Origin of the sequence: Providencia sp. PROV200 (assembly GCF_049901995.1) — a bacterium.
Lineage (GTDB): Bacteria > Pseudomonadota > Gammaproteobacteria > Enterobacterales > Enterobacteriaceae > Providencia > Providencia rettgeri_E.
Genome location: NZ_CP096307.1, coordinates 2,763,228 through 2,818,145 on the forward strand (window position 1 = coordinate 2,763,228; position 54,918 = coordinate 2,818,145).

At 42.9% G+C, this 54,918-nt stretch carries 69 protein-coding genes and 1 other RNA gene (1 of these 70 cut by a window edge); 11 read left to right on the plus strand and 59 right to left on the minus strand.

Annotated features, from left to right (window positions below; translation table 11 throughout):
- Positions 1-172, minus strand: partial view of a type II toxin-antitoxin system RatA family toxin gene (locus M1E86_RS12615; RefSeq protein ID WP_213913147.1) — the start only. The gene continues 263 nt to the left of window position 1, outside the view; the window shows 172 of its 435 coding nt (coding positions 1-172); it begins with the start codon at positions 170-172; the stop codon falls past the left edge of the window.
- A 153-nt stretch (positions 173-325) separates the two neighbouring features.
- On the opposite strand from M1E86_RS12615, the gene smpB reads away from it, so the two are divergent.
- From smpB to M1E86_RS12630, 3 genes are all read left to right on the plus strand, one after another.
- On the plus strand, positions 326-808 hold the full coding sequence (smpB, locus tag M1E86_RS12620) for an SsrA-binding protein SmpB (RefSeq protein ID WP_004265004.1): 483 nt from the start codon (positions 326-328) through the stop codon (positions 806-808).
- Between the two features lie 48 nt (positions 809-856).
- Positions 857-1,220: a transfer-messenger RNA gene (gene ssrA / locus M1E86_RS12625) on the plus strand.
- Between the two features lie 112 nt (positions 1,221-1,332).
- Positions 1,333-1,845, plus strand: coding sequence for a zinc ribbon domain-containing protein (locus M1E86_RS12630; protein ID WP_048607893.1), 513 nt, complete (start codon positions 1,333-1,335; stop codon positions 1,843-1,845).
- A gap of 568 nt (positions 1,846-2,413) precedes the next feature.
- Here M1E86_RS12630 and M1E86_RS12635 read toward each other — a convergent pair.
- From M1E86_RS12635 to M1E86_RS12745, 23 genes are all read right to left on the minus strand, one after another.
- A complete protein-coding gene (locus M1E86_RS12635) occupies positions 2,414-4,066 on the minus strand; it encodes a hypothetical protein (protein ID WP_426099106.1) in 1,653 nt (550 codons plus the stop codon).
- Between the two features lie 2 nt (positions 4,067-4,068).
- On the minus strand, positions 4,069-4,635 hold the full coding sequence (locus M1E86_RS12640) for a hypothetical protein (RefSeq protein WP_240105478.1): 567 nt from the start codon (positions 4,633-4,635) through the stop codon (positions 4,069-4,071).
- Positions 4,580-5,356: a hypothetical protein gene (locus M1E86_RS12645; protein WP_426099107.1), complete on the minus strand. Its 777-nt coding sequence runs from the start codon at positions 5,354-5,356 to the stop codon at positions 4,580-4,582. Before M1E86_RS12645 ends, M1E86_RS12640 begins: the two co-directional genes overlap by 56 nt.
- A complete protein-coding gene (locus tag M1E86_RS12650; RefSeq protein WP_426099108.1) occupies positions 5,338-5,967 on the minus strand; it encodes a tail fiber assembly protein in 630 nt (209 codons plus the stop codon). The genes M1E86_RS12645 and M1E86_RS12650 overlap by 19 nt, the downstream gene beginning before the upstream one ends.
- Positions 5,967-7,805, minus strand: a complete 1,839-nt coding sequence (locus tag M1E86_RS12655) for a phage tail protein (RefSeq protein WP_426099109.1) — start codon at positions 7,803-7,805, stop codon at positions 5,967-5,969. The genes M1E86_RS12650 and M1E86_RS12655 overlap by 1 nt, the downstream gene beginning before the upstream one ends.
- Positions 7,806-7,817: 12 nt before the next feature.
- On the minus strand, positions 7,818-8,435 hold the full coding sequence (locus tag M1E86_RS12660) for a phage tail protein (RefSeq protein ID WP_426099110.1): 618 nt from the start codon (positions 8,433-8,435) through the stop codon (positions 7,818-7,820).
- Complete coding sequence (locus tag M1E86_RS12665) at positions 8,422-9,612, minus strand: baseplate J/gp47 family protein (RefSeq protein WP_426099111.1); 1,191 nt, start codon at positions 9,610-9,612, stop codon at positions 8,422-8,424. The genes M1E86_RS12660 and M1E86_RS12665 overlap by 14 nt, the downstream gene beginning before the upstream one ends.
- Complete coding sequence (locus tag M1E86_RS12670; protein WP_048608849.1) at positions 9,602-9,937, minus strand: DUF2590 family protein; 336 nt, start codon at positions 9,935-9,937, stop codon at positions 9,602-9,604. Before M1E86_RS12670 ends, M1E86_RS12665 begins: the two co-directional genes overlap by 11 nt.
- Positions 9,930-12,029: a phage tail tape measure protein gene (locus M1E86_RS12675; protein WP_426099112.1), complete on the minus strand. Its 2,100-nt coding sequence runs from the start codon at positions 12,027-12,029 to the stop codon at positions 9,930-9,932. The genes M1E86_RS12670 and M1E86_RS12675 overlap by 8 nt, the downstream gene beginning before the upstream one ends.
- A complete protein-coding gene (locus tag M1E86_RS12680) occupies positions 12,026-12,199 on the minus strand; it encodes a DUF6890 family protein (protein WP_413776468.1) in 174 nt (57 codons plus the stop codon). Before M1E86_RS12680 ends, M1E86_RS12675 begins: the two co-directional genes overlap by 4 nt.
- A gap of 17 nt (positions 12,200-12,216) precedes the next feature.
- Positions 12,217-12,480, minus strand: coding sequence for a putative phage tail assembly chaperone (locus M1E86_RS12685; protein ID WP_096864679.1), 264 nt, complete (start codon positions 12,478-12,480; stop codon positions 12,217-12,219).
- 101 nt (positions 12,481-12,581) lie between these two features.
- The gene (locus M1E86_RS12690) at positions 12,582-12,959 is read right to left on the minus strand and encodes a hypothetical protein (RefSeq protein ID WP_272665238.1); all 378 of its coding nucleotides are present in this window, start codon (positions 12,957-12,959) and stop codon (positions 12,582-12,584) included.
- Complete coding sequence (locus M1E86_RS12695) at positions 12,959-13,291, minus strand: M15 family metallopeptidase (protein ID WP_215954186.1); 333 nt, start codon at positions 13,289-13,291, stop codon at positions 12,959-12,961. The genes M1E86_RS12690 and M1E86_RS12695 overlap by 1 nt, the downstream gene beginning before the upstream one ends.
- The gene (locus M1E86_RS12700) at positions 13,288-13,581 is read right to left on the minus strand and encodes a phage holin family protein (RefSeq protein WP_426099113.1); all 294 of its coding nucleotides are present in this window, start codon (positions 13,579-13,581) and stop codon (positions 13,288-13,290) included. Before M1E86_RS12700 ends, M1E86_RS12695 begins: the two co-directional genes overlap by 4 nt.
- Positions 13,582-13,594: 13 nt before the next feature.
- Positions 13,595-14,050, minus strand: coding sequence for a phage protein (locus M1E86_RS12705; RefSeq protein ID WP_048608860.1), 456 nt, complete (start codon positions 14,048-14,050; stop codon positions 13,595-13,597).
- Positions 14,050-15,168: a DUF2586 domain-containing protein gene (locus M1E86_RS12710; RefSeq protein ID WP_426099114.1), complete on the minus strand. Its 1,119-nt coding sequence runs from the start codon at positions 15,166-15,168 to the stop codon at positions 14,050-14,052. The genes M1E86_RS12705 and M1E86_RS12710 overlap by 1 nt, the downstream gene beginning before the upstream one ends.
- 12 nt (positions 15,169-15,180) lie before the next feature.
- Positions 15,181-15,894 carry a hypothetical protein gene (locus M1E86_RS12715; protein ID WP_426099115.1) on the minus strand — a complete coding sequence of 238 codons (714 nt, stop codon included), beginning with the start codon at positions 15,892-15,894 and terminating at the stop codon, positions 15,181-15,183.
- Entirely contained in the window at positions 15,884-16,363 is a 480-nt protein-coding gene (locus M1E86_RS12720) for a phage tail protein (protein ID WP_164455410.1), read from the minus strand. The genes M1E86_RS12715 and M1E86_RS12720 overlap by 11 nt, the downstream gene beginning before the upstream one ends.
- The gene (locus M1E86_RS12725) at positions 16,360-16,812 is read right to left on the minus strand and encodes a head completion/stabilization protein (RefSeq protein ID WP_164455408.1); all 453 of its coding nucleotides are present in this window, start codon (positions 16,810-16,812) and stop codon (positions 16,360-16,362) included. The genes M1E86_RS12720 and M1E86_RS12725 overlap by 4 nt, the downstream gene beginning before the upstream one ends.
- Before the next feature lie 13 nt (positions 16,813-16,825).
- Positions 16,826-17,050, minus strand: coding sequence for a hypothetical protein (locus tag M1E86_RS12730; RefSeq protein ID WP_426099116.1), 225 nt, complete (start codon positions 17,048-17,050; stop codon positions 16,826-16,828).
- A gap of 102 nt (positions 17,051-17,152) precedes the next feature.
- Complete coding sequence (gene gpM / locus M1E86_RS12735) at positions 17,153-17,860, minus strand: phage terminase small subunit (protein WP_164529143.1); 708 nt, start codon at positions 17,858-17,860, stop codon at positions 17,153-17,155.
- Between the two features lie 3 nt (positions 17,861-17,863).
- A complete protein-coding gene (locus M1E86_RS12740; protein ID WP_048608874.1) occupies positions 17,864-18,892 on the minus strand; it encodes a phage major capsid protein, P2 family in 1,029 nt (342 codons plus the stop codon).
- A gap of 21 nt (positions 18,893-18,913) precedes the next feature.
- Positions 18,914-19,696, minus strand: a complete 783-nt coding sequence (locus M1E86_RS12745) for a GPO family capsid scaffolding protein (RefSeq protein WP_164455387.1) — start codon at positions 19,694-19,696, stop codon at positions 18,914-18,916.
- Positions 19,697-19,857: 161 nt separating this feature from the next.
- Here M1E86_RS12745 and M1E86_RS12750 point away from each other — a divergent pair, with 161 nt between their 5' ends.
- From M1E86_RS12750 to M1E86_RS12760, 3 genes are read left to right on the plus strand one after another with little or no spacing between them, the layout of a single operon-like run.
- A complete protein-coding gene (locus M1E86_RS12750; protein WP_275612098.1) occupies positions 19,858-21,645 on the plus strand; it encodes a terminase large subunit domain-containing protein in 1,788 nt (595 codons plus the stop codon).
- Positions 21,645-22,676 carry a phage portal protein gene (locus M1E86_RS12755; RefSeq protein ID WP_164455384.1) on the plus strand — a complete coding sequence of 344 codons (1,032 nt, stop codon included), beginning with the start codon at positions 21,645-21,647 and terminating at the stop codon, positions 22,674-22,676. The genes M1E86_RS12750 and M1E86_RS12755 overlap by 1 nt, the downstream gene beginning before the upstream one ends.
- The gene (locus tag M1E86_RS12760) at positions 22,676-22,993 is read left to right on the plus strand and encodes an ogr/Delta-like zinc finger family protein (RefSeq protein WP_275612097.1); all 318 of its coding nucleotides are present in this window, start codon (positions 22,676-22,678) and stop codon (positions 22,991-22,993) included. Before M1E86_RS12755 ends, M1E86_RS12760 begins: the two co-directional genes overlap by 1 nt.
- On the opposite strand, the gene M1E86_RS12765 is transcribed toward M1E86_RS12760, so the two are convergent.
- The 10 genes from M1E86_RS12765 to M1E86_RS12810 all read right to left on the minus strand — a co-directional run bounded on the left by M1E86_RS12765 (position 22,979) and on the right by M1E86_RS12810 (position 28,333).
- Positions 22,979-23,200 (minus strand): hypothetical protein, encoded by a 222-nt coding sequence (locus M1E86_RS12765; RefSeq protein ID WP_096864691.1) that lies wholly within the window; start codon positions 23,198-23,200, stop codon positions 22,979-22,981. The two genes, M1E86_RS12760 and M1E86_RS12765, sit on opposite strands and share 15 nt — an antisense overlap.
- A 120-nt stretch (positions 23,201-23,320) precedes the next feature.
- On the minus strand, positions 23,321-23,692 hold the full coding sequence (locus M1E86_RS12770) for a hypothetical protein (protein ID WP_240105456.1): 372 nt from the start codon (positions 23,690-23,692) through the stop codon (positions 23,321-23,323).
- A 13-nt stretch (positions 23,693-23,705) separates the two neighbouring features.
- Positions 23,706-24,404, minus strand: coding sequence for a hypothetical protein (locus M1E86_RS12775; protein ID WP_240105454.1), 699 nt, complete (start codon positions 24,402-24,404; stop codon positions 23,706-23,708).
- A gap of 1 nt (position 24,405) precedes the next feature.
- Positions 24,406-26,535, minus strand: a complete 2,130-nt coding sequence (locus tag M1E86_RS12780; protein ID WP_426099117.1) for a replication endonuclease — start codon at positions 26,533-26,535, stop codon at positions 24,406-24,408.
- A complete protein-coding gene (locus tag M1E86_RS12785) occupies positions 26,525-26,743 on the minus strand; it encodes a hypothetical protein (protein ID WP_426099118.1) in 219 nt (72 codons plus the stop codon). Before M1E86_RS12785 ends, M1E86_RS12780 begins: the two co-directional genes overlap by 11 nt.
- Positions 26,740-26,982, minus strand: coding sequence for a hypothetical protein (locus M1E86_RS12790; RefSeq protein ID WP_369509256.1), 243 nt, complete (start codon positions 26,980-26,982; stop codon positions 26,740-26,742). The genes M1E86_RS12785 and M1E86_RS12790 overlap by 4 nt, the downstream gene beginning before the upstream one ends.
- A 71-nt stretch (positions 26,983-27,053) precedes the next feature.
- Entirely contained in the window at positions 27,054-27,404 is a 351-nt protein-coding gene (locus M1E86_RS12795) for a DUF5347 family protein (protein WP_426099119.1), read from the minus strand.
- Between the two features lie 9 nt (positions 27,405-27,413).
- On the minus strand, positions 27,414-27,569 hold the full coding sequence (locus M1E86_RS12800; protein WP_426099120.1) for a hypothetical protein: 156 nt from the start codon (positions 27,567-27,569) through the stop codon (positions 27,414-27,416).
- Between the two features lie 2 nt (positions 27,570-27,571).
- On the minus strand, positions 27,572-28,081 hold the full coding sequence (locus M1E86_RS12805) for a phage regulatory CII family protein (protein WP_426099121.1): 510 nt from the start codon (positions 28,079-28,081) through the stop codon (positions 27,572-27,574).
- 60 nt (positions 28,082-28,141) lie between these two features.
- Positions 28,142-28,333, minus strand: coding sequence for a hypothetical protein (locus M1E86_RS12810; protein ID WP_166184558.1), 192 nt, complete (start codon positions 28,331-28,333; stop codon positions 28,142-28,144).
- A gap of 147 nt (positions 28,334-28,480) precedes the next feature.
- Here M1E86_RS12810 and M1E86_RS12815 point away from each other — a divergent pair, with 147 nt between their 5' ends.
- From M1E86_RS12815 to M1E86_RS12835, 5 genes are all read left to right on the plus strand, one after another.
- Positions 28,481-29,071, plus strand: a complete 591-nt coding sequence (locus M1E86_RS12815; RefSeq protein ID WP_426099122.1) for a phage repressor protein CI — start codon at positions 28,481-28,483, stop codon at positions 29,069-29,071.
- A 5-nt stretch (positions 29,072-29,076) separates the two neighbouring features.
- Positions 29,077-30,093 (plus strand): site-specific integrase, encoded by a 1,017-nt coding sequence (locus tag M1E86_RS12820; RefSeq protein WP_426099123.1) that lies wholly within the window; start codon positions 29,077-29,079, stop codon positions 30,091-30,093.
- A gap of 415 nt (positions 30,094-30,508) precedes the next feature.
- Positions 30,509-31,719, plus strand: a protein-coding gene (locus M1E86_RS12825; RefSeq protein WP_423811116.1) for an IS3 family transposase whose coding sequence is annotated in 2 segments (ribosomal slippage) — positions 30,509-30,851 and positions 30,851-31,719 — 1,212 coding nt in all. Because the reading frame shifts where the segments join, the coding sequence is not laid out codon by codon here.
- A 171-nt stretch (positions 31,720-31,890) separates the two neighbouring features.
- On the plus strand, positions 31,891-32,121 hold the full coding sequence (locus M1E86_RS12830) for a DinI-like family protein (RefSeq protein WP_426099468.1): 231 nt from the start codon (positions 31,891-31,893) through the stop codon (positions 32,119-32,121).
- 196 nt (positions 32,122-32,317) lie between these two features.
- Positions 32,318-33,847: a phosphoethanolamine transferase gene (locus M1E86_RS12835; protein WP_213913146.1), complete on the plus strand. Its 1,530-nt coding sequence runs from the start codon at positions 32,318-32,320 to the stop codon at positions 33,845-33,847.
- Between the two features lie 37 nt (positions 33,848-33,884).
- Here M1E86_RS12835 and M1E86_RS12840 read toward each other — a convergent pair whose 3' ends face one another.
- From M1E86_RS12840 to M1E86_RS12960, 25 genes are all read right to left on the minus strand, one after another.
- Positions 33,885-35,363: a phage baseplate protein gene (locus tag M1E86_RS12840; protein ID WP_213913145.1), complete on the minus strand. Its 1,479-nt coding sequence runs from the start codon at positions 35,361-35,363 to the stop codon at positions 33,885-33,887.
- 5 nt (positions 35,364-35,368) lie between these two features.
- The gene (locus M1E86_RS12845) at positions 35,369-36,028 is read right to left on the minus strand and encodes a DUF2612 domain-containing protein (protein ID WP_213913144.1); all 660 of its coding nucleotides are present in this window, start codon (positions 36,026-36,028) and stop codon (positions 35,369-35,371) included.
- Positions 36,025-37,212 (minus strand): baseplate J/gp47 family protein, encoded by a 1,188-nt coding sequence (locus M1E86_RS12850; RefSeq protein WP_213913143.1) that lies wholly within the window; start codon positions 37,210-37,212, stop codon positions 36,025-36,027. Before M1E86_RS12850 ends, M1E86_RS12845 begins: the two co-directional genes overlap by 4 nt.
- Complete coding sequence (locus M1E86_RS12855; protein ID WP_213913142.1) at positions 37,205-37,549, minus strand: hypothetical protein; 345 nt, start codon at positions 37,547-37,549, stop codon at positions 37,205-37,207. Before M1E86_RS12855 ends, M1E86_RS12850 begins: the two co-directional genes overlap by 8 nt.
- Positions 37,546-38,238 carry a Gp138 family membrane-puncturing spike protein gene (locus M1E86_RS12860; protein ID WP_213913141.1) on the minus strand — a complete coding sequence of 231 codons (693 nt, stop codon included), beginning with the start codon at positions 38,236-38,238 and terminating at the stop codon, positions 37,546-37,548. The genes M1E86_RS12855 and M1E86_RS12860 overlap by 4 nt, the downstream gene beginning before the upstream one ends.
- A 3-nt stretch (positions 38,239-38,241) precedes the next feature.
- On the minus strand, positions 38,242-39,057 hold the full coding sequence (locus M1E86_RS12865) for a baseplate hub protein (protein ID WP_213913231.1): 816 nt from the start codon (positions 39,055-39,057) through the stop codon (positions 38,242-38,244).
- Positions 39,050-39,343, minus strand: a complete 294-nt coding sequence (locus tag M1E86_RS12870; RefSeq protein WP_213913140.1) for a phage baseplate plug family protein — start codon at positions 39,341-39,343, stop codon at positions 39,050-39,052. Before M1E86_RS12870 ends, M1E86_RS12865 begins: the two co-directional genes overlap by 8 nt.
- Positions 39,344-39,346: 3 nt before the next feature.
- Positions 39,347-39,874, minus strand: coding sequence for a phage baseplate protein (locus M1E86_RS12875; protein WP_213913139.1), 528 nt, complete (start codon positions 39,872-39,874; stop codon positions 39,347-39,349).
- Positions 39,871-42,381, minus strand: coding sequence for a hypothetical protein (locus M1E86_RS12880; protein ID WP_426099124.1), 2,511 nt, complete (start codon positions 42,379-42,381; stop codon positions 39,871-39,873). Before M1E86_RS12880 ends, M1E86_RS12875 begins: the two co-directional genes overlap by 4 nt.
- A gap of 82 nt (positions 42,382-42,463) precedes the next feature.
- Entirely contained in the window at positions 42,464-42,922 is a 459-nt protein-coding gene (locus M1E86_RS12885) for a hypothetical protein (protein WP_125892375.1), read from the minus strand.
- Positions 42,923-42,971: 49 nt separating this feature from the next.
- Entirely contained in the window at positions 42,972-43,424 is a 453-nt protein-coding gene (locus M1E86_RS12890) for a phage tail fiber protein (protein ID WP_068445366.1), read from the minus strand.
- Positions 43,425-43,433: 9 nt separating this feature from the next.
- On the minus strand, positions 43,434-44,921 hold the full coding sequence (locus M1E86_RS12895; RefSeq protein WP_213913138.1) for a DUF3383 domain-containing protein: 1,488 nt from the start codon (positions 44,919-44,921) through the stop codon (positions 43,434-43,436).
- A 9-nt stretch (positions 44,922-44,930) separates the two neighbouring features.
- Positions 44,931-45,446 (minus strand): phage gateway protein, encoded by a 516-nt coding sequence (locus M1E86_RS12900; protein WP_213913137.1) that lies wholly within the window; start codon positions 45,444-45,446, stop codon positions 44,931-44,933.
- Positions 45,436-45,804, minus strand: coding sequence for a phage collar protein (locus M1E86_RS12905; RefSeq protein ID WP_213913136.1), 369 nt, complete (start codon positions 45,802-45,804; stop codon positions 45,436-45,438). The genes M1E86_RS12900 and M1E86_RS12905 overlap by 11 nt, the downstream gene beginning before the upstream one ends.
- The gene (locus tag M1E86_RS12910) at positions 45,804-46,262 is read right to left on the minus strand and encodes a hypothetical protein (protein WP_213913135.1); all 459 of its coding nucleotides are present in this window, start codon (positions 46,260-46,262) and stop codon (positions 45,804-45,806) included. The genes M1E86_RS12905 and M1E86_RS12910 overlap by 1 nt, the downstream gene beginning before the upstream one ends.
- Positions 46,262-46,693, minus strand: coding sequence for a DUF4054 domain-containing protein (locus M1E86_RS12915; RefSeq protein ID WP_125892466.1), 432 nt, complete (start codon positions 46,691-46,693; stop codon positions 46,262-46,264). The genes M1E86_RS12910 and M1E86_RS12915 overlap by 1 nt, the downstream gene beginning before the upstream one ends.
- A 2-nt stretch (positions 46,694-46,695) precedes the next feature.
- Positions 46,696-47,037: a hypothetical protein gene (locus M1E86_RS12920; RefSeq protein ID WP_166264726.1), complete on the minus strand. Its 342-nt coding sequence runs from the start codon at positions 47,035-47,037 to the stop codon at positions 46,696-46,698.
- 54 nt (positions 47,038-47,091) lie between these two features.
- Entirely contained in the window at positions 47,092-48,159 is a 1,068-nt protein-coding gene (locus M1E86_RS12925) for a major capsid family protein (protein ID WP_426099125.1), read from the minus strand.
- On the minus strand, positions 48,159-48,656 hold the full coding sequence (locus tag M1E86_RS12930; RefSeq protein ID WP_213913133.1) for a structural cement protein Gp24: 498 nt from the start codon (positions 48,654-48,656) through the stop codon (positions 48,159-48,161). Before M1E86_RS12930 ends, M1E86_RS12925 begins: the two co-directional genes overlap by 1 nt.
- Positions 48,656-49,912: a DUF2213 domain-containing protein gene (locus tag M1E86_RS12935; protein ID WP_213913132.1), complete on the minus strand. Its 1,257-nt coding sequence runs from the start codon at positions 49,910-49,912 to the stop codon at positions 48,656-48,658. The genes M1E86_RS12930 and M1E86_RS12935 overlap by 1 nt, the downstream gene beginning before the upstream one ends.
- Entirely contained in the window at positions 49,909-50,637 is a 729-nt protein-coding gene (locus M1E86_RS12940; protein ID WP_213913230.1) for a phage minor head protein, read from the minus strand. The genes M1E86_RS12935 and M1E86_RS12940 overlap by 4 nt, the downstream gene beginning before the upstream one ends.
- A gap of 37 nt (positions 50,638-50,674) precedes the next feature.
- A complete protein-coding gene (locus tag M1E86_RS12945) occupies positions 50,675-52,177 on the minus strand; it encodes a DUF1073 domain-containing protein (protein WP_213913131.1) in 1,503 nt (500 codons plus the stop codon).
- A gap of 4 nt (positions 52,178-52,181) precedes the next feature.
- Complete coding sequence (locus M1E86_RS12950; protein WP_181469340.1) at positions 52,182-53,417, minus strand: PBSX family phage terminase large subunit; 1,236 nt, start codon at positions 53,415-53,417, stop codon at positions 52,182-52,184.
- 62 nt (positions 53,418-53,479) lie between these two features.
- Positions 53,480-54,217, minus strand: coding sequence for a terminase small subunit (locus M1E86_RS12955; RefSeq protein ID WP_426099126.1), 738 nt, complete (start codon positions 54,215-54,217; stop codon positions 53,480-53,482).
- 114 nt (positions 54,218-54,331) lie between these two features.
- Entirely contained in the window at positions 54,332-54,571 is a 240-nt protein-coding gene (locus tag M1E86_RS12960; RefSeq protein WP_105881062.1) for a hypothetical protein, read from the minus strand.
- Positions 54,572-54,918: the final 347 nt, after the last annotated feature.

Genomic DNA, 54,918 nt, shown 5'->3' on the forward strand with positions numbered 1-54,918 from the left:
TGCCTGCTTTTGACACTTCAACAGAAGCGGTCATTTCTTCAGAACTATGACTAATAATTTGGCTACCGACACACCCAGGCAAAAAGCTTGGATATGAAATAACGTCATTAACGAGTTTATACATTTGTTCTGCGCTAAACGGAACTAACGCAGAGCGGCTAATCTGTGGCATATCAATTCCTATCCCCAAAAACTGAGCGTATAATACCATCTTTGATTGGTTAAACAAAAAACAAAACCCACATAGGGCAAGATTTGCACAATCAAAAAAATATCAGCTTAGAAAGATTTCTTTCAACTCAGCTTACAGTATAATGATTGCACTATGACAAAGAAAAAACCATATAAACCCGGTTCAGCAACAATTGCTATGAACAAGCGTGCTCGCCACGAATATTCTATCGAAGAGGAGTTCGAGGCGGGTCTATCCCTACAAGGTTGGGAAGTTAAATCACTCCGAGCAGGCAAAGCCAACATTGGAGATAGCTACGTTCTTTTAAGGGACGGCGAAGCTTATTTATTCGGTGCAAACTTCACTCCACTGACAGTTGCATCATCGCATGTTGTCTGTGATCCAACTCGTAGCCGTAAATTGCTTCTAAATCAACGTGAACTAGATACACTCTACGGTAAAGTCAATCGTGAAGGTTATACCGTTATTGCACTTTCCCTATACTGGAAAAATGCATGGTGTAAAGTTAAAATCGGTGTTGCCAGAGGTAAAAAATCTCACGATAAACGTTCTGATATTAAAGAACGTGAATGGCAGCTCGATAAAGCACGTATAATGAAACATTCTAACCGCTAACCTCTAGCTTTATAGAGTATTTTCCTGTTATACTGCGCACAACAACTTGGGGCTGATTCTGGATTCGACGGGATTTGCGAAACCCAAGGTGCATGCCGAGGGGCGGTTGGCCTCGTAAAAAGCCGCAAAAAAATAGTCGCAAACGACGAAAACTACGCTTTAGCAGCTTAATAACCTGCTTAGAGCCCTCTCTCCCTAGCTTCCGCTCTTAAGACGGGGATCAAGAGAGGTCAAACCCAAAAGAGATCGCGTGAATGCCTTGCCTGGGGTTGCAGCGTTAAATTTAATCAGGATAGTTTGTTGATGGCGTGTCTGTCCGCAGTTGGCAAATGAATTTAAAGACTAGACTAAGCATGTAGTACCGAGGATGTAGAAATTTCGGACGCGGGTTCAACTCCCGCCAGCTCCACCAATTAAATCAAGGGGTTGCGTGAAAACGCAGCCCCTTTGTTTTATCTAATGTCCACTTTGCGTCCACCACTCTAAATGAAGATGGACACTCAATATTTATTAACGAGGGTGATATGGCTTTAGTAAAATGTAAAGAATGCAAAAAGGAAGTATCAGACAAAGCAAAACAATGTCCGCATTGTGGTGTGAAAGAACCCGGAGTAACAGCAAAACAAAAAGCAGGTGGCTGTCTTGTTGCCCTAGTCATTTTTGCAGGTATTGTTTATTACTTCGCTAGTAGTGATTCTGAGAATAAAACAACAAATACAAACCCTGTTGCATGTGCTAAGAATGATGGAGAGTGCATCGCAAACTCTATGATGAAAAATGCGGATTTAATTGTAAGTTGTAAAACCAATATTCAAAAACTTTCAAAGTACGATTACGAGTGGACTGATGGAATAATGACACCTATGTTTTCACGGTACTTGCTTGATGAAAAGAATAATCAAATGACTCTTGTTGGTGATGAACTTAAATTCACAAATGGATTTAATGCAAAGGTTCCTATGACCTATCACTGCATTGTTAATATTGATAGTGAATCAGTTGCTAATGCAAAAGTAACTCAAGGCCGCTTACAATAATTTCGTGACATGTCACAGCGTGATTTATTTTGTCTAAGGTATGTCACGCTAATTTCCCCAAATAATTTTCCAGTTCATTTCAGTTTTTCAATTCCTCTCAAGCCGCATGATTGCTGGCTTTCTGAAATTACATGGTTGATATCGAGATCCAATCAAACTCACGTAAAATAAAAAATACTTATATATTTCATTATTTTGCATTTTTGGCGCGATCCATTTCGTGATCTAAAAACTGAAATCTATTGAAATTCTTTTCACACATTTCAGTTTGAGATTTTCTGCAACTCCCTAGTATTGGCGCGGCTTGGCGATATGGTTTGTAGAATTTTAAAACTGAAATAATTTTTAGATCCAAATTGTGCAGGCGGGTGCGGTGTAGTGCGTTTTACGTGGTGAAATCTTTTCTTTCGTGGGGGCTGTGCTTCTCCTGCGCCATGCAGGGAACGCGATCCAATTTAATGATTAAGTTCTGTTAGATAATAATTGGTGCGCACTGTGTGGCTTGCAGGCTGTTATATTGCAGGTATAAAAAAGCCCACATGATGTGGGCAAATGGTGGACGATAACTTTACTTACCAATGACGGGAGAATACTTTTTATTCAAGCTGTCTGACTTGGTGCCAGTGCCTTTGATAGCTTGTGCGTTTAATGGTGCGCCCGTGTTGCTGTGAGTGTGTGCGGCTGTCAGTTCTGCTAATTCTTTAACAACCTCTAATGTGTCTATCATCAGTTGTGCGACGTTGATTTGTTGGCTACCTATCCAAACAATGGGGGCTATGATTTGTTGCTGTGCGCCTGCAATGCTTTGTTTTATTTGCCCAACCTTTTCAATTAGCCTTTGCCCAACCTCAACAGTCATGTCTTTTTCAATACTGGCGACATAATTTGATGATGTCGCAATTGAGTAGTCACCCTCGGATAATTGCTGTATTGCGCCTGCCAATAATTTTCGGGTACCTAAAACGGTTAATGTGTCATTGGCCTGTATTGTGGCTTCCCTTGCAACCAGTTCACGCTGTTCTTTGTCTGCTTTGATAATGCGTAGCATTGACGATTCACTAATAGCCTGGTCTGTTTCACGGTTCCAGCTACCATCCTGCGTTACACGTTGAAAAACTTCTTTGCGCTGTTGCTGCAATTGCTCCCCTGGTTGGATGTCCGGTAGGGTATTATTTTGACTGAGCGTTTGCCGGATAAACGGTTTATCTGGCCTGCCGCCCTCAAAAGCAATTTCGACTAATGTTCCCTCCGGTGGAAATTGAAACATACCGCTTTCACCGCCTGCCATTGGTAGTGGTAAAGGTACGGCTTTGTAAGTTGGTGCGGCTGATTCGTTACCGTCACTATCTAGCAATTGTACGTCAACGGCATATTTCGGTCTGAATGGGTCAGAAATATCACCGGCACTAACTGACTCGCTTGGTGATTCAATTCGCGCGAATTTTGGTAAATGTAAACCTGCGGATAATTCGGGGTAAGCCTTATCAATTTGTTTTTGAATTGGGCTCTTATTTTCGGCTTTCCCTGTCAGTGGATTTGCGGCTGTCCAGTAGAGCGTAATATCGTCATTTTCAAGCTGAATTTTATTAACCCGCTGATTATTTACCACGGTTCCAGCACGTAAAGCGGGGATTAATGGATAAGTGGCGCTGTTACCTGCAGATTGATTTTTCGAAAACTCTGTAGATATTTCGTGGTTATCGGCTTTAAACATCGAATCAACCCAACTGCCGACAAAAACTTTACCATCGGGCATTTGGTACCATACATAATCAGTGATACTAAAAACTGCCCCTAAATTAGTGAGTAGTTGATATCCGGTACCATTGTGGGTGAAATGAGGAATAGGTGTATTGATATATTGCGCATCGGGTAAAATAAAGGTTAGGCCGCTATTTTCGTGTAGATAGTCGGTGATGGTTTTTAATGTAGGGTGCTGGAATGAACATGGCCACATTTTATCAAACAAGCCAACGAGCTCACGAACAAACAATTTTTGAAAGCCATTATCGGCAGGTTGTGACCGCTCAACATATCCAGTGAAATATCGATACAATGAATCCGTGTACCCCGTATCAAAGCGAACTAATTTACCTGTGTAATCATTTTCTGTCTCAACCGTCAAAAAACCACGACCACAGGCTGATAGTTCAAGCATGATTTTAGCATCCACAATATGGACTTCATCATTAGATAAATAACAGCGGCTAATGGGTTTCATTATTATTTATTCCCTAAATCATCAATCGGTTTCAAAACCGTGCTTTCAAACCAACTTAATTCGTCTTTTTCTTCTTGTGACCCTGCCGTCGGTGCTTTCGGGTTGCCCGTTTGTTTTTTCGCTTTGACTTGGGCTGCGGCTCTGGCGTCTTTTTTCTCCGATACGGATAAATGCTCTCTTAATGTGAACGTGACTTGCCACGCCATTTGCCCGTCGATTTCGCTGGCATCAATATTGTTGGTAAAAGTACCAATGCGAAAATTAATCGCTTTAGCGGTATGATTTGCTACCCGATAACGTTTTAGCTTCCCGTTTTCTGTGGCTCTCGCTAAGGTAAATAGGCGCGTGAGGATTTTTTCATCAATAAAATTAATCACACCCGTGATGCGCAACTCTTGAGGCTTAATACCTTGCTCCGCTACGGATGTGCTAGACGTTTGACCGGACTGGTCTTTATCTTGAAATTGAATAGACGAATTAACTTTGATGTTTTTCAGCGGAATAGCTTCACCATCAAGGGCGAGCGTGATTGTCGGGTTCTGTGCTGTTGATTGATTTTGTTGGATCATGAAGCATTCCTTTTAGTGGTGCCAGTTCGCTTCCTGCAAACAGTGTAGCCAATGTAAAAATGGCATCTGGCTCAGGGATATCTTTTTGTAGCCGTTCCGCTAAATAATCGCCTGTACCTTTGCCCGTAAAACTCCAAATAACCACGGATTTTCCGAGTAAATCAGTGAGTTTATTGCCAATCTCTTTAAGTGCGTTCTCTCTTGCTGATTTAAAGCCGGACATAGCAGATTTCATGGCATCAATACCGCTTGCGCTGCCTGCGCTATTTTTTGCCTGTTCTATCAATTGGGCATTAATTGTTGCCCGACTTGTTGATGTTGATAGTGCCTGCGGTTTGGGTAAGCCGCCAAACTGTTTGCCCGGCAATTGCATTTTGGTGACTTGCAGATTAGCCGCTGTTTTTGCCATGCGTTCCACCTGTGAGAAAACAGGCAATGGAAATACAGACGAAAACACTTGCAACAATGACATAAATTCGACCTGTGATTTAGCGCAGACCATCATGACAACAATGTCAGTTTCACCCACACCTGCCAATTTCTTTGCAATATGGTTAATGGCGTTGGTTGGGCTTAAATAGCAGCCTGTATCGGTTTTTTGCCCAAGTCCGTAGACAAACGGATGTGCTGGCACCATCGAACATGTTAACCCCGACATAGTCGGGGACATTTTCATCAATGACTTGCACCACTTTGGGTGGGTTATGGTTTCACTGGCCATTCGATGTCCGGTGCGGTTGAAGTATCGACGCGATTTAAATAAACGCGGTATGTTTTCCATGCGGTTAATTGTGCTTTTTCTTCATCTGTTGACATATCTAAATCTACAGCATCTTGCAGTGGTGCAATTGCATTGTTCGCTTCAGCTAAAAGTGATTGCTTTTGCTGCTCAGCTTCTGCAATTAATTGCTCTTTTGATACGGGAGGGTTCAAACATGCATCAACTTCTTTTGGCGTCATTTTTTTCATTGAACTGATATTGCTTCGAATGTCAAAAACAACGGGCAATACGGAATCATATTCAATTTTGAGTGACTGATATTCCTGCGCTATATTATCGAACTCAGCTAATTGATTATCCAAGTTAATTTTTGCAGCCTCTGTTTTCTCATTTAGCGCGTTAATTTCATCTTCTGACAAATCCTCATTAAATGACTCAACTAAGTCGTCAAGCTCAAATTGAGCTTGCTGTAGATTGCTCTGAGCAACAATAAATAGCGGCTCTTTCTCACTTAATAAAAATTCAAGCTCAGTCAATTTAGCAACTTGAGATAACTGCGCGTCATCATATGCGTAGACTGTATTTGTTGTTTTATCTTTGTAATAATTCATTATGCTAGCTCCACCCATTGTTGAACAACTGAGACATCTTCGCCTTTCACTCTATACTCAGCCCCCGGGGGAATAATTGCAGAAACGTTGCCCCGTACTGGAAATCCTGCTCTCGTTGCCGCTGAACTAATAATATCAACGCCGCTCACAACAAGAGTTAATACCGAATTCACACCTTCCTTAAGAATGGCGCTAACAGCGATAACAATGGGTTTACCCGTCGAGTTCACATATACAACACCCAGACTCCTTGCTGATTTTACATCCTTCCACGACTGACCAACCCCCAATTGTTGTAACCCAGAAACTCTCTGGGCGGGGATTGTGCCGCTCACTAATGTTCCCGTCGGGTCAAACTCCCACATGGGGACATTGCTATTGTTTTTTACCCCTGAGTACCCCCCTGACGAAACAAACAGATATCTTGACATTCCATTTATTCTCGGTTCACTTCCAGTGATTGAAAAAGAAGATCGAGGTGCAAACTCCCGAGAACATGCCCCTTGACTCATTACTGCGCTTTCAGATGTACCCGACACTTGAGATAAACCTGATAATTTGGAAACTGGAATAACACCATGAGTCAGTATACCACTGGGGTCAAATTGCCAAATTACTGCGCCATTACTATCTTTTGCTCCTGCATACCCCCCGTATGAAAATGAAAAATATAGACCTGAAGGTGATTTAATTTTAGCTTCACCATCCGCTGCGACGTCATACGTCGATTTAGGCGTAAAGAATTTAGTTTGCGCCACCTGACTCATAACTTGAGTTGTTGATGAACCTGTACTTTGAGCCACGCTTGTTTTATCGAACTTTAATGCTAGACCGTTATTGAGTTCTTCTTTTGACGCTTTTTTTCCTGCCTCTGTAGTAACCAATTGCTGACTAGCCACTAACTCAGTACTATTGCCTGTTTGATGAGTGATATTGGCCTTATCAATTTTTTTACTTAAATCCAGCTTAAAACGGGTTTCAAGGGCTGATAATTCTTGGTCACTTAATGCGCCCAAAGGCCGCAAATCTTTAACATTTCCAGACGCATCAATGCTGGCAATGGCAAATACTTGGTGAGTAAATCCAGCGGCATCAACATAATTAGCCAGTGTTGCGGCAACGGTGATTTTAATTACGGTGCGCCACTGGCTGACAATGTTTCCTTGATAGCTAAAATCCGCATACACTTTGGTATTGCGTAGGCCGTTTAATATTTGATTTTGTTCTAACAGTCCACGCAACCCGCCCACATAGGCCAGCCCCTTTTTGACGGTGAATTGTTCACCACTGCGCGTAACTTCAAAACTTTCATCAAAAAAAGCGGCTGCGCCGTAGCTATCAACATTAATCAGGCGTTGCATTTCATCAATGCCAGACAAGCGGGCAGTAAAATCAATCTGCCATGTTTCTGCACTGGTTTTGATTTGGGTTTCTTCGGCTGCGCCTTGGAATTCCAAGATAAATGAGCGGGTTAATACGTTCCCTTGCTGCCCATTTTGATTTTTAAGTTTCTTTTGGGTTGGCGCATGAGTAATCATGGCCACCGTGCCGGATGCTTTATTTAATAAGCCTATCCAGTTGAAATCAAAGTTACCGACTTCTGCGCCCAATGTGACGCTATAGGCCACGGCATTTTCGCTGGCTAAACCTGCTTTGTTGACCGCTTGACGGTGAACAATTTGATTTGCAAGGGGTAACTTTTCGTTACGGTCAATCGGTTGTGTCGGGTCTAAATTCGGCACATTGGCGAACACGAATTCATCCAACAACACGGCCTTACCGCTTGCCGCTTCTTGGGCTTTCCAATTTTCGAAAGCAGTGGTAATAACTGATGCCATGAATGTAGTCCTTTACATTAATGATGCGCCAAAGGTTTCATTTGACGCGGTAATTTGTCCGATTCGAATAAACAGTGGTTGATTTGGGAGCGTGGCGTAATAGCAAATATAATCAGCTTCAACAAAGCCCACACGCATCCCTAATTCATGCACTGCCATGACTTCAAAGCGATAGCGGCGGCAGGTTCGCCCGTACTGACGGATAATTTGCAGCAACAAATCAGGGTTATTCGCAATTTGACCGTCACTGACGCGTAAAATAATGACATCCCAATCAATATCAGGTTGTCTCTCATTAATTTCGACATAGCCAACGCCAAGGCGTTTAAAAATGTCAATAAATCCCGCGACGCTGCCTGAGTCCTTGGCATTAATAAACGCATATTTCACGCGCTTACGGTATAAATCCAAGGGTTCATTATTAAAACGCTGGATATCCCGCTGATACGCCAACAAGTTTAATAATGGTTCGGTGCAGGTGTCGGGGTCTAACTGCGCCAAAGGCCATGTGAGCCAGCCGTAAATGATGTCCCAAAACCGCTTTGCGGCTCGCAATAGCGTGGCGGGTTCGCCTTGGTTCATCCATGACGGCAACTGCAACCGTTTTAATCGGTCTTTAAACTCGGGCATTTTTCACCTCTATCGTCAGTGATTTTAGTCGTGGCACGCTTAAATCACTGACAATGTCGGGAATGCTAAACACAATAGAATCCAAGACGGAAAACTGTTTATGTAACTCACGACCTAAATTTGAGAATGAAAAACGCGAATATGGCCATGTTTTTTTAACGTCATAATTGGTGTTCTCACGAAACGCACAACGCACCAAATCGCCCGTATCTTGTTTGAGTTTTTGCAGTTCCTCAGTAGTTAGGTTTTCCACGCTTTGCACAAATAAAGTCACTTTTAATGTATGTTGCGTTTCCGGCATGGGAAAGCACTGCATATCATCACCGTGCCCGTGGTGGCCTTGTGCATTAATATAATCATTCACTTTGTCGATAAATGGCTGACTGGTGACGCCACTGTCCAATAACAAATACGCATTGGCGGTACCTGCGCCACGGGGCGCATCATGTAAAAAGAAAATACGGTCAATACTCAAACCAACAACATTCGCTATAATGCCGCGATAAACCGCATCGGTATGATATTGACCGACTAAGTTGTATTGATTGCGGCAGCGGTCACGCAAATCATTGTCACTTTCTGCATTCGCACCCGGAACCAATAACCAATTTTCTTCACTTTGAACACGCTCAATTCCTGCAATCGCTACGGGTAAAATACGAAAATAACCAGGAGCAAGATTGTAAGCCCCTCCGGCATTTTCAGCGATAACCGGCACTAATGCGCTATCGGTATTTATCGCTTTCGTTTCAACGGTTTTCATACTGTAAATAATTCCGTTGATACGCTCTGTTTGCACTATGGTTCCGGCTGGAATGGTGACTGTTCCCGCACCTGCAGCACGATAAAAACGGATGACGCCTTTTGCTTCGGTGGCAGGCTTGCGCGTTAAATTGACGCCCCATGCAAACATATCTAGCCATTGCCCTGATGCAGTGGCTAAATACATATTTTTCAAGGTGACATTAATTAATGCTTCCGTAAGCCAGCGAACAGGCTTTGTTACGATGGTATTAATCAGGCGCCAAAACGGTGACATGTCCGAGGTGTTAGTAACAAAGCCCTCATCGTGAACAATTTCCGCAAATTTATCGCTAATTTCTTCCTCTGAGACAGGCATCCCGCTATCACGTAAGACCTGTTCATAATCAATTTCAGGGATTTTTTTACTGTTCATAATTTACCCCTAAATTGATACGGCCAAAATCATAAGTATCAGCGGTTACCCAAAGTCGCTTAGTATTTTCTTCATCAATTACAACTGTACCCGGTACCAATCGCTCGTCACTTTCAACTAATATTTCCATTTGCGTGCGAATGTCCGCGCGTAATGTTGGGCTACGCTCTGCCACTAATTGGGTGGCGAGTCCGCTTTCAATAATACGGTGTGCCACATCTTGGGTGATTGATTGACGGTTATTGCATAACTCCGGCTCATTGCCGGAGTTTAATGTCAAATCTCGGTTTGTAATTAATAAATCAATGTAGAGTAAATTATCCATTATCAAGCGCAGTCCATTCCGCCAAATCCGTTGGTGACATTCCGTTTGTCACATTGATATTTACTGTATCGTATCGCTTGCTGTTATCAATCGATTGGGTTCGGTTATTGCTGATTTGCCGACTAATGCCGCCTTTCTCTACACCGCTAAGTTGCCCACCGACTAATAAACCTGCCGCGCCTGCTGGGGCGGGTGAGCCGTCAACGGTTCCCGTTGTTTTGGTTTCAATATTGACGCCCGGCAGGTAATTTAGTGTTTCTACAATGGTGTTGTAGACACTACGGAAAGAATCAGTAATTGATTGCCAAACCTTTGAAAAAATAGCTTTAATACTATTTCCCATTGCTTCAAATGTTTTATCAATCGGTGAGTCACTAAAGAAATTGCAAACCGCATTCCATCCATCCGTAATTGCCTGCCACGTTTGAATAAATGCAGATTTCAAAGTATCAATCACAATCATGAGCGCCTTGAATGCCCATGTATCGGCAAAATAGGCTGTAAACTCTTGCCACTTTTGTGACATCCATTCCCATGCTTGCATAGCAACAAGCCCGACGGCACGCACGGCAATTGCTACCACTTTAAATGCGGTGGTGTTCATCACTGCTGCTTTAACATCATCCCAATGTTGAATAAGTTTATAAATGCCATAAGCTAAAAGCGCGATGGCGCCAATTACCAATAAGATAGGCCAGCTCATAAATGAAAAGCTGACACCCGCAATTTTTGATTGCAGCGATACTGCCATTAATACCCCTCGCAGATATTTCAGTGATGCACTCCACGCCTTTACTGCAACGCTATATAACCAAATAGCAGCGGTGCCAATTTTTAGCACGCCACTAAATACGCCCATGATGATACTTAGCCCTGCCATGATAAATTTGGAAATACCCATCACGATATTGGCGGCAGCACCTGCAGCAGCAAATCCGAGTGTTCCCATCGTGATATAACCGACCCATCGCGCGATATTAGGGAATAAAGTAAACCAACGTACAAGGGTTTGACCGCCCTCCGCGAGTTTATCGATTAATGGGGTAATGACAGGTAATAACGTCATACCAATGGCGATACGGATAGATTGCCAAATAGACATAAGCCGTTCCCACGGATTGGCTAATTTTGCGGCTTGCTCCGTGGTGCGCTTCATTCCATCACTGGCACCTAAGAAACCAATATTTTTACGCAAAATATCAACATTGCCATAAAGCTGTTTGACCACGACGGCAGAATCACCAAAGGCCGCTTCAATTTCTTTCTGGGCTTTTAAATTGCCCTCAATGCTTGCGCCATATTTAGCCTGTAATTTATCCAACATTTCAGGCATGGATAACATCTGGCCTGACGCATTGACGAATGACAGGCCGAGTTTTTTACCGCTATCGGTAGCTGTTTTAAGGAATGCTTCATACGCTCCCGACGACTCACCGCCTAGAGTTCTTTGCAGTTCACCCAATACCGCAAGCTGCTCATCAATCCCGACGCCAAATTGCGTACCTGCATTTTTTGCGCCCTCCATCAAACCTGTTATTTCAGCCATCGATACGCCAAATGCTTTTGACATATACACGGCCTTACCTGCCAAATCTTCGGCAAATTTAACATGACCGACGGCATTGGCTTGGCTTTCAAACTGGTTAAACATTTGCCCCATGTATTCGGTGGCTTCGGTTGATGTAGTTTTTAATGCCGCTGCGGTTGTGTTTGTGATACGGGTTAATTGCGGCAAATCTTGCTGCGTGACATTGTTAATGGCTTTGCTGATTGCCGTAGCGGAATTGACAAAATCAATGGATGATTTTCCGTATTGGGATGCGAATTTCAGGGCGTCTTTAGACACTTTAGACATAATGCCATCATCAATACCCTGTAATGATGCACTCATCATGGCGTCATTCATTTCAATGGCAGGGTCAAGAATGCTTTTAATAGACCAGAACGCCCCGGCAAGACCTGCACCACCTACCGCAATTTTACCAAAGGCGACTTGACTGTCCCTAGCAAAATTAGAGACAGCCGATTGCACTTGTCTAATAGGCTTTGTGATATTATCGATAAGGCTGAGAGTAAAATCTAACTCGCTCATGAGTCACCTTTAAACGCTAATACAATTCCGTTTGCGACTGCAATTTGCGTGTTTTCCCAGTGACGGTTATCTAACCAGATTGCAGTAGCGAGATTTTCTTCCGTGTCCGGCTCATGAGGTAAATAGTGTTTTCTGAGCGCAATGAATTGCTCTAACTCATTACGCTCAATTGCACGAACACGGTTTTTTAGTTTTTTACGCTAATTTCCAGCTTTGGCGCGTATTCTTTGTTTACTGCTTCGGCAAGTTGTGCGGCAGCCCCCGGAAAGCTGAGTAATTCGTCTAAATATTCTTTGCTTTCAGCGGTGACAATACGTTTTAAATAAGTGGTGAGCGGGGCAACTTTATTGTCCATCGACATATCGTTAATCATGCCATTATAAGCCGTGATATTTGGCTCAAAGCTAACGTCTTTTTCATTGATAGTTAACGTAATAATTTTTTTAGTCATGAGATAGTTCCTTTCTCTTTCTGATTTCGTCCGTTAATTGGTTGTGCCGTGCGGCACATTGACCGTATAAAATAGCCATTTTTTCTAATGGCTCTGAGATATCACGGCCTGTTGTTCCCGCGAGTCTCGGAATGTCCGTCGAGCATTTTTTTAACAGGTTTTCCTGATAGTTCACGCTCGATATTGTCGGCGGTTTGGTTGTACATGCTGACAAACTCATCACTAACACAAACGTTAGTAAACACAGGCTTAATAATTTCAGTGCGTATTTCTCTGGGGGCAGCATTGGCAATCCCCTCCAATTTTTCCTCAAGCGCTTGGCCTGACTGGCTTGATATTTCTTCAAGATTAATACGGGTTTTATCTGCCACTTTTTGAGCTGTTAGCTCTAAGCTGTCGTGATAAAGCCCGTTGACTCGCCAACCTGCGCCAAATGCACAGAGTAATAACGCAAGTATTAGCGCGAGTTGCTTTGTCATTACTTAACCCCGTTATGCTCTAACGAATAGTGATTACCGTCGTTAAATCGACCTCCCCACGTTCCCCCGATAGATTCCCAATATTCACCAAGGGGCTGATGGTCAGTGGATTTTGTCAGCCATACACCATTTTTAAACAGATTAAAATCGACGGCTAAACGTTGCGTATGCAAACTGTTTTTAATGCCTTTGCCTGATTTTGCGTTAGCTGCGGCCTGTTCTGGCGTGCGGTAAGCTTCACCAAAGGTGAGACGATAGCCGTGCTCGTCAGCAAAAAAAATCAATTTAGCAATCATCACGGTAAATAATGCTTGTTTTTCACTGAGTGTCATTTTTTTAACTTTCCTTGTAATAATGTGCTTCCACGCTTTTTCAGCCACATTTCAACCGCTTGATATCCGGCAATCCCTAATGCGGATGCAACCCCTGTGAGTGCAATCGGTGAAATGTCGGGGATCCAAATTAAAATTGCTCCGGCTGCGACAGACGTCGCTGAACCTAAAATCACACGACCAATAAATAACTTAATCGTAATGGGCTCAGCCCCTGTTAACATCTTCCCGATACCAATTAACGCGCCCATCACGGCAATCGTTAAGAGTGTTTTTTCGTGTTCTTCCATGAACAAAATTACCTTATCCGATAAGGGTTTGAGTTAATTCCGACTCCAAATACGGAATACCTTTAATACGCACAAAATCAGGACTCGTAACCAGATATTTAATTTTGTGAGTAGTGAGTGCGCCACCTTTGGGGTCAGTATCTAAAATATCAGTCAAAATCAATTTATTACCGAATGATTCGACTTTCATTTCTTCATTGCCCGCCTTGGCATACCATAAGAAATCCATTGGCTTAATCCCACGCCATGAACCTGCCGCCCGCGCTTTTGCGACGATAATCTCAAAATATTTAGTGCTAATTTCGATTTCACCCTCTGCGCTCACATCACCCGCGACAAAACCGTCGGGCATACCTTTGGTTTGCGCGGCTGCGGTATTATCAGTAATGGATAGACTCACTTTTTCGACGTGAATTAAGTCACCATCAATATTAAAGTCAAATGATTGACCAGATAAACGTTGGCTCATTATGCGCTCTCCAAGCTAGCATCCAGTAAGATACTGACCGTAATTCCTTTCGGACATTCATACGTTCTTACTGTGATATAAATTTCAACAGTATTTTTAGTTTTCCACACAATCACGACGTCATTGTCTTGCGGTGGCTTGCACTCACCGGGGAACGTAACCCCGTTAATTTCTGCACTACGTGACATTTCACGCATTGTGCGAGCAAAATAGGATTTGTGGGTTTCGATGCTGTTTGGTGTACTGTTTAAGCTACGGTCTGCAATTTTTGCAATAGCTTGCAAACGAACGCGACGCGCGACTTTATCAACAATACGCAGGTTTTCAATCGCTTGAAAATCGCCGCCCTCAACATCTAAAGTGCGACCATCCGACCAATACATGCCGTCATAGTCGGGGTACCACATTGGCACGCTATAACGGAGTTTTTCCAACGCTTGCAAGGTGGCTAAATCAATTTCTACACCGCTATCGTCTTTAGGTTTATCAACGCTACCTAAATCAAGCAAAGCGCCTGTTTTCACCCGAGCAGGGCTATCGGCAATGGTAACCGCACGGTTACACAAACGACCTGCCAATACGCCCGCTTCATTTCCCCAAAATGTGGGCACTAATTGAATAGATTCAACAGCTTCGCCTTTTTGAAGCTCACCAAGGCGCGTTAATGCTAGTTGCCACGTTTCTTTTGCTTGTAACCCTGCGACAGAAAGAATTGCCCATGTCCAGCGCCCAAACTTCGTCATTAAATTGGCGCGGAGTGTTTGCGCGGCCTTAATGGTTGCTTTGGTGGTATCACCGATATAGACATAGCCCTCAACACTGGCAACGGATTGCGCTTTCATTACCGCATCAACAAAATCGGTTTCGGCTGCGCTCTCCGGCAAGACGTGAACATAACCAAACCAATTCTGCCCAGCATTCGCCATTGCTGCCTTGATATTCGACTTTAAAGGGCTATTTTCTACCCCCAATAATGTATCTAAATCAGTTTGAGTATTAACAGGTAAGGTTTCACCAATATGGCTTTTTCCTTTGCCCACAAACAGCAAAACACGCTCAATTTCTTTAGTTTCGCCTTGTAACTGATTGACTTGATTAACCTGAATGTTAGGCCACATAGTTAAGTCCTTTTATTTAATATCCTGCGCTTTAACATCAGCGCCAAATCCAATCCCTTGTAACTGCCTTGCGAGTGCCTTTTTAAAATCGCTGTCGCTCATGCCGAGGAAAACACGTGAAGGTACTTCAATAGTCCAAAATGTTTTGGCTGTTTTTTTACTTAACGTTCGAATTATTCCACCTGCTTTTATAAAAGACATATTTGTTGTGATATCTTTAACTGATGGTTTTTTAATTCGTTTTCCTTTGGTTTCCTGATAACCAAGCTCCCGTAATTTTTTAGCTTGTTTGATAGTTGCTCTTCTATCTTTATCCGTCGGTTTTGATTTATTTTCTTGCTCTGAGTCTCTTTTTCTTCGGCTCACGCTCATTCCATTTTGCTGTGCATAACCAACTACACCAGCAGGAACAGGTTTTTTACCATTACGATAATGACCACCTTGTAAATAAATTCTAACGGCTTCTTTTTCTGGCATTTCCCTGATATGTAATAACTTAGGCATATTACGAAGCATTTTTTTCTTATACTTACTCTGCCTTTTTTCCCAAGCTTCGCCATCAGGCGATTGTTGATTTTTAACATTTCGTTTTGCTGATGCAATTACGCCATGTTTCGCCATGCGCCATAAAAAACGCTGTTTTTTCTTTTCTGATAATTCAAGGTTTTTTAACGCTTTTTGCATTTCTGCAAATTGCTCTTTGCTCAATTGGCCTTTAATTATCATTTTTCACGTCACTATAAATTTCAGCGTGTTCTGCGTATCCAAATTCGGTATCTGCCAGTGACCAACGCTTACCATCAAAAGGAACAATCCCGTTTATGTCTTCTTTCATCACAACGGGCTCAGCGAGTGAAATTGACACAATGACAACGGCTGTTTCGTCATCAACTTCAACAATCATAGATGGCGGTTCTTGTTCGATATTGCTATTGCCTAACTCGTTATCTTGTTCACATGCCCACGCATCAATTAGCAAAGGGATATAATCAGGATGAATCAGTCGATAAGGAAAACGCCCCCATGAAATGACAGCTTCACTTTGTCGTATCATCATTTGATATTGGTCTAAACCTAAATCCCGATGGGCACGAATAAACTGTATTTCGTCCATTTCGCTTTTAAATTCAACATCGCAGACGCGTGGCGGTAAATTGGCTTTTAAAAAATCAGTTAGGCTTTTTAATTTATTCATATCATCGCCACCGTGACACGCTTTAAGCCTTTCATATTGCGGATCACAAATGCGGCTTCTGCGAGTAAATTATTCTTTGTTTCAGGGTTTTCTTGCTTCGGATTTGCCGCACGGCTGACAATTGATGTTATTTCGCCTATCAAATCCGCTTTAGCCCGTGCATAGAGCGCCTTTTTATATTGTGCACACAATGCGTTTTGCCCATTGGCTTTTGCTCCCGGAGCATCATTTGCAGTGTTATACCCTTTAGACAACAATTGTTTTTTCAGTGATTCGAGCGATAAATTAATTTCAGCAACACTCGCTAATAACGCATCGGTTAATAACTCATGATTTAAATCAGGTGGTACTTGGCGCTGCTTTTGAAAATCCGCTAAATTAATATCAGGCCAAAAACCATCATTAGTTATTTCGACCGATTGATAATTTAAATCGTTGCCATTAAACATAATTTATCGCTCGCTACTTTGAATCACTCCGCCAGAATATACTTCGCAATACAAATAAAATGACTGATAGCCCAATAACCGTTCCCCAATTTACAGGTACTACCGTATTTAATTCGGCTGAAATTGAAAACCAATTCCAGATACTTAATACTCCCCAAGAAACACCCAGAGATAGCAATAAACATGCTGCGATTACGAGCACAATCAATATTGCGCCAACAATTATGTCTGATTTCATTATCAATCCTTGTAATAAAAAATCGGGCTGACTGGCTTCCAAGACTGAAAGCAATAAATTGCGTCATCTCCACCACGCCCGATTGGCTTGCGGTAGTCGTTTTTATTCGGCTGTTAACGCTCGAATGCGCATGGCGATCCGTTTCAAGTGCGTATCAACACCCACCTTAGGATTAAGCTGTCGTGCTTTTTCCATATAGGATGCGGCCTGTTCCAATGTATCGACACAGTCAATGGCACTGGCTTTCGCATCCTGATTGATATTGCTTCTTAGCAAATTCAATGCAGCAAATTTGTAGTATTTCGCCCTGATTTTTTCGTGAACTCGCCATTTTTCAGTGACATTTTTAAAGGTTCTTGAAAAATAAGGCTCAATACTGTTTCCCGCTTCATTTTCCAATGTTGCCCACGCTAAGATAGTGTCAGCGACAAAGGCCGGAAAATTACTGCGGAAATTGTCTGGGGTGAGCTGTCCTTGCTCAATGGCAATATCTGCCCAATCCAATCCCTTGTCGAAATCCCCAACATCAAATAGCCAAACGGTGCAGTAAGCAAAAATCGGGTTTCGGTAGACCTCCCCCTCGGACAAATAGCGTTCAGCGGTGGGAAGATAAGCGGGGAGTAACTCCCGCTTTTTCATTTCCACGCGGTCAGCCGTTGTCGGTTGCTCACGCAATCTTTTGACATCCTGCTCAATCGCTCTCGCCTGTAAGTGCATACTAGCACCATCTGCGATAGTGACGGCCTGTTGCTGTTCTAGCTTTTGGCGTAGTTCAACGCTAGCCCGATGACGTTGAGCAGGTGATAACATGGTTTATTCACCGACCTTTTCAGCAGGTTCAGTAATTTCACCAATTGTGACCGCGCTTTCATCATAAGCGGCATATAACTCTGGATATTCCAGCGCATATCCTTCATTACGCAGATATTTGTTTTCATACTGCTTACGGTCTTCTACAAACTCCGCTTTACGCTGACGCGTATTGCGTTGGGTGTAGATATGCAGGTTTGACAGATATGTCACAACCATGCGTTTGCCCGGCATAAATGGCGGGATAATCGCAGGGCGACCCGCAATTGTGGTTCCCAACATTTGAGCTGCGATTTTTTCTGTTGGTTTGTCAGCCGCTTGATAAAGTCGGTATTGTTCAGCCGCGACTAAATCAGGCCCAACTAATACAACTAAGCGTGGGTCACTGCGGTATTGCACCGGAATACAGGTATTAATCAGGTCGGATGCCATTGCATCTAATGACCGATAATCCCCTTTATCATCTAATTTGACTGGGTCAGTAATTACCTGTTTACCACCGTCCCAATCTTTTGCGATTTGATGCCAACCAATATTGACGTCTTCTCCGTTCGGATAGGCTTCAAAATCTGTTGATTTTGCTACATGCGTACCATTCCAACCGATTCGGATCATATCTAATGCAAACGTTTCATTAGTAAAGGCTTGCATGCGTTGGAAAAACTCATTTTCAGACCCCGAGTTCGCCCATACAGATAAAAGCGCCCAATCAAGTGCTGCACCGGAATCAGTTTCAACCAGTTTATATTCATTACCATCGTTCGCAGTTTGACGAATAAAACGCCCACCTTGCTTACGACCTGTAAAAATACCGGGGTTTCCTACTGATACGACTTGCCCTTGGAGTTGGTCTACATCAGCACATGTAATCATGTTTAAGAATGCAGATTGCTCCATCAACGCATTGCGCAATGATGTTTCTTTTGGATCAGTTATGGCAAAGTATTTTGACGTATCGTCAACCCCATAACTTTTACGCAGACCAGCTTCATATTCTTTTAGAAACTGCCTTGCACGAGTATTTAATTGCATGGATTCCTTTCCTTTTTATCCTTACAGAAAATTAAAACGAGCGTTTTTATCCCCGTTAGGATTTGGATTTGGTTTTTTAGTCACAACCTTATCTAGTTTGCTGAAATTTTTCACTAAATCCGGCAAACTATCACGCAACTGTTTAAATTCATTTGTATCGACGACTTCTTTTACTACTTCGATATCTTCTTGAACTTCAGTCACTTCCTGCGACGTTTCATTTAACTTCGCTTCCAGCTCTACAATTTTATCTTCTGCAGCTGCCAGCGCTTCGGCTAACTCTTGAAGGTCGGGGTTAGGTGTTGGCTCCGGTGTTGGTTCCGGTGTTGGTGCAGGGTCTGCGATATTATATTTTTTGCGCCAGTTTTTTTTGTCTGACATGGTTCCATCCTTAGATTTGTTGCGGCTAAAGTGTAGCCGAGTTGTTCCTACGCTTGCCGGGCTATTAGTAACAGCCAGACCTTCTAAATAGTGTTTTCCCGTACCGCGAAAATTTCCATCTGGCGTTAATTCAATCGAGGTAAATAGCCACTTATCTTCTGTATTTGCTAATAGCAAACTGACAAATGGGCGGATAATCGCTAAAAGTTGCAAGTTTCCGTTATTATCTTCATCAAGCATGACTTCAAGGACTTCACCCACTGGATCAACTTCGTGGTTATGCTCAGGCCAAATCAACGCTGCCCATAGCGTGTAATCATAAAGTTCAGCGGCTTCAATTAAATGTTGGCGTTCGATAATACGACCATCAACAGTGTCACCCTCAGTCGCGATACATAACCATGTTGTTCTCAATTGCGACATTTACATGTTGCTCCCATCCTTGGGTTTATTGCTTCCATTTCGTTAGGTGCTCAGTATTGCCCACATTTTTTTCACTGGCGACAAGTTCGGTTCGGTTATAAATGCTTTGCCGAAAGCCGCTTAATGCCAGCGTTTAAAGGTCGGGGCACAATGCATCTACTATGGCTAAATACACGGATGCAAAAATACAGGTCGCAAAATCGTTATATTTGCGACGCTATACTCCAGCGGAAATCGCGGAGGAATTGAGCCTGCCTAATCGTCGGATTGTTTACTATTGGGCAGAAAAATGGAATTGGGCAGATATGCTCAGTCATGAGAGTGTGATTGAAGCAATTAACCGTCGCATTGTTTTATTGAGCGAGCGAACTAAAAAAACGGAGCTTGAATTAGATGAGTTAGACCGCTTGATTGCTAGCCACGTTAAATTAATGGCGCAAGCGAATAAACACGCTGAAAAAATGGCAGCGTTAAAATCGCAATCAGCGGATATGCAAGGCGGTGCTGATTATGCAATGAATGAAGATGGCGAACCGAAGAAAAAGAAACGCTATCGTAAAAATGACATTTCTAGCCTGACGCCAGAAGATTTCCAACGCTTTGCTGATGAAATGCTGTTTGGTTATCAAAAGCATTTGCGCATTAATATCACGCAGGCAGTGCGCAATATATTAAAAAGCCGTCAAATCGGGGCAACGTGGTACTTCTCCTTTGAAGCCTTTGAGAATGCCTGCTTGACGGGTGACCCACAGATATTTTTATCTGCGTCAAAACCCCAAGCGGAAGTATTCCGGTCATATATTGTGAATATTGCGGAGCAATTCTTTGGTGTATCGCTAAAGGGTAATCCCATCCGTTTAAGCAATGGCGCAGAGCTGCGCTTCTTATCCACCAATAAAAACACGGCTCAATCTTATAGTGGTCATTTATATTGTGACGAATATTTTTGGGTTCCTGATTTTAAACGCTTAAATGATGTTGCATCAGCAATGGCAACACATGACCGCTGGCGTATCACCTATTTTTCCACGCCTAGCTCTAAAACACATCCAGCTTATCCATTTTGGATGGGGGATGAATGGCGCGGCAATGACCCTAAACGTAAGAACGTCGAGTTTCCAAGTGAGAAAGAAATGCGTGACGGGGGGCGTGAGTGCCCCGATGGGCAATGGCGCTATATCATTACCCTTGAAGATGCGATAAAAGGCGGCTTTAACTTAGCGTCTATCGATAAATTACGACAACGATATAACCCTGACACATTCAACATGTTGTATATGTGCGTATTTATTGATAGTGGTAAGTCTGTCTTTAAATATGACACCTTAATGAAATGCGGTGTTGATGTGAATTTATGGGAAGACCATAAACCCGACGACCCGCGCCCATTTGGCAATCGCGAAGTGTGGGGCGGGTATGACCCTGCACGCTCTGGCGACACGTCAACATTTGTTATCGTTGCACCACCCATGATGGCACCCGAAGTATTTCGGGTATTGGCAACATTTTATTGGCAAGGGTTTAGCTGGCGACATCAAGCAAAATTGATTGAAGACTTAACCAAGAAATATCGTTTCACACATATTGGCATTGATACCACAGGGATAGGTCAATCCGTATATGAAATGGTGCAAGATTTTGCGCCACGTATCACACAGCCCATTCTTTATAGTCTGCAAATGAAAACGCAACTTGTGATGAAAATGATAGATATTGTCGACGAAGAACGCATTGAATGGGATATGGATCAGAAAGAAATCCCCGCGTCATTTTTATGCATCCGTCACACAACTACAGGTAAAGGTGGCGCAATGACATTCGTCGCAGATAGAACACAAGAAACAGGCCACGCGGATGTTTTCTGGGCAACGTCTCACGCAGTAATTAAAGAGCCGCTTAACACGGATAAAAAGCGCAAATCTAAATATATATTACCAAAGGCTGCATAATGAAAAAGAAACGGAATTCTCGTAAACAAATGACACAGACTACGACTGCGCCAAAAAAAGCATTTAGCATCGTTCTTGGCAAACCAGAGCCGATTTTAACGACTCATACTGATTATCAAAATATTTGGTATGACAATGATTTTGACCATTGGACCCCCCCAATAGACCGTGAAGCACTTGCGCAGTTAGTGAATTTAAATGGCCAACATGGGGGCGTTCTTTATGCTCGTCATAATATGGTTACCAGTGACTATATAGGCGGTGGCCTAACCCATGAGCAACTAAAAGCGGCCGTTTTTAATTATTTTTTGTTTGGTGATGTGGCCATTTTAAAAGTGCGTAACGGTTGGGGCGAAACCATCGGACTGGAGGTTTTGCCCTCACTTTACTTGCGCAGGCGTAAAGACGGTGATTTTGTCATTTTACAAGAAGGTGAACATCTAGTTTATACCCCTGATGAAATCATTTATATCAAGATGTATGACCCACAACAGCAAGTCTACGGTTTACCGGACTATATTGGCGGTATCCATGCAGCTTTACTAAACAGTGAAGCCACTATATTTCGTCGTCGTTATTACCATAACGGGGCACACACGGGCGGGATGATTTACTGTAATGACCCGAATATGACCGACGAAGTAGAAGAACAAATTATCCAAAAACTCAGCCAAAGCAAAGGGATTGGTAATTTTGAAACTATGTTTGTGAGTGTGCCGAATGGTGACCCTGACGGCATCAAATTTATTCCCGTTGGGGATATCTCTGCAAACGATGAGTTTAGCAATGTGAAAAGTATTAGTGCGCAAGATATCTTGAATGCTCACCGCTTCCCCGCAGGCCTTGCTGGCATCATTCCCGGCTTAGGCTCTGGCGGCTTAGGTGACCCCTTAAAAGCAAGAGAAGCCTATCGGCAAGATGAAGTTATCCCCGTACAAAATTTATTTATGAATGCGGTCAATAGTGAAATCGGTAGAAATGAGTCTTTGAAATTGAATTTTCGTCAAAATATCATTAAGGAAAATGAATAATGTCTAAAAATAAGGTAAAATTAAGACGTTATCAACAACCGGAGGTCTGGAACGTGCGAGTATTAAAAATATTCTGCCCCATTTGCGGCCAACGCGCGACAATTCGCAAATCGAATCGTAAACATCGTGAAATTTCAGACCTTTATTGCGCCTGTAATGATGTTGAATGCGGTCACACCTATGTTTTAAATCTAACGTTTAGTCACACAATCAGCCCTAGTGCCCACTCAGATGATTTGATTCAATCCATGATTGAGAAATTTAACCCTGAACAGCGCCAACTGGCGCTAGGGTTATTAACCTCAAAGGGTGCATGATTGCTGATTTACATCAGGGCTGCTATTTAGCAGCCTAATTTTTTGATTGCTCTTTTTTGCTATTTCTTCCCTTGCACCGTCTGCAAGTTCAGTAATCAGTGTGAGTACAACTTGACGCTCATAATGGTTGCAACCCTCTAAACTCCCTAGCTTTGCAATAACACTAATGCGCTCAAACGCTACCGATTCCTGTAATAAATCGCTCATATTCAAATTCCCATTTGTATACTGGATATTTGTACAGTATACATAAATAAAGTCATTGGGAAACCCTGTAAATCAGAAATAATTAAAATTTCTTTTGAATTACAGGGTTATGTGATTCATTTATAAACTATCCGCTTTGTGACATGTCACGGCAATATTATCCAACTTCAAATCATGCCAGCCGTTTGTATTCCAACAATCAGCCGCACCCGATAAGCAACACTGACTAACAGGCAATTGCTCACCACATCTTTTACAGGTTGATTTTGATAACTCGTGAATTTTGTCACTTAGTCGAGCAGTATCTTGGCGAATTAATAGTTGAATGTACTCATTCATTTCGTAAGGCTCCCGCCCTGGTCGACGAATAGCACAATTATTTTTCAACATTTCCAATTCTTGACTATCGACAATCAGCTCAAATTTCGTTTCGCCACTGTCTTTTTGTCGTTTACGCTGTTCCGCTTTGCGCTCTGCTGCTGTTTTTGCCATTAGTTCTACTCCCTTAGTTATCGTTAAAACAACAAAAAATCATTTCTTGAGCTATTTCATTAGTGAATATCAATTCCCAATCGTTTAACTTTTTAGTATTAATTTTAAACAGACTACCTAATTCATATTCTGAGTTTTGAACCAAATCATAATGATAATCACGGCCTAATAATGAATCACACAATATTGAATTACCGCGATTAGAAGAAACATCACATTTTGACCTATAGGAGTAGAGAGTAACTCGCCATTTATCATGCGCTGAAAATGCCCCAGCTAGCGATACAACATCGCGTAAATTCTCAATCCATGACCACTCTGATACATAAACATCACCAGATACCCCGCCTAAAGGTATATCGTTAAAATACTCATGATTTAACACATAAATATGTGCACCATTACTTAAATTAAAAATATAATTTCTGGCGGCTTTAAATTCTTTTATTCCTGCATGTTTTAATAAATATTCTACTGGAATATTACCCATAAATATTTTATCTCTGCCTGTTAAGCAGGCATCCTGTAAAGCTTCAAATAAAAAGTAATAATCTGCTCCAACCTGACGAGCTTTTTTTAATGACCTATTTTTCAAAAATCTATTTTGATACCAACGCTTTTGCCACGGCAAAAAATTCAATTGTTCTTTTTGTAAACTGAATAGCAATTCATTTGTAATATCAATTTTATAGTTAAATATTTTTAGCATCATATTAATTTCCTATGAGTGATTGAATTCTAGACATGGCTTGTTCACACCGAGCCAGTGTTTTTTTGACTTTATCTGACTTAAATACGATTTTTTGAATATGGCCATTCGCGTGAAACTTCACGCTTTGACCGTTTTCTGTATAAATTGCCCCTCTTGCTATTGAATGGATCATGAAAGGGTCTTTTTCGGGGTCTAAAGTGATGCCAATTTCTTTGGCTTTTCTGACAATATCGGGAATAACCGTTTCTTTGTCTTTAATCGTCCTCCGTGCCTGCGTACAGTTATTGACAGAACTCCAAGGGGCGCTAATCGCGCCATCAAAACCAGCCTCCGCTGTCGCTTCGGCTAACTTCGGCACAATCTGCCAGTTCTTAATACGTGTGATAATTGGGGAGTCGTTACCCACTAAAGTACAGTAAACCCCTTTGATGCAATCGACGGGCTCACCATATGCGTTGGTCTTTTCTTCACGCTCATACCATAGACGGGCGATAAGGTCGGCACGACGTACAAATGCACCACCTTGCAATTTGGTGTATTCGCTCCAGTTGCTGGTATCGGCTGCTTTGTGGATTTCGGCAAATTCAACATCTAAACCTGTTGATGCTTCGGTATCATCACCCATGCGGCGCAGTTCACGCCATACCGACACAGGCGCACCGCCTATTTGTTGAAACTGGCGAATTTTCCAATGTGAAGCCCAAGCGGAAACCGCCCGCGCCATGTCTTTGCACTTCTGGCCTGATTCCTTATCGACTTCATCGTCCATTGCGTAACCGTCGATATTTTTTGAAATGTACTTAGCGATATAGCCTGTCGCACTGCCTTTACGTTCGTCGATAGGCTCCACATGAAAACGGGCTCTTAATGCTTTAGGTGTGGTAAGTTCGTCTCTATCTTCTAAACGTGCATAGTGACTAAAAATAGAACGTAATTGTTTTTTATGTTCAGGCATAACAAACAGCAACATATGCCAGTGCGGTGTACCGTCGTGGTGCGGCTCAGTAACACGAAAACCAAAAACACGGATACCTGCACGGCTATAAGCTGCGCGTATTTTCGCCCACGTTTTACATAAATACTTTTGAGTTGCTCTTGGATCACATCCGTTCCAATTATCAACAAATCCGCCTGCTTGATATGCTGAATGGTATTTTGATGGAGCTGTCATTGTGTAAAATTCACCATCACAGCCCATTTCCTTGGCGAGGTCTTCAAACCCGCGCATACGCGCCATTAGCTCGCAACGACGAACGGCTGGGTTTGCAATACTACCTAAAACCATTTTTGTAAGTTCGGTTCGGTTGCCGTCTTCGTCTTCTAATTCAAAGTCTTTAAGAAATTGCCAATTTGACCGCTTTTGCTCTACCCAGCGATGCAAGGTTGTTTTTGAAACATAAGGGGATGAGGATTTTTGAACTTGACCAATCGCGATAGCAAGGTGCTCACGTTTAATGTCACATAAACGCTTTAAGCGACGATACCACCAAGCAGCATCAAACATGCGAAGTAATGCCGCGCAAAGTTTATCTTCATTTGGTTTAATTCTGCCTTTAATGAATTGCTGCCAATATGGCGGTTGGGTACCTGACTGTAATGTTAACTTAGCAATGAAAGCGTAAGTTTTATCAAGACGCTGACGGGCTTCATACTCATCTTTTGGATCGCTGTTGGCGTATTGCTTTGTTGCAGCTTCATAGTTATCACTCATAAAACAGGCAATTTCATTTGCTAAAGTTTTGATAACCGTTCTATCTAACTGCGCAACATTTTCTAGTTGCTCAATAAAGGGGAATGGCCTATCACCTGAAACACGATGTTTAAACTCATACTGTTTCATGACACGTTCGAATCGTGGCAATACATTTTTAGCGGTTTTGCGCAAAAATTCATTGGCACGACGACGACCCTTTTGATTAAAAAGGCGTGCGTATTTAGTGGCAAAGTAAATTGATAGGAAATCGGGGACATGAGAAATAATTTCATGACGCCACTCTGCATCATCTTTATTGGCATCCCACATAATGCGCTCAGCCAGAGTCGCTGATTTCGGCAACTCTGGCTTATTTTCTTCTTGTTGGCGACGCATTGAAATATATACGTCGCTATTGTGTTCTACTTTAGTTATCAAAATAACTTTCCCTTGTGTTACTGCCGCGATGTATAACTTTAAAACCTTGTTGCTCTAATTCTTTCTTTATCCTTTTTAATGCTTTATTAATTGCAGTAACTTCTATTTGATAGAAATCACGGGTAGGCCTTTGAGCCATAAGGTTAGGGATATAAATCACCTCTTTGTTTTGAAAAACTTTTGTTAAAAAAGAAAAGTTAAATTTCATTGTGATACCACCAGATTTTCAATGTGGTTAATTTCGCTTTCTAGTAATTGGCTGATTGCTGCATAATCTGGTTTTTCTTGCAGCACATACATTTGAAGCTTACGCAGGCGAGAAGCGTAACGGTCATTGCAAACTTTGCGTTCATCGTTACGATTCCAGTTGATGCAACCATCAATTAAAATCGCATCATTTGATGTGGCATCTAATACAGGTGTAAATACTGGTTCTGGTATATTCATTTATTCAATTCCTAAATTTAGAGTGTAAAAATCCCTGACGTGCTAACGTCATTTATTTAATTGGGTATTATTTAATTAAGTGGTAATGTTAAATTTTTTGGTAATAATGGAAATGAGCCTTTAAGATAATTAATGGCTTTAACAATCTTAAATATTTCTTTTGATGTAAAATCTTCAAATTGACAATCACGTCTAGACTTATCAATTTCTGCCATGATAAATATAATAGCTAAAAGCTTTTTATTATTTTTATGGTCTTCATTAAAACGGTCACGCATTTCTTTGATAAATGATTTTAATTCTTTATTCTCTAACCCCAACGTTTTTGATTTAACTTCACATGTTTTATTGATACCGTACACGCGCTGCCCAATAGACATTGGCATGTAACGTTGCTCAAGTATTGCAGGGTTCTGTTGCATAGTAATTACCTATATTCTAAAAATTAAATAAACAGTTGCAAATAAAAGAACTGGAACAATATATTTTAATGAACCATCTTTTTTGTTTACGCTGATTTCTTCTAAACGTTTAAATGAGTCGCCAGTGACTTTATATTTGTACTGCTGTTTATGTGCTTGAGTCATAATCACACCATTGCTTGGCTGAATCCCACAACGGTATCAATCGCTGATACAAACGCAGGGGATGAATGTAAACGGGCTGAAATTGTCACACCAACTAATGCTAAACAACGGATCGCATTATTTACGCTCTGTTTAATTTCAGCGGAACGGGCATTATTAATATGACCACCTAAAACCGCTTGGCTTGCTAACTTTCCGACCTCTGCCGTTGCATTTAGAATATGCGCAGGGAAATTTCCTTCACTTGCATTATTCAAAGGTACAGACGGCTGGCATTGAAGCTGCTCTAATAAACCATCTAACAACGTGGCATCTTCTGTCGCATCCGTAATTTTAACTAAATCACTTGATGTTAATTGGTGCGGCTGTTCTGGGTTTAACTTGTTACGCAACATTTGCGCATTCATGCCGATTGCTTTCGCTATCTGAACAAGGTCACCTTTATGAGCAATCGCAAAAGCGCGACATGCATTGTCAAAGTGTGATTGTTTGGAAGCTTGATAATCAAACATAGCCTTTACTCATTCTATATTTCACAATACAAACACTGAGTTTCACTAATCGTGAAATCTCTACTTACTGTTCCAAGCATGCCAATCGATAAAAACACGATCATTCTTTTTTTCTTTTGGCTTAATTTTTAATTTTCCAGTACTGACATAAAACCTTGCAGTGCGAATTTTGATGTTTGTACGTTCACAAAACGACTTTAAAGGCACCCAACGGTTCTCTGTTTGTGAATTTATTGCCTGAATCTTATTCATAAGGCAAAATCTCCTATAACTGTTAATTACTGTTGACTACTGCTAATCACTGTTAACTTACGATACGTGAGAATTTAACTCACGATTCGTGAGATGTCAATGCGATTTGTGAGTTAATCTCACCAAACGAGAGATTTGGAGCACTTGATGAGTGAATCTTTTGATTTTATTTCATGCCCAGACAATGCAAGCGTTTTAGATAGAATAATGGAAGCTTATGGTTTTTCGTCGAAATTACAGATGGCTGACCATTTCAATATGGGGTCTAGTGGAATATCTGGACGCTATAAACGTGCCGTTTTTCCTGCTGATATGGTTGTACGCTGTGCAATAGAAACTGGGGCGAATTTAGAATGGCTAACATTTGGCAAAGGTAAACCTTTTGAAAATTCAAAAGTTGATGTGTTAAAACTGAATAATTTCAAACTAATTAATGGCGAACTAACTCAAGCAAGCAATGTAATGTTTGATAAAGTCATGTTCAAGAACACATCCCCCCTACCCGACGAACCGATAAGTGTTTTAGAAAACAACACTTATTACATTATCGATAAAAAATTTAGCGACATATTTGATGGTAAATGGCTAGTCGATATCGAAGGAAAAATAAGCATTAGAGATTTAACACGAATCCCTATCAAAAAAGTGCGTGTATCAGGTGTTGGTATTCCTTTTGATTGTGATTTAGAAGATCTCACTGTGTTAGGCCGTGTTGTTACTATTGTTGAAAACCAATAAATAAAATGACAGTAAGAAAAATAGAATCTGGTGAATGGCTTTGTGACATTAGGCCTAATGGCGTTAATGGAAAACGCATCAGAAAAAAATTTGTTACTAAAGGTGAAGCGCTTTCCTATGAAAAATTTATCCTTGGAGAAATGGAGGATAAGCCTTGGTTGGGCGAAAAACAGGATAACAGGCGACTATCTGATTTAATTAACCAATGGCATGACTTATACGGCAGGACCTTAACAGATGTTGACCGTATGATGTCAAAATTAAAGGCTATCTGTGCTGGGCTTGGTGATCCAATTGCATCACAACTAACTGCATCTGATTTTAGCGTATATCGTGAAGGCCGTTTGAAAGGTGAAATACCTGATGTTAACGGGCGTTGCATGGAAATAAAGCCTGTTACTGTAAATCATGAGCAACGTAATCTCTCTGCTGTATTTGGTACACTAAAAAAACTTGGTCATTGGTCTTTACCTAATCCCCTTGCTGGCCTACCTACTTTCAAGGTTGATGAAAGTATGGTTACTTTTTTATATAAAGATGAAATCAAGCTCTTACTCAATGCTTTAGCTGAATCTAAAAGTGATAGTGTTTTAATGATAGCTAAGATTTGTCTTTCTACTGGAGCCCGTTGGAGTGAAGCCGAGAATTTAGAAAGCAGCCAAGTTACTCCCTATCGCATTACTTATAAAAATACCAAAAGTAAAAAAGTAAGAACTGTTCCTATTTCAAAAGAACTGTATGACGAAATACCTAAAAAGCGTGGAAAACTATTTACCCCTTGCCGCAAAACATTCGAAAGAACGGTCAATAAAGTAGGAATTGAATTACCTGACGGTCAATGCACTCATGTTCTAAGACATACGTTTGCAAGCCACTTTATGATGAACGGAGGGAATATTTTAGTTTTGAGGGATATTCTTGGTCACTCTGATATCAAAATGACAATGATTTATGCACATTTTGCTCCTAGTCATTTAGAGGATGCCATAACGAAAAACCCTTTAATTGCTCTTGATGAATAACTAATAATTTCACCTTTGACTTTCGTTGTTCAAGCGTTAACATGATCCACAAAATGTCCATATAGGGTGTTAATGGCTGTCAATCATTGTTAACCACTGACATGTAACCATTTGATTATTAACATAACCTATTGTTTTATATACCCCCTAGAGAGAATGTAGAAATTTCGGACGCGGGTTCAACTCCCGCCAGCTCCACCAAATTTGGTGGGTCAGTGATAGGACAATAGGTTTAAAAACAGGAAGTTAGCAAAATCAGTTGGACTAGACACTGTCAACATTAATACTCGAAAGTGCACGTGAAATGCACGCGCATTTGAAAGTTACTAAAAGCTCACTTCGGTGGGCTTTTTTATTGCACCTGACCCATCCTAAATAAGGTTGACACTTTTCCAATCTAAAATTGGAGAGTGTAATGAAAGCAATCACTAAACGAACTCAACGCGATTATTCCCTCGCTTTTAAATTACAGGTTGTTGACCAAGTAGAAAAAGGCGAACTCACCTATAAACAAGCTCAATATCAATATGGGATACAAGGATGTTCTACCGTTTTGGTATGGCTTCGTAAACATGGTAGATTAGATTGGTCTGAAGGTACGCCCAATACTCTTTATAAAGGTACTGCTATGACCCAAACTCCTGAGCAACAAACCCCAGAACAACGCATCAAACTACTCGAAAGGGAACTTGAAGAAGCTCGGCTTAAATCCGATTTCTTTGAAGCTGTTGTCAAAGTTATGGATAGAGACTTCGGAGTTCGCTTGTCAAAAAAGCGCAAGGCCGAGTTATTAAAGAAAAAACGGTTAAAAACCTCACCGTAACAATAGCTTGTCGTTTTATGAATATTAGCCGGCAAGCCTACTACAAGCGACAGGATAAGACTGAAGAACGACAAAAAATCGATACGGCCATTATTGATATTGTTAAGTCTGAACGCGCCTTTCATCCCAGACTGGGAGGGCGTAAGTTACATTTTATTTTAAAGCAAAAACAAATGATTATTGGTCGTGACCGGCTATTTACTTTATTGAAGGAACATCGGTTACTTGTGCCGAATAAGCGGGCTTATCATAGAACAACTTTAAGCCATCATCGTTTTCATCGACATCCAAATTTAATTAAGTCAGGATTTATCCCCACACAGCCTGAGCAACTCTGGGTAGCGGATATTACCTATTTATCGACACATGAGGGTGATACCTATTTAAGTTTAATTACGGATGCGTACTCGCGAAAAATCGTGGGATATCATTTAGATGACAATATGAAAACAAGTTCGGTGAAGAAGTCGCTGGTTCAGGCTTTAAAAAAACGCTGTTCGACAACATCGCTGATCCATCATTCAGATCGTGGGCTACAGTATTGTTCGTCGGAGTATCAAGAAATACATAGAAATCATAATATTCAATGTTCTATGACTGATGGCTATGATTGCTATCAAAATGCCTTAGCAGAAAGAATTAATGGAATATTAAAAATGGAGTATCTTCTAGTAAAACCAAGAAATTTAGAGCAGGCACGAAGGTTGGTTGAAGAATCAATCCAGATTTATAATGAAAGGCGCCCGCATTTATCATTAAACTATAAAACGCCCGATGAGGTTCACCGAGCGTTTTATGCCTGAAAAGTTGTCAACCTATATCAGGACTAGTCAACCTCAAAAATTAGAGAGTATGTTTCTCAAGCAACAATCATGTATTTTGCCACTACTCTTGCCTGAATTCTCTTTACTACACATAAATATGCTGTATACATTCACAGCCAAACAAAATGCTACGTTATACAACGCATTGAAATTCTCTTTGATAAAGAAAATAGCAACAAGCCATCTGAAAAAGTACGCAATGCCCTACGTGAACAAGTGATATACAAAATTGGTGACAAATACGGCCCGCTAAACCTCAGGGTGGCGCTAAGTTCGTCAACATCATTAGTGGTTACTGGTGCTAAGAGTGACGATGCGACAAAACAAATAAATCAAATTATCGAAGACATTTGGTTTGATGACTCATGGGTACCAGCATGAAAAATGATCGTGGAGAAAGTAATATCGAGATTGTTCCTCGAATTACAGAGGTGAAGGTAGGCGTTAATAGCCCTTATGAAGTTTTGGCAACAGAAAACCTGAATTAAGTACTTTTCACCATTGTTTAAATTTGTTAATGTATGCGCCAAATAATTATATCATATAACTAAACCCTATAATCATTAGAGCATGCAGAATGAAATTACAAGCTTTAAAAAATAAAAATTATTCTAAAATGGCCCTACTATTTCTATTTATTTGCCTATCTCACATCTCGTTAGGATTTGATTTTAAAATCATATATGCCCTATCCATTTTTCTATTTTTAATATCAATAAACCAATTTAGATTTATCTACATGCCATTAGTAATTATTCTGTCGGTAATATCCTCGATGTATTTCCCTATCGCTATGCTCTACGGTGAGCCAAATTTTAATATTTCAACCGCATTACTGTATACAAACACAGGGGAATCAATTGAGTTTTTATCAAACATTCCTTATTATCACTACTTACTTTCCCTTTTTATACTAGCATTGGGAATATATACATCTAAATTCAGGTTTAATATTCATAAAAAAACAAAACTCACTAATTTTTTTATTTTCTTAATTATTTTTTTACAAGGCCCCATTAAAACCTGGGCTACAAGTGATGAGTTTTCCATCTTAAATACAGGTTTACCTGAGATTAAGTTTATAAAGCAGACAGTCCTATCTATCAGCTCTACCATTAATGAAAAAATTAAGATGGATGAAATGCTTGCAGAAAAAGATGATTATCCTAAATTATCAAGTACCAGTGATTATGACACATACATTATTGTCATTGGCGAAAGTGCTCGAAAAAGCTTCATGCATTCTTATGGTTTTGAAATTGCTAACACTCCATTTTTTGATAACATAAAAGGAAAAGTATTTACTAATTATATCTCAGCTGCCTCCACAACAGTCCCATCACTGATGAATACCTTAACTGAATACTCTAGGCCACAAAATAATGTCGTTACTCTCGCAAATAAGGCGGGTTTTGATACTTACTGGATTTCAAACCAGGGTTCAATTGGGATCCATGATTCACCGATTGCAAGTATTGGGAAAAAAGCAAAAAAATCTATATTTATTAAACATGGAGATTTTTCATCATTAGAATCAGATGCTGAGCTGCTACCTTATATAAACAAGGCAATAGAGAATAAAGTTACTACAAAAAAACTTATTATTATTCATTTGATCGGTAGTCATTCACCTGCTTGTAAGAGAACAAATAATAAATATGATGTATTTTATTTAAATGAAAGAATGTCTTGCTATGTTCAATCAATCAAAGAAACTGACCATTTATTAAAATCCATTTACGATGATTTAAATGCTACTAAAACCAAGTGGTCTTTTATGTATTTTTCAGATCACGGCGTATCATTTGCTAATAAAGAAAATAAATCAAAAACCGATTTAATACACGGACATTCTCATAAACAGAATTTTGAAGTTCCATTCTTTATTACCTCTTACAATGATAACGATAGAGTATTCATTAATGCAAGAATAAGTGGTCTAAATTTCCTATCATTATTTTCAGAATGGATAGGAATAAATAGATACCAAATTCCTAATTGTAAAATGATTTCAAACCAAGACTGTAAGTTTAACAAAAATATTTTAGATGCTGATAATAAGTTTATGGATTTTGACCAGCTTCCTGATGACTTATTACAACCATAAAATAACATGGGGCAGTAGCCCCATTCGATTAAATATCCTAACTCATTCGATACCAACCCATAAGCATAATGTACGCATTAGTTACAGTAATCGCAGCTCCTCCCCCTTTGATCCCCGTTGTACCTGAAACGGTATGTGTATGTGCACCGATTGACACTGTATGTGTGTGTGCGCCAGAAGAGGCAGTTGTAGGGTTCGTTACTGTACCGTTTGCAACAGTAGCGTAATTACTACCCGCTGCATTAAATGCGGTTCTTCCTGATCCGCCATGCGTATGCGCCCCCGTACTATTCGTTGACTTTGTCCCATAATCAAAACTACTCGTTGTCGCAGAAAAACTATGGTTATGAACAGGAATTTGAGCTTCTGTTAATGTCACTGAATCCGAACCACCGGTTGTTAACACATTCGCACCACTTGCTGCAGCTAAACGAATGGTTTTATTTTCGCCGATGTACTGCCATTTCGTACCAGGGAATAAGGTATTGGGGTTCTTATTTTGTGCAAACCACACAACAATACCAATAGGGTAAATGATATTAAGATTGACCGCATTTTGTAATGCATCGGTGACGGCCTTCTGGCTCATCACGCTCGTTGTTGATCCGCCTGTTGATTGGGTGACACTGCTCGTATTAAGCTTAGCATTCAACCCGTTATTAAGTGCTGTGTTTGTTGCATAATCCCCCGATGGTTGATAACTCCCTTTCGGCTGATATCGCCCATCCCCTTCCGCTTTGGTGTAACTGTCACCTTTAAGCGCATAGTTCCCTGCGGGGGCATAATTGCCTTTAGGTTGGTAATTAGTGTCAGACTCCGCTTTTGAATAGCTATAGCCTGCTGCTTGATAGCTGCCTTTAGGTTGATACCTACCATCCGACTCGGTCTTCGTATAGGCATCCCCTTTTAAGGCATAATCCCCTGATGGCTGATAACTGCCTTTTGGCTGATATCGAGTATCCCCTTCCGCTTTCGTGTAGCTTTCACCTTTGAGCGCGTAATTACCTGCGGGGGCATAATTGCCTTTGGGTTGATAATTGGTATCAGATTCAGCTTTAGAATAGCTATAACCTGCCGCTTGGTAATTGCCTAACGGCTGGAAACGCTTGTCAGATTCCGTTTTGGTATAAACATTGATATCACTAGCACTTAAATCCGCTTTCAGTTCCTGCCATGCTGTACCTGCGACAGGTTCAACATTGTTATTTTCAATCTTCGACTGCCACGTTTTGTTTTTATGATAAATAATCGCGCGGATTGGGTATGGTTTGCCTTCTGCAGCCCACTTAGGAAAACCAAAGCTCTGCAACTCGCCAATGGCTTCCGTGATATCGTGAAACATACCGTTCATCTTCTCACGTTCGATATCTTTCGCAGCAGGGTCAGTTTGTTGGTCACGCTCATAATCGTAGCTATAGCCTTGCGTGTATGAAACTGCGCCATCGGCTTGCACATCATCGGGAATAGAAGTCCTATCCCCTTGTGTTGCAAAGGGGATTTTAAAGATTTTTGTCATGAGTTTTAGGCTCCGAAATTACTGCTAAGGAAGTTTTTGCGATGTTGACCGTGACCAAAGGCTTTTTTCGTCACGATACGATATTTAACCCCTACCCCTGATGGGCGAGGCATAAGGTCGAAGTTTTCAAGAAGTACCCGTAATCGTTCATCTGGATTGAAATTAAACACGTAATACAGATAGGTCATATCAAGCGGATCAAGTACAAACACTTTACTGTCTGCTTGCCAAAAGAAGCGTTTAAGAAATTCGTTAATATTGGTGACCGTTGGGCTTTGCGTAAGATTAAAATAGCGCATACGCACAATGAGCCGCTTTTGGTCGACGGTAAGCGATAAGGTGTAATCGGCATTGCGTCGAAAGTTGGCTTTAAAATTGGCATTCTTTTTACCAAAACCAAAGCCGATTTTCGTTTTATCGCTCAGGGGGACATCAATCCCCAACGGCACATCAAGTATGCGCGCCCAAATATTTAGCCCAAACTCGTTCGCAGTATCAATATTAAATACATCACGGTACCAATCACGCCAAAACTGGATAGTGGATTGTTCAAAATAGTCTGCTTTGTATTTAGCTAACGCCTTGAGGTTTGCCGCATCTTCATATTGCCAAAGGATCGCCTTTAATAAATCAGAATGAAAATCAAATGATTGGATTTTGCTCATACCAGTACCACCTGTACCGCACTGCGTTTGAGCCTTGCCACCTCATTCATTTTGATTTCATAGTTATTTGATGACCAGGCTTTGCCATCGGTTGAAAGCTCGACACGTGTAATAAATAAACGAGGCTCAACAGCATTGATACCGGCTGATATTTCGAAAGGTGATACATCACGCCCCACCACTAAACCGCCCTCACCATCGATATCCCCATTCGCCCATGACTCAACCGCTGCAGGAATAATAGTTTGTGCATCGACGGTGGCTTTTTTCACCGTTACTCGGCAGAACAACACAATTTCTTTCGCCCTATCGAATTTAACGGGATAAATTTGGCCGCTGATAGTTTCCAATACCTCAACCTCTTCACGACCGTTAAAGGCGGCACCAAGGGTTTTTGTGCGCAACAGCGAACGAGCAATCGCCTCTTTATCCCCCCCTTCAACACATACATAAATGCTATGGGGAACTAACGTGATCCCATCGAAAATCATCGGTTGGTCAGTGTAGTTTTCTCGATACGCCAACGAACGTACTCCTTCCAATTCATACAATGCAGAGGTAATCGCCTCTCCCACACTCACCGTGTTTTTGGCTAACGTCTGTTTGCGTCGTCGCCTTGATTGCAAGTCTGATTCAGCATCTCGCCCCAACACCGCATTGCTGGGGTTATGAACGGTTTCCCAGCCTAATACCGAACTAGCCACTTTATTGAGTTGACCCACGCCACACTCAACCGCCCCTGTTTCAATGGCACGCATATCCCCAGTGACTGAGCCATCTTTACCGATAATTAAGGTTTTGGTTGTTTCGAATAAGTCGCCATTCAGCGTGGCCGCTTGTGACCCCTTAGGGATGATAGTCTCGGCAATACCCGTGAATTTCACCTGTGATAAAAAGGAGTGTGTGGCATCAAAACGCTGCCCGCCCATTAAGGCCCATATAGCATCAAGGAAAATGCCACCGGCTAAATCGGGGTTAATTTGATTGGCCAACTCTGCATTATTGCGCACAACGGCGTCCCGATTTTCGACCTCCAAGGTGATCAATGCGCCTTGCGGGGTTTCGGGATTAACATCCAGTTGCTGGCCAAAGACATTTTTAAATTCGTTTTCAACGTCATCACGTAAGGTACTGGTATCTGGCACAATCACACCCTGTGATGTGAGATATTGATAATCAGCCATTAAGCGTTATCTCCCCATAAATGGTTTGGATCACCGCGGTATAGTTCAGCGAGTTATCTGCGATTAATGCCGAAAATGACACCACTGATATCACATCATCTAACTCACGCAGCCGGTCACGAAACGCCGCTTCAAATAACGGAATATCCGCCTGTCGCCCAAAGGTGGTTTTCCAGTAAGGAATCCCCATATCGAGCTTATGCAGCATTTCACCACGGAGTGCTTTGACATAATGTTCACAACGGTTTTTTGATGCCTGTTCACCATTCGTAATCGCTAAGTTGCCACTATTCCCCAAATGAATATCGTTATTGTCGTTTACATCAAAAGTCATCATATCGGCACTCCTGAATTGCTATTACCACTTTGAATACCGCTGTGTTTATGTGTTGAGCCGATATCTTTACCGTTGTGCTTCATCGTTCCACCGTTTGAGTCGCTGTTACCGTTTACAGCCTGATTACCATTCACCGTAACATTGCCGTTAAAGGTGGTTTCAGGCACATTGACTTCAAGAACGGGTGAATCTAAAACCGCTTTACCCTCATGCAGCGACAAACATACGGAGCCATCCATGGACTGGATCACCAAGGCATCCGTATTTTTGCCATCAATCAGCCAGCCTTTAAGCGTATCGGGAAAGAACATGGCATCACTAAAGGTATGTAAACGAGCCGTATTGGGTTCATCTTCTAAACCGCCTCGCTGAAAGACCAAGCTGATATCGCGGTCATTGGCTTTTAGCCAACCGAAATCACCCGCCTTGATCGGCATACGAATAAAAAAGCCACCGCCGCCAAAACGAAAAACGGGAATATTCGGTACCGCTGCTCGCCCGACTTTTTGTCCTTGCGTCGATACCATCATGACGAGCGGCTTAATCACAGCGCGGTTAGTTTTATCGTCATAGCTCACCACTGTGGCTGGGAGCATGTCGTCAATATTCATCAATAAACTACGAAACGCAGCCATAAACTGCCCTGCCAAGCTGCCTTCGCTAGCAATATCACTATTGGGTTGGTTCATGGTTTACACTCGTTTGCAGGTCGCTTGGTAAAAGAAAGGGTCATCGTGAGAGGCAATATCAAACTTAAGTTGTTCGATAATGTAGTCGCCATTTAAGGCAGGATTAAACTTGCTTTCAAGGCGTAACATGCCGCCCAATGACGACTCGCTATCAATTAAATAAGTGACGTCGACACCCTTTTCAGTGGCTTTCGGTATCCCTACCATGCCCGATTTTTGGTTAAGAATACGCAACCGGCCACTTAACGCTTTATCCTGGTCTTTCACATGCAACATGTCATCGTCGATAAAGGCTTTCACATTGCCCGCATCTTGCAGGCGTTCCACTTGCTTGAGTACCGGCCCACAAAAATACCAATTAGCGATATTTTTATCGGTGGCTTGAAAGTCCAATTTAACCCCGCAATCCTGTGCAATATTTTTGGCTAATTCGCTCATTTTGCTTATTGCACTACCCGATGAAGAAACAATATCGCGGGAGTTGGCATTGTTGGTTTTCGCTTTTAAGGTCAATGTCACATCTGGCGGTGAGGCGATTTCTGCACTAACAATATCTCCCACATAAATGCGAAATACGCCCGTACTGGCGCGTCCCGCTTCGACAATTAAACGGTGCGGTTTCTTCGATTGGGTATAAGGGCTGGTTTCGGTCAGCAACATATTGCGCGTTGTCGCATTGAGACCATCGATATTAACCGTGCATTCATTCTGCAGCGGATTAGCGTATTTAGTCCCATTGGCACGAATACGCAGCCCCTCATACCATTGCAGCCGACCATTAACTTCAATCCCTAATCGGATACGACGTAAATCAATCATCATCCCCCCACCAAACAAGACTATGCGATTGCCCAAATTGCGCCCACCACGGATATTCATCATTTTCTGTGATAAAGGCAAAATTACCGTTGCCCGATAAATAGCGATAGGGGATCAGCGGTTGATTGGGCATCACACGAATGCCTCGCAGTAAAACCACATCATTACGCTTGATATCACAGCACATGGTTGTTCGTGCCACTTTAATCGTCAGCTCCCACTCATCACCGCCAAGGCTCACGCGCAAGCGTTGATTAGGTACGGTATTTAAAGGGATCTCTTGCATGGGTCACCACCCTAACGTCAATTCACCGTCAGCAATTTTGGTTGCTGCCGATTTTTTCTTTTTGTCCGGTACCGTGGACGTTTGCACTTTCCCGCGATTCACCGTGCTCGATTGCTCTTTTTTTGCCACCTTGCGGGGCGGTAGGTCGCCATATTCTGGCTCAACCGTTCGCCACTCCGTAAAGCGCAGCGAGAGTTTAATCGCATCGGCCATCTCTGGAGTTTCATCGTGATAGAGATTCACTAACAGCATCGGTTGGTAGGTTTTCACCCGCGTTTGGATACCCACTAACTGATGTTTATCGTAGGCTTGCTGTAGGGTTTCAAAGGCGCTTTTCATTTCGCCAGCTAAAATTAAATCCATGCCAATTTCAACGGGCTGAACTACCACATGGTCACTGCGTGTTTCCCCCGACTCAACGGTAAATTGTGTTGCTTTGTGTTCATCACGGACGTTAATTTGAATCGGATTGGCCGTTTCAAATAACGTCGAAAAGTTATCGATATTGAAGATTTTCACCTCGGTGATCATTTGCTTACCCCCGAACTGGTTTGATGGGCTAAATCTTGTAGCTGGGATTGCAGCGCATCTTTCGTGCCATTCGCCATTCCTTGCGCGTCCGTCGCTTGGGTTTCCACTTTGATTTCACCAATCGACAAGTTAGTTTCATTGGTGGTACTGGATTGATTACTGATGGCTTGGCTGGTCATCGGGTTAATTGGATTAGCCGACATACCGTTAATTTGTTGGCTCAGCCCTTTCACTAACAACGCAGTATCTTCTCCAGATAACTTGGGCTGTTCGGGGATTTGGTGCTCTATCGTGCCGTCAGTCGTGATTTTGCGTTCAACCGTTTGAGTCACTTGTGCATCCTCAAAACCAAACCACCCTTTGACCGTGCTCCAGCCATTTTTAATCGCTTCTAAGCCGTCATTAATCCAACTTAAATACTGTTTGATTTGCGCCCATAACCACTTAAAAATCCCTACAACGGCATCAGAAGCCACCGTAAAGACCCCTTCAAATTGCTTGCCCCAATCCGCTAAATCGCGAATAAACCCCGAGAGCCATACCCATAACTGCTTGCCACCATCAACAATAAAGTTAAAAGCAGCCACCGCCACATCGGCGACGACTTGAGACAAAGCCATGACAAAATCAAAGAAGGCTTTAAACGCTTCCCACAACGCAATAATGACGGCTTTAAGTTCGGGGTATTCATCCAAAATACGCCCTATCATCGAATCATTACCGTCAATAAAATTCATGATATCGTCATAGACTAGGGCAAACGCCGCAGCCAGTAAGGCAATAACCGCGATAATCGCCAAGATAGGCCATGTTGCTGCCAAGGTCGCTGCCGCAGCTGATAACATGGCAGGCACATAAAACACCGCAATAGCCGAACCTATCGCAATAAAGAACCCCACAATGAGCGATTTGTTTTCTTTGCAAAAGCTCACAAAGCGGTTAATCCACTCTAACCCTTTGGTTAAAATCGGGATCACCATTTCTAAGAAGCTGTTTTTCAGTAAACCTGATGATTGCTTAAAGCCTTGCATGGCTTTGTTGAATTTGATGGATTGTTCAATACTCTCTTTGTTGATGCCTGAGTATTCTTTTTGAATGCCCATCATGCGCTCGAGTTCTTTGCGGCCTTTCATCATCAGCTCGACGGTTTTATCATCTGTTACGCCCAGTCCCAAAAGCGTTGCCTTGGCTTTATCAAACTTCATGCCCTGCACTTTATCGGCAGTCTGAAGCACTTTTTCCATAGTGTTTTTCGCAAAACCAAACGATTTGGCCATCGCAGATAAATCCGCTTGAGCCGCATCACGCGTACCGCCCAGTTCAGCCATTGAACCCGCGAAAGCGTCCACATCGGCAGTCGCTACATTGATTTTTTTACCCAGTTTGTCGAGGGTTTCAATATCAGCCGAACGTGAAATTGACTCCCCCACCAAGGCAGTCGCCCCCATCAGTAAACCAACCGCCCCTAATGCCTTTTTGGCAAACGACATAACCGTATTACCAGCTTGCTGATATTTGGTTTCGGTATTCTCAAGGGCTTTTTGCACCGATTGCTGCGCTTTAATTTCACTGGTCGCCGCTTCAATTCCCTTCACTTTCATCGTGTTCACAAGGCGAATTAACTCACTGTAATTACCTTGCAGTGCTTGAATAATGGCATTAGATAATTGCTTCGTGGTGATACCTTGGTGTTCAGCTAACGTGAGGTCGGTGACACCTTGATTAAGTTGAATAACATTTTGCTGCAGTGCCTGGTAGTTTGTATCGAGCTCACCTAAAACAACCTGAGTGGATTGCATGCCTGCATCAGATATTGACCGCTGTGCCTCAAGGTTGGCCATCGAATCTGTTACTGTCTCTAACTGTGTTTTAACCGAGCCTGTTTGGGCAATAACCTCATCTGCATTAGTGACAAAATCAATCGAATGTTCAACTGATAAGCCTTGCACCGATTGCCGTAAGTCTGCCATTACACGTTCAATTTCTGCGACGCCATCGGCCGTGGTGGTCGGGATTTTTTGCAGCTCGTTAACATACTCACTGACTGAGCCTTTTACCTGTTCTAATGCGTTTTTTTGGTCACCCACCGATAACGAGCCGAGATCATTTTTCAGTTGGCTGATTTCAGCTTGCAGTGATTGCCCCCACTCCCCTAGCGTATCCCCCGCAAAGACCCAAGCTGTGTCTGTATTTTGCCGTTGCTCATCCAATGCGCTTAATGATGAGCTCACCGCATCTAACCTATCCACGATGTGGCTTGTCTCAGCACTAACCTCGCTGGCATTGGTTGTAAACTGAATGGCATGTTCGGTCGACAGCCCCTGCAGTGATTGCCAAAGCTCTGTCATTACACTCCCGATGGTCAGTGAACTTTGCTGCGCCGCCTGTTGGGTTTGTTTCATGCCATCGATAATGTCATCGGTCGAACGTTGCACCTTTTTAAATGCCCCATCCGCTTGCCTTGTATCAAACTCAAAGACCTGCACAAAGGTATCCATTAATGACATTAGCGATCCTTTGAAGCCGCAAGGGCTTCGTTATAACGGTTAGTAATGGCAATTTCCCATAGGTCCATTGCTTCTTCTAAATCTATTGAGGTTTTGAGTTCGGTGAAGGTGGCGAGGCGTTCGCTGACGATGACGGCAAAGAACCCATCAGCGTTTTTATAATCGACGGGAGTGAACCGCTTACCTTGCTGAGCAGGAAGTGGAGGAAACCTTGGCTCCCGTCGTTGCCGAAAAAACTGGTGTTATATTTCAACATTTCCAACTCTAAGCGGATCAACGATTCGCCATCAGGCACATGGTTATCAATAAGTGTTTGTGTTTTAAGGGGGACTTCTTCACCATCGATAGTAACGCACACATAGGCCATCATTTTCAGCATAGCCTCTTTGCTGACCTCATAGTCACCAATTTTGGGCGCGTTGGATAACGGATATTTGGCTAGGATTTCACGCCCGACTGTAGCGGGTAGGCGACTAATCACAAACAACTTTTCAAGGCCATCAACGTCTTTGATAGCCACTTCTTTAGGTTTTATAAGCATGGTGAACACCGATAAAAAAGGCGGGAACCCCGCCATAAATTGAAATGAATTAACGAATGCGCGTACTATCAAAATCTTGAAACACAAAGGTATAGGCTTTAGATTTCAAACGTCCTGCAGAGGCGGCAGAGTTGCCTCGACTGCCATTGGTAATTTTGCCGTTACGCGCCGTGACCGTTGAGCCATCGCCGTAAGACGCCACAAAGGTAATGATATCCCCTGCGTGTCGGCGCCCTTTTTTCGCGGTATTGGCCTCGAGCAAAATAGACAAGTTTTGATCTTCTTCGCTACCGGCCAATACGTTAATCGTGACGGTTTGTGGTGTTGGTGTAGACCAACTCACCAAGTTACCGTTAATATCCATACCCGTTTGTGCAATATCGACAGCCGGTAAATCCAGTGGATCAGCATCGTCAGCAAAGGCGGTAATTAAAATCCCAGTGGGAAAGGTTTTGCTGGCTTGAATGGTAAAACTCAAGCCGGTTGCAGATACATCATGCATGTTCTACTCCTAGACTAAATTATGTGAGCCTTCGACTTTGCGAACCCAATCGCCTTTGCCGTAAATCAGCACGTATTTCATGACATACTCAGGCAAGTCGCTTTCCCCCGTATTTTCAACAATCTGCGCGTTATACCAATAGCCTTTATCCTGTACGTCATACCACGCGAGGTCATCACCCGATGCATCCGCAATAGCAAGCTTTTGCACATCGCTCAGCGTTTTGCCGGCTAAAATCGTGCCGTTATTAATCGCTTTCGTGACCGCACCAGCAATCACCATCAAGGCTCTAGCCTCACCGTCTTTATTGGCAGGAACGCCCCGTGTGGCCAATAGCACGTTAAACCACTGCTGAGCGATATAGGCTTTTAGCCATTGTTCATTGGCGTGAACACTCATATCCAGTGGATTAGACGCACCACCGCACAAGAAGCCCCGCTGATAGAAACGAATTTGTGAGCCGGCTATCGCGGTTTCACCGTAATAGTTCACGCGCAGCTTATCGAATCGGTCAGCCGCTTTATCTGTGGTCACTTGCGCAGGGAACGTCACACCTAGCTGGCGAAACATGTAGTTTGTCGTGGCATTCGTGCGGTCATAATCCGTCGCCGCCATAACGGCCATGGGTAAGGTTTGAATAAAATAGTTAGTATCCGTTTTGAGGTTTAACCCCACGGAAGCAGTTCCCATCAATGCTGCGCTAAAATCTTCAACCTGCTTTTCGCTAACACTAATGTGCAACTGGTATTTGACGTTCTCACCCGATACATACTGCGCCAATGGCACTGCTTGCTCTAACGTCAATTCATCCAAGAATGTCGCACTGCCGAATGAATCGGATACTTGCTCGGCAACCATAAACGCTTCAAGCGGCGTTTGTGCGGGGTTACCTTCAGATGCCGTACCGGAAGACAGCCCCATGGCATTCGCTAGCACCGAATATTCAACACTAATGGATGCGCGTTCTTGCACACCGCCACTCAGCTCAAAGGCGCTATCGAGTGAATTAAACGTCAAATAGCTACTAGAAAATTGCGGTTCTCTTTCTGCATTGAGCTTTGCTTGAATGGTGGACGCAATATCCGCATAGGACTTCGCTTCTGACAAATCAATGTCTTTGTAGCTTTTGGTCACCGTGCCGATCGTGACAGATAGCGTTCCATCCGCAATAATTTTTAAATCCGCTAATGCGGCGGCTTTTGTCCCAAATAGCGTAGGCGCTCGCCCAACCGGCTCAAAAGATGCAATTTGCAGCTCTTTAGGCTTGCTAACGGGTGCGGGGCTGACATAGCTAAAATATTGTCGTGCAAAGTGAGCTTCGGGAGAATCAACACCCAGTAAATCATCAACCTGACCACTGGCGAACTCTAAAACTTTACCTGCGGGAATTTTGGGATTAGTGGAAAATAGGCGACCGGTTAATTTACGCATCGGAACAGCAGACGCGCCAATAACCGCCGATGCGATATCAACGTATCGAGTTTGTTTAATTGGCATAATAAAACCTTATATGCGGTGGATATCAGGATAGAGCGCACTTATGGCCGCTGTATCAGGGAAGAGAGAGCGTTTAAACGTCACATTAAAATCAAACGAGGGGTTTTGTTCGTAGTCACCATGGTCGTTCACAAAGTAAGGCTGGCGAACGGATGTTGCCCGTTGTACACCAATACCTTGCTTTCTCAGTGTGGTCACAAAAGGCAATGAATTGACAACCATTCGAGCAATGGCGGTAATATCATTGGCGGTATATGGGCCTAATTGGGTAATGAGTGCCTGAACTTGGTACGTTTTTTCCGATAACTGGTTTTCTTGGTGATTGGCATTGTTACCTTGGACATTGTAATTGCGACCTTGCCAACCATGCCCACTTTCATTGATGGAAAAGAACATCACCATATTATCTTCACGGCCTTGCTTGGTGGATTGAAAACCCGCTTTCACAGGGATATCAATACCGACTTCGGCCAGCTGCCGTAATAACTGTTTGCGGATCGCAATATCAACGTCATTATCCGTCATAAGTCCCTACCTCAATGCATATCACCGATTTCCAGCCGTCCTGCTCGTACCAATCCGAATCCCCCATCACATCATATTTCTTGCCATTAAAAACAAGATAATCCGGTGAAGTACCACGCTGAATGCCTTTGATATCATGGGAGGTATAAAAACGGCGATAGATAGAGTTCGAATCAAAGCCCATTGATTGAGCATCTTGGGTATCGACGGCTTGCCAGCTCCCGCGAATATCAACCGGTTCATAATATTGGTTTTGGTCATGCCCTCGCTCATCGGGCGTTCGGCCTTTAAAACGAAACCACTGGGCTGTTTGCTGAGGAATATAGCGGGAAGCGATACGGTGTAAATTTCCGAACATTACTTATCCTCCACGGTAAAACTGACGGCCTGTAACATCTGCCCCGTGTCAACTAAGGGCTTATTTGTCGATTTGCCTTTGCTATGCCGCCGCGCACGAGTTTTCACTGTAGCATCATCTAATGCAGGTGTGGTTACCGCTTTGATAGCTAACTTCACATCACTTGCGGCTTTTGCGCCAACTTGGATTAGCCCATCATTGACGGTGATATTGCCACTCGCAGCGGCTTTAGCCATGCGGAATATTAACTGGCCATACTCCGTTTTTTTGTCACTCATCGTTGGGCGTAAAAAAGGACGAGGAGGAATACCACCGGCGGGATAACCCAACTCCTGAATAGCAGCAACATACGCAATGGGCGTACCATCAGGATACTTCGAATGCTCAAAGAAACCCACTTTAAGCTGTTTCTTACCTAGTTCATCATAGACTTTCTTCAACTGAGCGAGTTTCGTCATTAGCGTAACCGCCCCCCGCGCGTAAATCGCCCACCCACGCCACGAAATGCCGAGCGTTCGCCTGCGCCACCAATATATTGCGGTACGCTACAGCGCTTAATGAGTGCTAAGAACTGTTGGCCATATGTGGTCATTTTGAACCAGTGTGACCAATCAGAACCCGCAGGGGGCGCAGAGAATGACACGCTGACTTTATCGATAGTCACACTAGTCACAACACCGGTTGGGGATTCATCATCCGCAATCCACTTTCGCAGTGATAGCATATGAGCAACAACCAACATCCACAGTTCGTTTGTGCAAACGCCGCGACAGGGCGAAAAATAGTTCAGGGCAGATTGAGCAATAATATAAATGTCATCATCACTCACACCATTAAATGATGGATAGAGCACACGAAATGACGTTAGGGGAAATGTGCTCGCATCCATCATCATTTACCCTTTTTGTTATTTTTCGGAACTTCCTGTTTAGCCGCTTCCAATGATTCCACAGTATCTGGCGCTGACTTATCGCTGGCTTCCATATTGGTGGCCACTTTTTCAGGGTCTTCTTTGCGGTTTTCAACACTGATAAAGCCGTTTTCTTTATGTAACTGAAAAACGTGGTTATCTTTAAGCTGGGCGTATTGTTCGTCGCTGATTTCCGTGACACGCCCTCGCGGGGTATACATATGCTTGGTCATGATATTGGCTTGACCGGCAATAAATACTTTGCCATCGGTGACCGAATAGTTTTGGTCATTGGATAGCGTGCAATAGACATAGAGAGACATGGCTTTCTCCGATAAAAAAGCCCTCATTTGAGGGCGTAAAAAAAAGTGGTCAGGTTAGATGCCTGTGAGACGAGTAATGGCCCAAGGTCGGGTAACAAAAACACCCGCGGTTGCGTTGGTCGCATCCTCTAAATACCCTTTGATTTGCGCTTGTGAGCCCAACAATTGATACTTAACCGGCTCCACTTGTAAAATGGTCGCGCTGGTTGCAGTTGAACCATCATCGATGGTATCTGCGAACATATACGCCACATCCGCACCACCATTCGCCCCGATAAATTCAGGAGAGAACACAAAGCGCAGGTTTGGATAGTTCTCTTTTACCCATTGATACACCGTTTCACCACGCGCCACAGGGTTAGCGACATTGAGCGTTGAACGGTAGCCTAGCGGTAACGTCAATGTGATCGCGATATCGTCTTTGATAATCCCACCTGAACTCATTTCAATGCGCGAGAACATATCGGTAATATCTTGGGTGATATCGGCAAACGTGCCGCCCTTCCATTTTTTCGATGCGGTTTCATAAGCCGGTAGATTCGGTTCATTCATCAAACCAAATACACGGGTTTCAGGGCTATTAAACCCATAGTAACCAATCCGCTCACGTCCTTGCTCTAAGGATTCTGTCGCTGAATTACGTTTTTCCGCAGCGGCTTCAAACCCAGCTGCAGATTGGCGCGCTTCTTCTAACTTGCCGACTTGAAAACCTTGTTCAAAACGCACGATACCACGACGTTCTTGGTCTTGAATGTAAGACGCTAACGGCACGTTGGTATGGTCGCCGTAAAGTTCAGCCTTACCGGTTGGTGTTGCCACGTTCAGAATGATTTCCTCATCGTGCCATTCACCCGCATTCAATACACCGGTGATTTCATCTAACACACGAACACGGGTTGCGGTGCGAATGAGACCAGGAAGAACGTGTTGCAACATTTCACGCTGAATTAATCCCCCTTGCATCGCTGCGCCCGTGATCGCGGAGTCCATCGATGCCAAACCACCAAAACCAATTTGGTCTAACTCTCGGTACGTCCACTTTTGTTCAGGGGTAATATTCAATTGGCCATGTTTTTTAATATCACGGCCAGACATATAAAACTTTTGCTTGCTAACTGGCATTATTCACCTTCCTTTACTGCTGCTGGATATGGAATTTCGGTTAAGCGAATAACGCTTAAATGCGGTGTGTCAGTTGATGATAGGTGACGACTGACAAAGCCAATCACGCGCTCACCTGTACCTACCGTACCTTTAGCCGATAACGAACCGTCCGTTTCGCTGAATACGACGGGATCATTGATTTTGCCTTCGTCATCGCTTAGTTCGACATACACCTCACCCATCGCTAAAAACTCACCTTGGGTGCCGTTTTTCGCATACGGTACTTCAACACGATAGGATTTCGGGTTAATCATGATCCCCGCGAACGCCCCTTTGCCGCCCACTTGCACAGACTCCACAGAATCATCTTTGTAGGTGTAGGCTCGACCAAAGATATTTTGTTTTTCATCCGCTGAGCTGAGAATGGCGGCAACGGCACGAATAGGCCCTGCATGGCTGATTTCACCCACTACGCCAGACGTTAAGCCATGCGCCACTGATTTAGGAATTGCCATTATTTCGCTCCCCATTTATCCATAATTGATTGATTGCTAACCGCAGAGTCCATCGTCACCGTGGCTTTTTGTGAATCCGGCACACGCCCTTGCATCCACGCATCGAGTGCAATGGCTTCATTACCCTTACCGCATTGAATACCAAGCTTATCAACGCCATACTCCGCTACTTGCTGCTTGGTCATGGCGGCATGGTCAAATACGCCAAGGAACGGGGTCAACTTATGAGCTAACGAATCACGCTCGCCGATTTGCTTTAGCAGTGCGCCTGTGTCCATGGTGGGCTTTGATGCTTCCAAACGCTTAATCTTGCGTTTTAAGGATGCAATCTCATCCATTGTGCCGATACCGTTTTTCAAGCGTTTGATGCGACGATTTAAGCTGTCAGTTGTCGCTTGGTCGAGATGCTCTTTCGCTTCTTCAATCGCTTCAACCGCTGTCTCAATTGCCACCTCGGCCGCTTCTACGGCTTCAGGTGTACCGGTTGTGGCTTCTTCCGCTGCAACTTCGGCGGCTGCCACGGCTTCTTCCGCTTTTTGTTCTTCTTCGGGGTCAGCATCAGTAGATTTCTTTTCTTCTTCCGGGTTTTCATCGGTTGAAGGCTTAGTTTGTGCAATCACTTCTGCAATAATGCTTTTCAGCGCAGTGACTTGCTCCGCTGTAAACGCACCTTCATCAGCGGTTTGCTTCTCTTTGTTTTCTTCTTCGTTCATGCGAATAAGTTCCTTTGTGTCGATAGTGATAACGAGGTGATCTTGCACAGCGACGTCAGGGCCGGTTCGCCCTTCATCGACTAATGCGAGGTGATTGCCACGTAGATGACGCTGAATGGCGTCATAGTGTTGGCCTTCATAAATGCCTGAGGTGAATTCATATTTACTGCGATAACCCGGTGAAAGATCAATTTTGCCGCTGTCGATATTGCTAAGCGCCACATCTGAAAAGATTTTGATATTGGCTCTAAGATACGGCGGGTCAAAATAGACATTCTCACCAATCACCCCTTGAATGCCTTTTTTCTCCGCTGGGGTCGCGTGCTTGCCTAACATTTCATGTTCAATGATGAACGGAGTGAGTTTGAAAGAGTTAATCGTGGCTTCGCTAGCGAGTTCCTCCGGTGGGCGTAACACACGATAGATTTTGTCTGGATCCGGAGCACCAATTTCCGCCCCCAAATAATCAAAAACCCCAACTTTAGAGATGGGGTTATCTGTCACTTCGAGCCAGCCGTTGTTGTCATAGGTTCGTTTTGTCATGTCTCCTCGCCACTTTCTTCCCCACTAAAATCGATAACAGGCGTCCAAAAGCATTTACAGTTAGGTAATTGACCCGGCAATCCACGTTCGCCCGTTTTTGGGTCAATAATCGGTGGGTTGTCTAAATCAAACACTTCACCATCCAGCTGTAGATGCCATTCTCTAGGTTCAGCGCTTCCACCAGAGTGATGCCAAATAGCCTTACGAATTCCCGCTGATTTCATGCGCTCATAGTTTGCCGCAGTCGTGATTTTTCGTGTTTGGTCAACCGCGATAAAATTCGCTCGGCTTTCTGTGACGCTGCCAGTGTGCCTGATTTCATCTAATAAGGTTTTCGCACCCTCACCCCTTTGTGAGATAGAGCGTAGGGCGGTACTTTCGATACGTTGATGAAATTGGCTAGGGATCGATTTAATCAGGGAAACATTTTCAGCCGTGGCGGCTATCATTCGGTCTTTTAACGCTTCTGGCATTGCAGGAGTTTTGATTGTGATACCGCCAGAGAGCTGTTTAAGGGAGTCGTCTAAATTACGCTGCGCACCGATATTGACTTGGGAAACAAACTTATCGGCCATGGCGCTAGACTGCGTATTAAAGATTTTATCCCACTTGCGTTTTAACCGGTTGAGCCAAATCCGTGTTTGACTCGCAATGCTGGCATCCATCGTGGCGCCGTCAAAATCCTCCGTCAATTCACTAAATACGTTTTCATAGTCTTTAATCATTGAGCTGATTAACCGTGACATCTCACGTTGATAACGGCTAGATGACGCTGCTGAATACTGCAGGGGCTTGCCCTTCAATACCGCTTGGCGGGAGGTTGCCCACTTCGCCTTTTTCGTTCGGACTCGTATTCGTCTCGACATAATCGCCCTCATTTACATCAATGCCGTAATAGCTCGACTCTTTATCAGCTGCGAGTTTTTTACGGATATCTAACCCATCAATGGCACCCGTAGCTGCTAGAGCTGCATCCGTCTGAGCTGATTTCAACTCAATATCGGCACTCTCTGCCGCCGTTGGGCTATCGAGTGGCGCCCATGTCACCGATATTTCAGTCAGCGGTAATTCTTCGCTACGCATCAACATGTCGTAATGACGCTGCAAAAGTTCTTCTAAGTCATTTGATTGGACGCTTTCCAGCTCTTCACGATAGTTCGACTCTTCATACTCACCCGTCGCATTAAAGCCCTTCGGCGTGGTACCGAGTAACTTAGTTGCAGGCACGTTTGCCGCCGCTGCGACTAACTGGTATTGCGTCATAATGGTGGCGTCTAAATCCGCTAACGAGGTGTCGAACTGCTGTGCAACGTCCTCTTTCCCCATCACTTGCACGCCATAGTTATCGCGCATCTCCATAAAATAAAGCATGTTTTCCTGAATGGTGTTCTTATCCGCACCTTCAGGGTCTGCCATACCAATAGTCAATAACCGTTTAGTCATCGCCAGTTGTGGCGCTTCATTGGCGGTACGTTCGGATGCGTAGACCCGCTCATAAATACGCTCTGGCACGGATACACCAAAATAGTTATAAAGCGGCTTTAGCACGTTAGGCACGGGGAACGGGACAAACTTAACAAAGTGCGATTTATGGTATTTACGACCACCAATCACATAATACGTGGGGTCGTAAAAATCCATGCTAGCAGGGTCTTGGATATTGGAGTCTGTTAAATCAGGCGTTACCCATTGTGGGTCAATTTGCTTGATCCCCTTGTACATTCCTTTGGTCACGCCATCGAGATTAAACGGATTTTCATACCACTCTTTCGGGTTTGAGGTTTCCACCACAAACAGTGCTAATCGACCGCCATACACGCGCCCAAAGTGAATCAACTCTTTCATATGATGCTGTATGCGATACTTTTTATCGCGTTTACGCAGCTTTTTACTGATAGCGCTGTCATCGTCATTATCGCAATCAATATCATACCCTTGGCGAATAGCATCACGAGCAGGCATATTACAAGCCTTATCCACTAGCCAATGTTTCGCAATGATGGCGCACATATTGTTGCCAATAAACATTTGGCTCGCATACCAAGCCGCCTGTGACTCAGGCACGCCATAAACTTGCTCGCCTTTAAATGAGGGAACGGAAGTATCAATACTGTCCATCCCCACACCGTTAATCATCGGCTGAGGCAAATCTAACCCGTTAAACCCGTTTTCTTTTGCTAGCGCAGGATACAAATCAGTTGTGAATGCTGACCGCTTAGGCGGTGCAATCTGCTCTGCAATTTTTCGCCTTTTAAACGGCCACATAGAATTACCTCTTGGTTGTAAAGAAACCGCCTGTCTTACGCTTGATATATCCGTCTAAGCTATATCTCACAGCATCCCAACAGTGATTGTGCTTATCCTGTACGACTGGTAATACGTCACCAGTCATGCGATCAACCTTATATGAGTACAAGCGTGCTTCTTCAAGCATATGTTTACATCTAGGGTGAATAATGATCTCTTCAAAACCCTTTAAATAAGTAATTCCATCCTCAACACTTCCTTGCCATTTTTTGGCTGCTGAAATGTTAAAACCTTGCCCTTTAATATGGCTAATGGTTTCTGGTCTAGAGTTATCAGCTTTTATGGGCCATTTTCTTGACTCAGGGATACCTCTGAATTTCTTATTGTCGGAATCTAACCAATGCTCCAATTGCTTGTCTGTAGCACCCTCTTTACCAGCATAAAACTTCCACATGTCATTAAGTTCTACACCTACCCCATATGCTTCATATTCGATATACAATTTACGTCCGATAATGAAACATCGAATTAATGTGCTAGGATCAGTTGCAAAACCAAAGTCACCACCAAAAAGTAAGCGATCCGCTTTCTGCCACAAATCATCTGGGAACATTTCCTCCCGATACTTACCGGAAAAAATAACCGCCTCACTAATTGCCTTAGGAAGCCCTAACCAAACATGTTCATAGGCTTCATAATCAACGCGTTTGCAATATTCCATCTCATGGCGAAGTACATCAGGAAAAAAGGCATTTTCACCGTAATTGACACGAAAAATAATAACGCCACCATCGGGTGGGTCAGCCTCATGGCGCTTCATCAATTTATAAGTAGGATCTTTTTCTTCGCGGGGATTAAACGATACCCACACTTCAGATTTATTAGCTCGAACAGTAGGGCCTAAAATATCCCAACTATCTTGTGATACTGTTTGCGCTTCTTCTACCCAACAAACACGAATACCATGCATCGATTTAATGCTGTTGATGTTGTTGCGTAGCCCTTTAAAGGTAAATCGAGTTCCGTTCAGCCCTTCAATTTCATTATTCTTCACTTTATAGAAGTGAGACAAACCAAGGCTGTAGATTTCTGACTCTAATAATGCCAATACGGAATCACTAATAGAATTTTGGAACTCACGAGCGCAAAGTATCGTCATTGACTCATTAGCACCCAACAATACAAGCGCTCGGGCAATCTCTACGGATTTACCACCACCACGCCCGCCATAAGTCCAGCGCCAACGAACTGAACCAATCGGCTTATCGTATAGAACCGAAGGAACCCAATCGCTACTAAACGAATAAAGAACGCCATCTATTATTGTTGGGTGCTCTGCTTTCCCTCTCGTAACCTCTCCATGTGCGCATCCCAAACTTCAGGAGGGCACGTAGCTGGAGTAACGATACAAACCTTTCCATAGCTTAACCCGGCTAAATCAACGTTCACCTCTGTTTTATTGGTGCTCATTTCTATACCGGTTAGCTGTGCGGCGTTTTTTATATTGGGCGCCACCTGTCCAAATTTTTTATCTTGCAGGGCGTCTTTAGCCGCTTTGAATGAAAGGTCAGCCAAATCTTTAGCATTGAATGAAACAAGTAACGCAGCCTCTTGGCGCAACTCTCTAATGCGTCTGCGAACATCGGGGCGCCGAATTAATACTGCTGCTTGGGATTCTGAATTACTCGGAGAGTAGCCAGCACAAATTGCAGCATCTTTCTGAGTCATTCCCTGTGCGATATTCTGCGCAAATGATTCATGCTGAGGCTTAATCAACCCCTGCTTTTCTTGGGTATCATTCTGCGAATTATCAGGTTGTTCGTTTTGAGTAGCATTAGTGCTAAGTGTACTTTGCTCAGTTTTGCGAATTCTTTTATTCGCAGTTTCATTCGCACTTTTTTTTTGCGAATTCGCACTTCCATTCGCAATCTTAATGTAGCGCTTAGCAGTCGAGTATTTTAACCCTTGTTCTTCACACCATTCTTTAGGGGATATTCCTGATTTAGCATGTTCGGTGAGGAACTGTTGCTGTAGCGTCCCCCAATCCGGTTTAGCCATCGTCTTTATCTCCTTAGCCCATTAGAAAGTCTACTTGTAGGAATAAACTTTCTGATTAGCTATTTCCCTCAATAAAAAACCCGCACTTGGCGGGTCATTGTGAGTTCTTGTTATTTATTTAATGTCTAGCGGCATATCGCACATTGATTTAGGGATTTCCCTTTCACCATACTCTTCGGCTATTGCCATTATTTCTCTGTATGGTCTTGCGAATGGGCCAACTACAACAGTAATGTTCTGCCCCTCAGCTTCCTCTGGGGTTAGCTTCATTGTTTCTACTGTCATTACCAGTGCGACTTTCAATGCAGCGCCAGTCCAAGGTAAGTGCTTAATTAAATCGTCTGGCTCATTCATCACTTATACCTCATTTGTTGGGTTAATTAGCACTATTACATCATAAAAAAGGCCGCTGAGCGACCTATTCAGTAGATGCAACTTTTAGTGCATCGGTAATTTATTGATTTACAAACAAAGCGCAATTTTACGCCGCCAACCTATGCATTTCTGAGGGTTAACCAAACCACTACTGGTTATCCTCAAGGCTTATCCTGAAAGGTTCTTTGGTGTGTTCGTGCCGAGCGTGGCACAGGGTGAAATGCGTAGTCGCTTACGGCTTACCCGTCAGCAAGATAGAGACCACCTCACTTAATTGCGAAGAAGCCATTAAAAAGCCCCTGATTTCTCAGAGGCTCATTATTCGC

What these genes read in the sequence shown, in the direction of transcription:
- smpB (WP_004265004.1), top strand. Translation starts at nt 326, where the DNA reads ATGACAAAGAAAAAACCATATAAACCCGGTTCAGCAACAATTGCTATG.
- M1E86_RS12630 (WP_048607893.1), top strand. Translation starts at nt 1,333, where the DNA reads ATGGCTTTAGTAAAATGTAAAGAATGCAAAAAGGAAGTATCAGACAAA.
- M1E86_RS12635 (WP_426099106.1), bottom strand. Translation starts at nt 4,066, where the DNA reads ATGAAACCCATTAGCCGCTGTTATTTATCTAATGATGAAGTCCATATT.
- M1E86_RS12640 (WP_240105478.1), bottom strand. Translation starts at nt 4,635, where the DNA reads ATGATCCAACAAAATCAATCAACAGCACAGAACCCGACAATCACGCTC.
- M1E86_RS12645 (WP_426099107.1), bottom strand. Translation starts at nt 5,356, where the DNA reads ATGGCCAGTGAAACCATAACCCACCCAAAGTGGTGCAAGTCATTGATG.
- M1E86_RS12650 (WP_426099108.1), bottom strand. Translation starts at nt 5,967, where the DNA reads ATGAATTATTACAAAGATAAAACAACAAATACAGTCTACGCATATGAT.
- M1E86_RS12655 (WP_426099109.1), bottom strand. Translation starts at nt 7,805, where the DNA reads ATGGCATCAGTTATTACCACTGCTTTCGAAAATTGGAAAGCCCAAGAA.
- M1E86_RS12660 (WP_426099110.1), bottom strand. Translation starts at nt 8,435, where the DNA reads ATGCCCGAGTTTAAAGACCGATTAAAACGGTTGCAGTTGCCGTCATGG.
- M1E86_RS12665 (WP_426099111.1), bottom strand. Translation starts at nt 9,612, where the DNA reads ATGAACAGTAAAAAAATCCCTGAAATTGATTATGAACAGGTCTTACGT.
- M1E86_RS12670 (WP_048608849.1), bottom strand. Translation starts at nt 9,937, where the DNA reads ATGGATAATTTACTCTACATTGATTTATTAATTACAAACCGAGATTTG.
- M1E86_RS12675 (WP_426099112.1), bottom strand. Translation starts at nt 12,029, where the DNA reads ATGAGCGAGTTAGATTTTACTCTCAGCCTTATCGATAATATCACAAAG.
- M1E86_RS12685 (WP_096864679.1), bottom strand. Translation starts at nt 12,480, where the DNA reads ATGACTAAAAAAATTATTACGTTAACTATCAATGAAAAAGACGTTAGC.
- M1E86_RS12690 (WP_272665238.1), bottom strand. Translation starts at nt 12,959, where the DNA reads ATGACAAAGCAACTCGCGCTAATACTTGCGTTATTACTCTGTGCATTT.
- M1E86_RS12695 (WP_215954186.1), bottom strand. Translation starts at nt 13,291, where the DNA reads ATGACACTCAGTGAAAAACAAGCATTATTTACCGTGATGATTGCTAAA.
- M1E86_RS12700 (WP_426099113.1), bottom strand. Translation starts at nt 13,581, where the DNA reads ATGGAAGAACACGAAAAAACACTCTTAACGATTGCCGTGATGGGCGCG.
- M1E86_RS12705 (WP_048608860.1), bottom strand. Translation starts at nt 14,050, where the DNA reads ATGAGCCAACGTTTATCTGGTCAATCATTTGACTTTAATATTGATGGT.
- M1E86_RS12710 (WP_426099114.1), bottom strand. Translation starts at nt 15,168, where the DNA reads ATGTGGCCTAACATTCAGGTTAATCAAGTCAATCAGTTACAAGGCGAA.
- M1E86_RS12715 (WP_426099115.1), bottom strand. Translation starts at nt 15,894, where the DNA reads ATGATAATTAAAGGCCAATTGAGCAAAGAGCAATTTGCAGAAATGCAA.
- M1E86_RS12720 (WP_164455410.1), bottom strand. Translation starts at nt 16,363, where the DNA reads ATGAATAAATTAAAAAGCCTAACTGATTTTTTAAAAGCCAATTTACCG.
- M1E86_RS12725 (WP_164455408.1), bottom strand. Translation starts at nt 16,812, where the DNA reads ATGTTTAATGGCAACGATTTAAATTATCAATCGGTCGAAATAACTAAT.
- M1E86_RS12730 (WP_426099116.1), bottom strand. Translation starts at nt 17,050, where the DNA reads ATGAAATCAGACATAATTGTTGGCGCAATATTGATTGTGCTCGTAATC.
- gpM (WP_164529143.1), bottom strand. Translation starts at nt 17,860, where the DNA reads ATGTTATCACCTGCTCAACGTCATCGGGCTAGCGTTGAACTACGCCAA.
- M1E86_RS12740 (WP_048608874.1), bottom strand. Translation starts at nt 18,892, where the DNA reads ATGCAATTAAATACTCGTGCAAGGCAGTTTCTAAAAGAATATGAAGCT.
- M1E86_RS12745 (WP_164455387.1), bottom strand. Translation starts at nt 19,696, where the DNA reads ATGTCGCAATTGAGAACAACATGGTTATGTATCGCGACTGAGGGTGAC.
- M1E86_RS12750 (WP_275612098.1), top strand. Translation starts at nt 19,858, where the DNA reads ATGGCTAAATACACGGATGCAAAAATACAGGTCGCAAAATCGTTATAT.
- M1E86_RS12755 (WP_164455384.1), top strand. Translation starts at nt 21,645, where the DNA reads ATGAAAAAGAAACGGAATTCTCGTAAACAAATGACACAGACTACGACT.
- M1E86_RS12760 (WP_275612097.1), top strand. Translation starts at nt 22,676, where the DNA reads ATGTCTAAAAATAAGGTAAAATTAAGACGTTATCAACAACCGGAGGTC.
- M1E86_RS12765 (WP_096864691.1), bottom strand. Translation starts at nt 23,200, where the DNA reads ATGAGCGATTTATTACAGGAATCGGTAGCGTTTGAGCGCATTAGTGTT.
- M1E86_RS12770 (WP_240105456.1), bottom strand. Translation starts at nt 23,692, where the DNA reads ATGGCAAAAACAGCAGCAGAGCGCAAAGCGGAACAGCGTAAACGACAA.
- M1E86_RS12775 (WP_240105454.1), bottom strand. Translation starts at nt 24,404, where the DNA reads ATGATGCTAAAAATATTTAACTATAAAATTGATATTACAAATGAATTG.
- M1E86_RS12785 (WP_426099118.1), bottom strand. Translation starts at nt 26,743, where the DNA reads ATGAAATTTAACTTTTCTTTTTTAACAAAAGTTTTTCAAAACAAAGAG.
- M1E86_RS12790 (WP_369509256.1), bottom strand. Translation starts at nt 26,982, where the DNA reads ATGAATATACCAGAACCAGTATTTACACCTGTATTAGATGCCACATCA.
- M1E86_RS12795 (WP_426099119.1), bottom strand. Translation starts at nt 27,404, where the DNA reads ATGCAACAGAACCCTGCAATACTTGAGCAACGTTACATGCCAATGTCT.
- M1E86_RS12800 (WP_426099120.1), bottom strand. Translation starts at nt 27,569, where the DNA reads ATGACTCAAGCACATAAACAGCAGTACAAATATAAAGTCACTGGCGAC.
- M1E86_RS12805 (WP_426099121.1), bottom strand. Translation starts at nt 28,081, where the DNA reads ATGTTTGATTATCAAGCTTCCAAACAATCACACTTTGACAATGCATGT.
- M1E86_RS12810 (WP_166184558.1), bottom strand. Translation starts at nt 28,333, where the DNA reads ATGAATAAGATTCAGGCAATAAATTCACAAACAGAGAACCGTTGGGTG.
- M1E86_RS12815 (WP_426099122.1), top strand. Translation starts at nt 28,481, where the DNA reads ATGAGTGAATCTTTTGATTTTATTTCATGCCCAGACAATGCAAGCGTT.
- M1E86_RS12820 (WP_426099123.1), top strand. Translation starts at nt 29,077, where the DNA reads ATGACAGTAAGAAAAATAGAATCTGGTGAATGGCTTTGTGACATTAGG.
- M1E86_RS12835 (WP_213913146.1), top strand. Translation starts at nt 32,318, where the DNA reads ATGAAATTACAAGCTTTAAAAAATAAAAATTATTCTAAAATGGCCCTA.
- M1E86_RS12840 (WP_213913145.1), bottom strand. Translation starts at nt 35,363, where the DNA reads ATGACAAAAATCTTTAAAATCCCCTTTGCAACACAAGGGGATAGGACT.
- M1E86_RS12845 (WP_213913144.1), bottom strand. Translation starts at nt 36,028, where the DNA reads ATGAGCAAAATCCAATCATTTGATTTTCATTCTGATTTATTAAAGGCG.
- M1E86_RS12850 (WP_213913143.1), bottom strand. Translation starts at nt 37,212, where the DNA reads ATGGCTGATTATCAATATCTCACATCACAGGGTGTGATTGTGCCAGAT.
- M1E86_RS12855 (WP_213913142.1), bottom strand. Translation starts at nt 37,549, where the DNA reads ATGATGACTTTTGATGTAAACGACAATAACGATATTCATTTGGGGAAT.
- M1E86_RS12860 (WP_213913141.1), bottom strand. Translation starts at nt 38,238, where the DNA reads ATGAACCAACCCAATAGTGATATTGCTAGCGAAGGCAGCTTGGCAGGG.
- M1E86_RS12865 (WP_213913231.1), bottom strand. Translation starts at nt 39,057, where the DNA reads ATGATTGATTTACGTCGTATCCGATTAGGGATTGAAGTTAATGGTCGG.
- M1E86_RS12870 (WP_213913140.1), bottom strand. Translation starts at nt 39,343, where the DNA reads ATGCAAGAGATCCCTTTAAATACCGTACCTAATCAACGCTTGCGCGTG.
- M1E86_RS12875 (WP_213913139.1), bottom strand. Translation starts at nt 39,874, where the DNA reads ATGATCACCGAGGTGAAAATCTTCAATATCGATAACTTTTCGACGTTA.
- M1E86_RS12880 (WP_426099124.1), bottom strand. Translation starts at nt 42,381, where the DNA reads ATGTCATTAATGGATACCTTTGTGCAGGTCTTTGAGTTTGATACAAGG.
- M1E86_RS12885 (WP_125892375.1), bottom strand. Translation starts at nt 42,922, where the DNA reads ATGCTTATAAAACCTAAAGAAGTGGCTATCAAAGACGTTGATGGCCTT.
- M1E86_RS12890 (WP_068445366.1), bottom strand. Translation starts at nt 43,424, where the DNA reads ATGCATGATGTATCTGCAACCGGCTTGAGTTTTACCATTCAAGCCAGC.
- M1E86_RS12895 (WP_213913138.1), bottom strand. Translation starts at nt 44,921, where the DNA reads ATGCCAATTAAACAAACTCGATACGTTGATATCGCATCGGCGGTTATT.
- M1E86_RS12900 (WP_213913137.1), bottom strand. Translation starts at nt 45,446, where the DNA reads ATGACGGATAATGACGTTGATATTGCGATCCGCAAACAGTTATTACGG.
- M1E86_RS12905 (WP_213913136.1), bottom strand. Translation starts at nt 45,804, where the DNA reads ATGTTCGGAAATTTACACCGTATCGCTTCCCGCTATATTCCTCAGCAA.
- M1E86_RS12910 (WP_213913135.1), bottom strand. Translation starts at nt 46,262, where the DNA reads ATGACGAAACTCGCTCAGTTGAAGAAAGTCTATGATGAACTAGGTAAG.
- M1E86_RS12915 (WP_125892466.1), bottom strand. Translation starts at nt 46,693, where the DNA reads ATGGATGCGAGCACATTTCCCCTAACGTCATTTCGTGTGCTCTATCCA.
- M1E86_RS12920 (WP_166264726.1), bottom strand. Translation starts at nt 47,037, where the DNA reads ATGTCTCTCTATGTCTATTGCACGCTATCCAATGACCAAAACTATTCG.
- M1E86_RS12925 (WP_426099125.1), bottom strand. Translation starts at nt 48,159, where the DNA reads ATGCCAGTTAGCAAGCAAAAGTTTTATATGTCTGGCCGTGATATTAAA.
- M1E86_RS12930 (WP_213913133.1), bottom strand. Translation starts at nt 48,656, where the DNA reads ATGGCAATTCCTAAATCAGTGGCGCATGGCTTAACGTCTGGCGTAGTG.
- M1E86_RS12935 (WP_213913132.1), bottom strand. Translation starts at nt 49,912, where the DNA reads ATGACAAAACGAACCTATGACAACAACGGCTGGCTCGAAGTGACAGAT.
- M1E86_RS12940 (WP_213913230.1), bottom strand. Translation starts at nt 50,637, where the DNA reads ATGATTAAAGACTATGAAAACGTATTTAGTGAATTGACGGAGGATTTT.
- M1E86_RS12945 (WP_213913131.1), bottom strand. Translation starts at nt 52,177, where the DNA reads ATGTGGCCGTTTAAAAGGCGAAAAATTGCAGAGCAGATTGCACCGCCT.
- M1E86_RS12955 (WP_426099126.1), bottom strand. Translation starts at nt 54,217, where the DNA reads ATGGCTAAACCGGATTGGGGGACGCTACAGCAACAGTTCCTCACCGAA.
- M1E86_RS12960 (WP_105881062.1), bottom strand. Translation starts at nt 54,571, where the DNA reads ATGAATGAGCCAGACGATTTAATTAAGCACTTACCTTGGACTGGCGCT.